5 protein-coding genes (2 of these 5 cut by a window edge) are annotated in these 57,671 nt (G+C 49.6%); all 5 read left to right on the top strand.

Annotated features, from left to right (window positions below; translation table 11 throughout):
* Positions 1-18,726, top strand: partial view of a linear gramicidin non-ribosomal peptide synthetase LgrB gene (gene lgrB / locus FO446_RS14875; protein ID WP_269137336.1) — the 3' portion only. It extends 4,509 nt beyond the left edge of the window; the window shows 18,726 of its 23,235 coding nt (coding positions 4,510-23,235); its start codon lies beyond the left edge, outside the window; the stop codon is at positions 18,724-18,726.
* A 4-nt stretch (positions 18,727-18,730) separates the two neighbouring features.
* Positions 18,731-41,944, top strand: coding sequence for a linear gramicidin non-ribosomal peptide synthetase LgrC (lgrC, locus tag FO446_RS28940; protein ID WP_269137300.1), 23,214 nt, complete (start codon positions 18,731-18,733; stop codon positions 41,942-41,944).
* Positions 41,945-42,018: 74 nt separating this feature from the next.
* Positions 42,019-57,273, top strand: coding sequence for a linear gramicidin non-ribosomal peptide synthetase LgrD (gene lgrD / locus FO446_RS28945; protein ID WP_269137301.1), 15,255 nt, complete (start codon positions 42,019-42,021; stop codon positions 57,271-57,273).
* A 104-nt stretch (positions 57,274-57,377) separates the two neighbouring features.
* Positions 57,378-57,572 (top strand): PLD nuclease N-terminal domain-containing protein, encoded by a 195-nt coding sequence (locus tag FO446_RS14885; RefSeq protein ID WP_007729128.1) that lies wholly within the window; start codon positions 57,378-57,380, stop codon positions 57,570-57,572.
* A gap of 32 nt (positions 57,573-57,604) precedes the next feature.
* Positions 57,605-57,671 carry the start of an ABC transporter ATP-binding protein gene (locus FO446_RS14890; protein WP_173607644.1) on the top strand. It continues 851 nt past the right edge of the window, so 67 of the gene's 918 nt are visible here — the first part of the coding sequence; it begins with the start codon at positions 57,605-57,607; its stop codon lies beyond the right edge, outside the window.

Below are 57,671 nucleotides of genomic sequence, written 5' to 3' on the forward strand. Positions count from 1 at the left end.
CTGTTAGGCGATGGGGAGCGAGATCAGCTACTCGGCGGTTGGAATGATACTGAGGTTGATTATTCCCGCGATCTTTGCGTGCAAGAACTTGTTGCCCAGATCGCACAAACGTTGCCTGATCAGATTGCGGTTTCAGGTGACCAAGGTGCAATCACCTACGCAGACCTGGATGCGAAGGCCAATCAACTCGCTCAATTCTTGCAAAAACAAGGGATTGGCTCGGAAGACTTGGTGGGAATTTGCGTGGAGCGTTCCATCGAGATGTTGATCGGTCAACTCGCGATTCTCAAAGCAGGTGCCGCTTATGTGCCGATGGACCCTGCATACCCCCAAGAACGACTCGCTTTTATGATCAAGAACGCACAGATGTCTATGGTCTTAACTCAAGAGCGGTTGGTAGATGCATTACCAGAAGGCGCTGCAACGTTCCTTTGCTTGGATCGAGATTGGCATCTAATGGCTCAGATGAGTTCGGTTGCGCCAGCGGTTACGACCAAAGCAGAACAGCTCGCCTATGTTATCTATACGTCAGGTTCTACAGGAACGCCAAAGGGAGTAGAGATCGAGCACGGATCACTCTTGAATCTAGTCAATTGGCATCAGCGAGCGTACAACGTAAATACTGCAGACCGTGCATCACAAATAGCTGGTACAGCATTTGATGCTTCGGTGTGGGAGATTTGGCCGTATTTGACAGCGGGTGCTACGATTTGCCTCCCACAGGAAGAGATTCGTCTCGTACCGGAAAAACTGCGTGATTGGATAGTCGAATCTGGCATTACGATAAGCTTTTTACCAACACCTTTGGCAGAGAGCCTGCTTACGCTGAATTGGCCAGCCGAATCAGCATTGCGCTACATGTTGACGGGTGGTGATACTTTGCACCAGTACCCGTCTGCGAATGTACCGTTTACGTTGGTAAACCAATATGGCCCAACAGAAAATACCGTCGTTGCTACTGCCGGCATCGTGCCCGTGCACGGAGAACGAGAAGCGGCTCCTTCCATTGGACGTCCCATTGACAACGTTTCTGTCTATGTGCTCGACGCAAGCAGAAAACCTGTGCCTGTAGGAGTTGTCGGGGAACTTTACATCGCGGGGAAAAGTTTGGCACGTGGCTATCTGAATCGTCCTGACTTGACGGAAGCCAGTTTTGTACCCAACCCATTCTCTACAGATGAAGGGGCACGGATGTACCGCACAGGCGACTTGGTTCGCTATTTGGCAGATGGCAATTTGGAATTTATTGGGCGCGCTGATGATCAAGTGAGCATTCGCGGATTCAGGGTTGAGCTAGGGGAAATAGAGTCGGCTTTGTATGCACATGCAGCTGTCTCGGAAGCAGTGGTGATCGTCAGGGAGGATTTGACGCCCGGTGTGAAACGACTGGTGGCTTATGCTGTGCTTCATGAGGGAGAAGAGGTACAGACGATTGAATTGCGTCAGTCTTTGAAAGATAGACTTCCAGATTACATGGTGCCTTCTGTCATTATACTGATGGATGCCCTTCCTCTCACTCCAAACGGAAAAGTAGATCGCCGCGCTTTGCCGTTACCTGATACTGTGCGAACTCAATGGGAAGACGGCTTTGTTGCCCCTCAAACGGAAATTGAGCACAAGCTGGCCGAAATCTGGCAAGGAGTTCTAGGTGTAGAGTCAATCGGGATTCACGATAACTTTTTCGAACTGGGCGGTGACTCGATTCTAACCATTCAGATCGTGGCACGTGCCAACCAGGCGGGTATCCGATTTACACCAAAGCACTTGTTTGACTCTCAAACATTGGCAGAATTGGCCGCAAGTGTAGATGTTCTTGAGGATGCACCACAAGTGCATAGGGAGCAGGGGATTGTGACAGGCGAATTGCCTCTGACACCCATTCAGACATGGTTCTTTGAGCAGGACATTTGCCATGTCAATCACTGGAATCAATCAGTCATGCTTGCTGTTCGTGAAGAAATGGATGCGAGTTTGTTGGCAAAAGCTTTTGCGGCGATTCTCGCGCACCATGATGCCTTGCGCCTGCGTTTTCGGAACGTCAACGGAAAATGGGAGCAATATCATGATGTCGTTTCGGATGAGGACGTCTTTCAGATCGTAGATTTGACGACGGCGGTACTTGAGACGGACAAAGAGGAACAAATGCAAGCCATTGCAGACGAGCTACAAGAAAGTCTGGATATCGAAAAAGGACCATTGCTTCGTGCTGCATACTTCCAATGCGGGGACAAACAGCGTCTGTTCATTGCGATTCATCATCTCGCTGTCGATGGTGTTTCCTGGCGAATTATTCTGGAAGACTTGCAAACGGCCTATCAACAATTGACAGGGTCGCAACAGCTGCATTTGCCTCAAAAGACGACTTCTTTCAAGCGATGGGCGGAACAGTTGACACAGTACGCAGAGCAAAGCGTAGTCGACAAATACTGGGCGAATCTGGATACAAGTCATGTACTCAACGTGCCTGTTGACCATCCGAATGGAAAGAACACAGAAAGTCTGGCCGTACAAGTAAAGGTAAAACTGGGCGTGGACGAGACACGTGCCTTGTTGCAGGAGGTACCAGCCGCTTACCGTACTCAGATTAACGATGTGCTACTCAGTGCTTTGGTCCGAGCCTATAACAACTGGACCGGGCAAAAGACACTTTATGTTTCAGTTGAAGGACACGGGCGAGAAGAAATCGTCGATGGCGTAGACATTTCCCGAACAGTAGGTTGGTTCACAAGCATGTACCCGGTCTTGCTGGAAATGGAGCCAAAGACACCTTGGGGTTCCCTGATAAAATCAGTCAAAGAACAATTGCGCTCGATTCCTGACAAAGGGATTGGCTACGGCATTCATCGTTATTTAAGGAAAGACGAACAAACGTTAAATACCCTGCAAGCTTATCCGCAACCTGAGATTAGCTTCAATTACTTAGGACAATTCGACCAGGATCAAACGACTGATGCTTCCTTGTTCCAGATCATTCCGAACTGGTCAGCATCCAATCTCAGCAAGGACGAAGCCCGACTCCATAAACTCGATTTCCAGAGTATGGTGGCAGGAGATCAGTTAGAAATGACATGGACGTACAGCGGCGATATGTACGAACAACGAACGATTGAAGAGCTTGCTCGTGACTATGTGCAATCATTGCAAGCGATCATTGCCCATTGTCACGCTGAAGAGGCAGGTGGCTATACACCTTCCGACTTCCCATTGGCGGAGTTGGATCAAAAAAGCCTCGACAAGTTCATCGGGAACAATCGTCTGATCGAGAACATTTACACACTCACACCATTACAAGAAGGGATGCTGTTCCACTCTCTTTATGAGCAAGCAGGCGGAGACTATGTCGTTCAACTGGTCGTGAATTTGGATCACTTGAATGTGGCGAAGTTTTCAGAAGCATGGCAAAAAGTGGTCGAGCGACATGCCATCCTCCGAACCTCCTTCTTATGGAGCGGATTAGAGAAACCGCATCAGGTTGTTCATACAAAAGTAAAAGCACATGTCGAACAACTGGACTGGAGTCACTTACCAAAAGAAAAGCAAGAAGCTCACTTACAAACCTATCTCGAACAAGATCGCAAGCTAGGCTTTGATCTCGCTCATCCGCCGTTGATGCGTTGGTCGTTGATTCGACTAGATTCGAAAACCAGTCAGCTCGTTTGGAGCTTTCACCATATGTTGTTGGATGGTTGGAGTACACCGATCGTACTTAACGATTGGTTGGCCTATTATCAGGCATCTGTTGATGGTACCAAAGCAGAACTGCCTATCGCTCCTCCGTTTTCCACTTATATTGCCTGGTTAAAGCAGCAGAGTCTTGAGGCATCAGAGCAGTATTGGCGAAAACATCTGCGTGGCTTCCGTACACCAACTCCTCTTAGCATGGGGAAACCGGGTGGAAGAGCTGTGCAACAAAAAGAATACGCCGATCAAATGATACTTTTATCGAAGGAAACAACTGCGAGTCTGCAAGCTTTTGCCCGTAGGCATCAACTGACGATGAATACGCTGGTCCAAGGTGCGTGGGCGTTGATTTTAAGCCGTTACGCAAGTGAGTCGGAAGTAGTATTTGGGACAACCAATCTGGGACGTCCTGCAGATTTGCGTGGAGTGGACTCCATGGTGGGTCTGTTTATCAACACCCTGCCTGTTCGCGTGCTTTTCTCAGAACAAATGACGGTGGTCGACTGGCTGCAGAACATCCAACAGGAACAGAGTGAGATACGTCAGTACGAGTTCACACCGCTCGTTGACATCCAAAGCTGGAGCGAAGTGCCGCTCGGACAGGCGTTGTTTGACAGCATACTCGTTTTCGAGAACTACATGTCTGGTGCAAATACAAATGCGAATACAGACATGTCACTAAACACAATCAAAGCAGTTGAGCAGACGAACTATCCATTGACATTGGTGGCGGCGCCTGGCGAAGAGCTAATGCTCAAACTGATTTATGAGACAAATCGATTCGAGCAGATCACCATGGATAAGGTATTGGCTCAGTTGATCAAAGTATTAGAGTCAATGATGGCTCGGTCTACGGAACATCTCTCTGCCATTTCATTCATCACAGACGAGGAACGCCACAAGCTGTTAGTGGAATGGAACGCAACGGAAACGGAGTATGCGCGTGATACGGTGATGCACCAGCTATTTGAGGCACAAGTAGTCGCGACACCGGATGCGGAAGCTTTAATCGTCGGAGAACAAAGACTGACGTACGCGGAGCTGAACCGACGAGCAAATCAGTTGGCTCACTATCTTCGTTCTCAAGGGATCGGTCCAGAGGTCCTGGTTGCTGTTCTCATGGAACGTACGACCGAGATGATCGTAGCGATGATGGGCATTCTCAAAGCTGGTGGCGCATATGTCCCGATTGATCCCGCGTATCCCCAAGAGAGAATCGGCTATACACTGGAAGATTCGCATGCGGCGATCGTGTTGACCCAAGGAAGTCTGCTATCCATGCTGCCTGAGCGTACAGCAAAAGTGATCTGCTTGGATCGAGACTGGGAAGCTATCGCAGAGCAAAGCGAAGAGAACTTGCCGAATTTAGTGGTACCAACGAACCTTTCGTATGTCATTTACACCTCGGGCTCGACTGGTCTGCCCAAAGGGGTAGCGATTCAGCACAGCAGTGTCATTGCCTTCATCGCCTGGGCGAAAACCGTCTTTTCGGCTGAAGAAATGAGTGGGGTGCTTGCTTCGACTTCTATCTGCTTCGATCTGTCTGTCTATGAAATATTCGTGACCTTAGCCTACGGCGGAAAAGTCATCTTGGCGGACAACGCTTTGCATTTGCCGAGTCTGCCAGCAGGCAACGAAGTGACATTAATCAATACCGTTCCATCTGCCGCCAAAGAACTGGTGCGGATGAACGCGATCCCGTCCACGGTACGAGTGGTCAACCTGGCTGGAGAGCCACTGCCAAACACATTGGCGCAAAGTCTGTACGCGCTGGGGCATGTGGAAAAAGTCTTCAATCTTTATGGTCCGTCTGAAGATACTACTTACTCCACGTATGTACAGGTCACCAAAGGCGCGACGTCAGAACCGACAATCGGTCGTCCTTTGTCCAACACACAAGCGTATATTCTCGATGCCAACCTGCAACCTGTACCACTCGGCTTACCTGGGGAACTGTATCTTGGCGGGGAAGGATTGGCGCGCGGGTATCTGAACCGCCCAGAGCTGACAGCAGAACGATTCTTGTCCAATCCATTCCACACTGACCCGCATGCGCGGATGTATGGCACCGGTGACTTGGTCCGTTATCTCCCCAATGGACAAATCGAGTATTTGGGACGGATTGACCATCAGGTGAAGATTCGCGGCTATCGAATCGAGTTGGGAGAGTTGGAGGCTGTCCTTCGCACCCATCCGGCTGTCAAGGAAGCCGTGGTGATGGCAAGAGAAGACAAGCTGGGTGACAAGCGTCTGGCGGCGTATGTGACGACAAAAGAGGAAAGCAGCGAAGAGGCCACTGACTTAGCGGTCTGGGCAAAAGCAAAATTGCCGGAGTTTATGGTTCCATCTGTTTTTGTCTGGCTGGACGCTATGCCGCTCACACCGAACGGCAAGATTGACCGCAAGCAGCTGCCAGAGCCGGAGTGGGGGCAAATGGCTTCCACCCAAGCGTATGTAGCGCCACGCAACCAAACGGAGGAGCTGGTCGCCACAATCTGGTCGCAAGTGCTCGGCATCGAAAAAGTCGGGATTTACGATAACTTCTTCGAGCTCGGCGGGCATTCTCTCTTAGCGACACGGGTCATTTCCCGTCTTCGTGACATGTTTGCAGGAGAAGTACCTATTCGTACTCTTTTCGAAAACCCAACCGTTGCAGAACTATCCGAAGCACTCGGAAGCTTTTTGCAAGAAACAACAGGAGCTTCGATCGAACCTGTTTCACGGGAAGGTCATCTGCCATTGTCCTTTGCGCAGCAGCGTCTATGGTTCCTGGATCGTCTGATGCCAGACAGTGCCTTGTACAATATCCCGTCCGCGATGCGATTGCACGGAGATTTGAATATGGAGGCGTGGAACAAGAGCTTGCAGGTAATGATCCAGCGCCACGAAAGCTTGCGGACAACCTTTGACCACGTGGATGGGCAAGCCGTTCAAATCATTCACCCTTACCAAGAACAGCCGCTGCATGTAGTCGATTTGCGGGAGCTTCCAGCGGACGAGCGCGAAGCAGAAACACAGCGACTGGCGGGAATCGAGGCAGCTACGCCATTTAACCTGAGCGAAGGTCCGTTGTTCCGTACCACCTTGATTCGCATAAGCGAGCAAGAAGCCGTTTTCTTATTTAACATGCACCATATTATTTTCGATGGCTGGTCTATCGGTATTTTCATCAAAGAAATGAGAGCACTGTACGAAGCGTTTGTTCACGGCAAAGAACCTGCATTAGCCGATCTGACACTACAGTACGCCGATTATGCTGTATGGCAACGGAAGTGGATGGAAGAAGATGTACTTACGCATCAGCTAGCGTACTGGAAAGAAAAGCTAGTAGATGCCGAACCACTATTGGTTTTGCCGACAGATCGTCCGCGTCCATCCGTTCAAAGCTATGATGGCGCGATGTATACCTTTACGCTTCCAGCTGAGCTGTTAGCAAAATTGAGTATACTCAGCCGTGAAGAAGGATCGACACTGTTCATGACCTTGCTGGCTGGCTTCCAAACTTTGCTCTATCGCTACAGTGGGCAGGAAGACATCCTTGTCGGAAGTCCGGTTGCAGGACGAAATCGGGAGGAGATCGAGTCACTCATCGGTTTCTTCATTAATACATTGGTGCTCCGTACGGATATGACAGGGGACCCGACATTCCGTGATTTGCTGGCAAGAGTGAAGGAGACGGCGCTAGAAGCCTATGCCCATCAGGATCTTCCGTTTGAAAAATTGGTCGATGAACTGGCGCTAGAGCGTAGTCTCAGCTACTCGCCGCTGTTCCAAGTGATGTTTGTCCTCCAAAACTTCCAGCTTGACCTAGCCGAAAAGGCTGGCATTCGCGTATCGGAATTCAATATGGACAAACACCTTGTCACTGCCAAATATGACCTGACGTTGACGATGGCTGAAAGACCAAACGGCTTGATCGCAACATTTGAGTACAATACAGCGCTGTTTGATGAGACGACGATTGTGCGGATGTCACAGCACTTCCATCACTTACTTGAAGCCATCGTTCAGATGCCGGAGCAGGCCATTACCCAATTGCCGCTGTTGCCTCAGGCAGAACGGGAGCAATTGCTGGTGGAATGGAACGACACCACGACTGCTTACCCACGGGATCAACGCGTCGATCAATTGTTCCAGCAGATCGCGATGCGTTACCCGGATCGTATTGCGGTGGTAACGGGAGACCAGAGTCTCACCTACACCCAATTGGAGACACGAGCCAACCAAGTGGCCAACTACCTGCAAAAACAAGGCGTTCGCCCAGGTTCACTCGTCGGTATTTGTGTGAAGCGTTCGCTCGAAATGCTGATCGGGGTGCTCGGGATTCTCAAAGCTGGTGGGGCTTACGTACCGTTGGATTCAGATTATCCAAAAGAACGTCTGGCATACATGATGGACGACGCTCGAGTCACCGTTTTGCTCACGCAGGAGCAGCTTCTATCGTCACTCCCATCCAGTGAGCATACCGTGCTTTGTCTGGATCGCGACTGGGCGATGATAGCCGAAGAAAGTGAACGGGCACCTGACATTGACACCACAGCGGAAAGTCTCGCTTACGTGATTTACACCTCTGGCTCTACCGGCTTGCCAAAAGGAACGCTTGTCATCCATCGAGGCATTGTCCGTCTCGTCAAAGAAACCGACTATGTGACGATTACTGAGCAGGACGTTTTCCTGCAAGCGTCCACGGTATCGTTCGATGCGGCGACCTTTGAGATTTGGGGCAGCTTGCTGAATGGGGCAAAGCTGGTGCTGATGCCACCGGATCTGCCTTCCCTGGAAGAACTGGGGCAAGTCATTCAGACGCACAAGGTTACGACGCTTTGGCTGACGGCGGGTCTGTTCACCCTGATGGTGGATTATCACAAAGAGTACTTGAAGGGAGTTCGACAACTGCTCGTCGGTGGAGATGTCGTTTCGGTTCCTCACGTAAGAAAAGCGTTGGAAATCGAAGGGATCACGATTATCAACGGGTACGGCCCAACGGAAAACACGACATTCACCTGCTGCTACCCAGTCACGGAGCTGCCAGAGACGATCAGTTCTTTCCCGATTGGCCGTCCTATCAAAAATACGACTGTGTACGTATTGGATAGCCAAATGCAGCCCGTCCCGATTGGCGTAACAGGTGAACTGTACATCGGCGGAGATGGTCTGGCCCAAGGATACCTGAACCGTCCTGACTTGACCGAAGAACGCTTTGTACCAAACCCGTTCTCAACTGATCTGCAGGCACGACTTTATCGGACGGGTGACTTGGTTCGTTACCTGCCAGATGGTGTTATCGAATTCATCGGACGAATCGACAATCAGGTAAAAATCCGCGGATTCCGCATCGAGCTGAGTGAAGTAGAGGCAGTTTTAGCCAAACATCCTGCTCTTGCCGCATCCGTCGTCATTGTCCGCGAAGATGAACTGGGCAAAAAACAGCTCGTCGCTTATGCGGTCAAGCAAGCCGAGCAGGAGGTTGACACAGCCGAGCTGCGCCAGCACTTCAAAGCACATGTTCCGGATTATATGGTGCCATCTGCTTTCGTCATGCTGGATGAAATGCCGCTTACGCCAAACGGGAAAGTAGACCGTCGGGCCCTGCCAAAACCTAACTATGCGTACACAAGTAATGAGCACTACGTTGCACCACATACCTTGATCGAGCACAAATTGTCTGAGATTTGGCAAGACGTTCTCAGAATCGACGAAATCAGTATCAACTCCAACTTCTTCGAACTCGGAGGAGACTCGATCCTGAGTATCCAAATCGTCTCTCGGGCTAACCAAGCAGGGATTCGTCTTACACCTAAACAGATCTTTGAAAACCAAACAATCGCTGAACTGGCAGCTCTTGTTTCCACAACTGGAAACGGGGAAAGTGCTATTCAACTGGCGGAACAAGGCCTCGTGACTGGCAATGTGTTGCTTACGCCAATCCAGAAGTGGTTCTTTGCCGCAAATCAACCGTCTATCCATCACTGGAACCAATCCTTCTTGTTGACAGTCGAGGAACCGGTTGATACAAGCGCCATGGAGCGTGCCATTACCGAGTTGCTTGCACACCACGATGCTTTGCGCATGCGTTATACCAACAACGACGGTATATGGTCACAGCACATCGAGGGCTTGGGCGAACCTATACCTTTCCATTTGGTTGATTTGTCTGGCATCTCACCAGAGGAACAATTCACGAGATTGGAAGAAATTGCAGGCGAGAAGCAAGCAAGTCTGAACATCACGGAAGGCCCCTTGTTACGAGCTGTGTACTTCCACCTTGGAAAAGGACGCGCGGGACGACTGCTGCTCGTTGTTCATCACTTGGTAGTCGATGGGGTATCCTGGCGCATTTTGCTGGAAGACTTGCAGTTGGCCTATGAACAAGCGGTAAATGGTCAGGAGGTGCAATTCCCTTCAAAAACGACCTCGTTTAAGGCATGGGCTGAACAGTTACACACTTATGCCAACTCTGATTTGCTTGAAAAGGAGAAAGCTTTTTGGGCAAACCAAGCGTATGAAGTGGAACCACTTCCTGTCGACCGTACGTATGAGCCAGCGCAAAACACGGAGGCATCCACGAAACAGATTACACTTACTCTGACCGCCGAAGAGACGCGCAACTTGCTTCACGAGACGCTTCCTTCCTACCGTCTGCAAATGAATGACGTATTGCTTGCTTCCTTGGCAAAAGCGCTGAATCGCTGGACAGGAAAAGAGACGATGGTCGTCACTCTGGAAGGGCATGGACGCGAGGAGATTATCGAGGGAGCAGATTTATCCCATACGGTTGGCTGGTTCACAAGTATGTACCCGATACAGATTTCTATCGAGCAAGAAAAACCTTGGGGGTATACGCTGAAGACGGTCAAGGAACAGCTCCGCCGGATTCCCAATAAGGGTGTGGGCTACGGAATTTTGCGATATCTAAGTGATGATCTTGAACTACAACATCAGCTGAACGCTCAACCGAAACCGCAAATCAGCTTCAACTACCTCGGGCAATTTGATCAGACGGTGGCCGTTTCCTCTACGTTTGGCATAGCGTCTGAATGCAGTGGAGCCAATCTTGCCCCTGATTCGATTCGAGAGAACTTGCTCGATGTCATTAGTGCGGTGACAGGAGATCAGCTACACGTCACTTGGTTGTACAACGAAAACATCCATGACGAACAGACGATTGCGGCGATTGCTGATGATTACATGGAAGCATTGCGGGAGATTATGTCTTACACGCAATCAGCAGAAGAAATCGGCTACACACCGTCAGACTTCCCATTGGCTAATCTAAATCAGCAGTCTATCGACAAATATATCGCTTCGGATCGTCAGCTCGAAAGTGTATACTCGCTGACCCCACTACAAGAGGGGATGCTGTTCCACTCCCTGTATGAACAAGAGGGCGGCGATTATGTTGTACAGTTCCTCATGACAGTGCGAGATATTCGCTTGGAAGCATTCGAGCAAGCATGGCAGAGAACAGTCGACCGTCATGCGATTCTTCGTACCTCCTTTATCTGGGAAGGCTTGGAACAACCGCATCAAATCGTCCGAAAACAAGTAAAAGCAAGCGTGGAAATAATCGACCTACGTCATGTGGATGTCGATAAGCAGGAAGCTGAAATCCAATCCTACATGGAAAAAGACCGGGTGCGAAACTTCCAGCTTAATCAGGCGCCATTAATGCGTTGGACATTGTTTTCCACAGACGATAATACGTACCGCTTCTTATGGAGCTTCCATCATATCTTGCTAGATGGCTGGAGTATGCCAATTGTCTTGCAAGATTGGCAGGCAAGTTATCAAGCGATCGATAAAGGCGCAGAAGAAAAATTAGAAGCAGTCCAACCATTCAGTCGCTATATCGCATGGCTCCATAAGCAAGATAAGCAAGTTGCGGAGCGCTATTGGCGGGAGCAGTTAAAAGGCTTCTACGAATCAACGCCACTTGCTATGGGAAAAGCAGGCAGTCATGCCATACAGCCTAAAGCCTACAGAGATCGTACCGTTTACTTGTCCAAAGAAGTAACGGCCCACCTGCAAGCTTTTGCCCGCCAGCAGCAGTTGACGCTAAATACGCTGGTGCAAGGGGCATGGGCACTGATCCTGAGCGGTTACAGCGGATCAGATGATGTTGTCTTTGGAACGACAGTTTCTGGTCGTCCAGCAGAGCTGCCAGGAGTGGAAAACATGGTAGGACTCTTTATTAATACACTACCTGTCCGCGTCATGTTTGACCCAAGCCAAACAATACAAGAATGGTTACAAAAACTGCAAAAGACACAATTAGACATACGCCAGTACGAGAACACACCACTTGTAGACGTCCAAGGCTGGAGTGAGGTTCCACATGGACAATCGTTGTTTGATAGTATTCTCGTTTTTGAAAACTACTTGAATAGCACAAGTGAGGGGTCAGATTCCGGAGTGTCGCTGAGTGAAGTCCAAGCAGTGGAGCAAACCAATTACCCATTGACTTTGGTAGTGGCTCCTGGCGATGAACTTGCTCTCAAATTGATCTATGAGCAAGGACGTTTTGATACGGAATCAGTTGTGAAAGTATTGGAACAGATGTCTCAGGTTCTACATGCCCTAACCGCTCAAGCGGAACAGCCGTTGCGTACACTTTCCTTCATCACAGACGAAGAACGCCACAAGCTGTTAGTAGAATGGAACGCAACGGAAACGGAATATGCTCGTGACGCGGTGATGCACCAGCTATTTGAAGCACAAGTAGTCGCAACACCGGATGCGGAAGCTCTAATTGTCGGAGAAGAAAGACTGACGTACGCGGAGCTGAACCGACGAGCAAACCAGTTGGCGCACTATCTGCGTTCTCAAGGGATCGGTCCAGAGGTCCTGGTTGCTGTTCTCATGGAACGTACGACTGAGATGATCGTAGCGATGATGGGCATTCTCAAAGCTGGTGGCGCATATGTCCCGATTGATCCTGCGTATCCACAAGAGAGAATCGGCTATACGCTGGAAGATTCGCATGCGGCGATCGTGTTGACCCAAGGAAGTCTGCTATCCATGCTGCCTGAGCGTACAGCAAAAGTGATCTGCTTGGATCGAGACTGGGAGGCTATCGCAGAGCAAAGCGAAGAGAACTTGCCTAATCTGGTAGAGCCAACGAACCTTTCGTATGTCATTTACACCTCGGGCTCGACTGGTCTGCCCAAAGGGGTAGCGATTCAGCACAGCAGTGTCATTGCCTTCATCGCCTGGGCGAAAACCGTCTTTTCGGCTGAAGAAATGAGTGGGGTGCTCGCCTCGACTTCTATCTGCTTCGATCTGTCTGTCTATGAAATATTCGTGACCTTAGCCTACGGCAGAAAAGTCATCTTGGCGGACAACGCCTTGCATTTGCCGAGTCTGCCAGCAGTCAACGAAGTGACATTAATCAATACCGTTCCATCTGCCGCCAAAGAACTGGTGCGGATGAACGCGATCCCGTCAACGGTACGAGTGGTCAACCTGGCTGGAGAGCCACTGCCAAATACATTGGCGCAAAGTTTATACGCACTGGGGCATGTCGAAAAAGTCTTTAATCTCTATGGTCCGTCTGAGGATACGACCTACTCCACGTATGTACAGGTCACCAAAGGTGCGACGTCAGAACCGACAATCGGTCGTCCTTTGTCCAACACACAAGCGTATATTCTCGATGCCAACTTGCAACCTGTACCGTTGGGCTTACCTGGGGAACTGTATCTTGGCGGGGAAGGCTTGGCGCGCGGGTATCTGAACCGCCCAGAGCTGACAGCAGAACGATTCTTGTCCAATCCATTCCACACTGACCCAAATGCGCGGATGTATGGCACTGGGGACTTGGTCCGCTATCTCCCCAATGGACAAATCGAGTATTTGGGACGGATTGACCATCAGGTGAAGATTCGCGGTTATCGAATCGAGCTGGGAGAGTTGGAGGCTGTCCTCCGCACCCATCCGGCTGTCAAGGAAGCCGTGGTGATGGCGAGAGAAGACAGACTGGGTGACAAACGTCTGGCGGCGTACGTGACGACAAAAGAGGAAACTTGGGAAGAGAGCACTGACTTAGCGGTCTGGGCAAAAGCAAAATTGCCGGAGTTTATGGTTCCATCTGTTTTTGTCTGGCTGGACACTATGCCGCTCACACCGAACGGCAAGATTGACCGGAAGCAGCTGCCAGAGCCGGAGTGGGGGCAAATGGCTTCCACCCAAGCGTATGTAGCGCCACGCAACCAAACGGAGGAACTGGTCGCCACAATCTGGTCGCAAGTGCTCGGCATCGAAAAAGTTGGAGTCCATGATAACTTCTTCGAGCTTGGCGGACATTCTCTCTTAGCGACACGGGTCATTTCCCGTCTTCGTGACATCTTTGCAGGAGAAGTACCGATCAGGACTCTTTTCGAAAACCCAACCGTTGCAGAACTATCCGAAGCACTCGGAAGCTTTTTGCAAGAAACATCAGGAGCTTCGATCGAACCTGTTTCACGGGAAGGTCATCTGCCATTGTCTTTTGCGCAACAACGCCTGTGGTTCCTGGATCGTCTGATGCCAAACAGTGCCTTGTACAACATCCCGTCCGCGATGCGATTGCACGGGGATCTGGATATCGAGGCTTGGAACAAGAGCTTGCAGGTCCTGATCCAGCGCCACGAAAGCTTGCGGACAACCTTTGACCACGTAGATGGGCAAGCCGTGCAAATGATTCACCCTTACCAAGAGCAGTCGGTTCGTGTCATCGACTTGCGGGAGCTATCAGCGGACGAGCGCGAAGCAGAAACACAGCGTTTGGCGGGAATCGAGGCAGCTACGCCATTCAACCTGAGCGAAGGTCCGTTGTTCCGTACCACCTTGATTCGCATAAGCGAGCAAGAAACGGTCTTCCTTTTGAACATGCATCACATCATCTCTGACGGTTGGTCGATGGGAGTATTCATTCGCGAATGGTTCACTTCCTACGAAGCGATTAGCCAAAACGCCATACCAGATTTAGTTGATTTGCCTGTGCAGTATGCTGACTACGCGGCTTGGCAACGTGACTGGCTCCAAGGTTCGGTATTAGACGAACAGCTTTCTTACTGGAGTGAAAAATTAAGTGGTGCTGAACCGCTTCTCACTTTGCCGACTGACCGTTCACGTCCTGCTGTACAAACGTACGAGGGAGCGATTTACTCAACGACGCTCGCAGGTGAACTTCTCGACAAATTACAAGCACTTAGCCGTGAAGAAGGATCGACGTTGTTCATGACCTTGCTGGCTGCCTTCCAAACTTTGCTCTACCGCTACAGTGGACAGGAAGACATCCTCGTCGGAAGCCCAGTCGCAGGACGCAATAGACAAGAGACGGAACAATTGATTGGATTCTTCATTAATACATTGGTGCTTCGTACGGATATGTCAGGGGACCCGACATTCCGTGATTTGCTGGCAAGAGTGAAGGAGACCGCGCTAGGAGCCTATGCCCATCAGGATCTTCCGTTTGAAAAATTGGTCGATGAACTGGCGCTAGAGCGTAGTCTCAGCTACTCGCCGCTGTTCCAAGTGATGTTTGTCCTTCAGAACTTCCAGCTAGATTTAGATGAAAAGGCTGACATTCGCGTATCGGAATTGGATATGGACAAGCACCTTGTCACCGCCAAATATGACCTGACGTTGACGATGGCAGAAAAGCAAAACGGATTGATCGCAACATTTGAGTACAATACAGCGCTGTTTGATGAAACGACGATTGTGCGGATGTCACAGCACTTCCATCACTTACTCGAAGCCATCGTTCAGATGCCGGAGCAAACCATTACCCAATTGCCGTTTTTGCCTCAGGCAGAACGGAAGCAACTGCTAGTGGAATGGAACGACACCACGACGGCTTACCCACGGGATCAACGCGTCGATCAATTGTTCCAGCAGACCGCGATTCGCTACCCGAATCGAATAGCAGTGGTAGCGGGAGGCCAGAGTCTCACCTACTCCCAGTTAGAGACGCGAGCCAACCAAGTGGCCAACTACCTGCAAAAACAAGGCGTTCGCCCAGGTTCACTCGTTGGTATTTGCGTAAAGCGTTCGCTCGAAATGCTGATCGGGGTGCTCGGGATTCTCAAAGCTGGTGGAGCTTACGTACCGCTCGATTCGGATTATCCGAAGGAACGTCTGGCATACATGATGGACGATGCTCGAGTCACCGTTTTACTTACGCAGGAGCAACTTCTACCGTCACTCCCATCCAGTGAGCATACCGTGATTTGTCTGGATCGCGACTGGGTGATGATTGCCGAAGAAAGTGAACAGGCACCTGACATTGACACCACAGCGGAAAGTCTCGCTTACGTGATTTACACCTCTGGCTCTACCGGATTGCCAAAAGGAACGCTTGTCATCCATCGAGGCATTGTCCGTCTCGTCAAAGAAACCGATTATGTGACGATCACAGACCAGGACGTTTTCCTGCAAGCATCGACAGTATCATTCGATGCGGCGACCTTTGAGATTTGGGGCAGCTTGCTGAATGGGGCAAAGCTGGTGCTGATGCCACCGGATCTGCCTTCCCTGGAAGAACTGGGGCAAGCCATTCAGACGCACAAGGTTACGACGCTTTGGCTGACGGCGGGTCTGTTCACCCTGATGGTGGATTATCACAAAGAGTACTTGAAGGGAGTTCGACAACTGCTCGTCGGTGGAGATGTCGTCTCGGTTCCTCACGTAAGAAAAGCGTTGGAAATCGAAGGGATCACGATTATCAACGGGTACGGCCCAACGGAAAACACGACATTCACCTGCTGCTACCCAGTCACGGAGCTGCCAGAGACGATCAGTTCTTTCCCGATTGGCCGTCCTATCAAAAATACGACTGTGTACGTATTGGATAGCCAAATGCAGCCCGTCCCGATTGGCGTAACAGGTGAACTGTACATCGGCGGAGATGGTCTGGCCCAAGGATACCTGAACCGTCCTGACTTGACAGAAGAGCGCTTTGTACCAAACCCGTTCTCAACTGATCTGCAGGCACGACTTTATCGGACGGGTGACTTGGTTCGTTACCTGCTAGATGGTGTTATCGAATTCATCGGACGAATCGACAATCAGGTAAAAATCCGCGGATTCCGCATCGAGCTAAGTGAAGTAGAGGCAGTTTTAGCCAAGCATCCTGCTCTTGCCGCATCCGTCGTCATTGTCCGCGAAGATGAACCGGGCAAGAAACAGCTCGTCGCTTATGCGGTCAAGCAAGCCGAGCAGGAGGTTGACACAGCCGAGCTGCGCCAACACTTCAAAGCACATGTTCCGGATTATATGGTGCCATCTGCTTTCGTCATGCTGGATGAAATGCCGCTTACGCCAAACGGGAAAGTAGACAGAAAAGCACTTCCAATGCCTGTCTATGATCGCAGCCAAGATGTTGATTCGTTTACAGAGGCTACCAACGTTATCGAACAAAAACTGGCGGAAATCTGGTGCGGCGTTCTGCGAATGGATCGCATCGGCATTCACGATAACTTTTTTGAGCTTGGGGGCGACTCCATCCTCAGCATTCAAATCGTCGCGCGTGCAAACAAAGCTGGCATCCATCTAACTCCGAAAAACCTTTTCGATCATCAAACGATTGCAGAGTTGGCAAAGGTTGCAGGCCAAAGCACGAAAATGGAAGCAGAGCAAGGAATGGTAACAGGTGAAGCTCCATTATTGCCGATCCAAAAATGGTTCTTCGAGCAAGAGCAACCAACGCCACATCACTGGAACCAATCGATGCTCCTGCAAGTGAACGAACAATTGGACGAAGAGCATCTGGAGCAAGCCATTTCCCACCTGCTTGCTCACCACGACGCGCTCCGCCTTCGTTATACCTACACTGATGGACAGTGGAAGCAGACTCACGCTGAAGTCCAATCGGAACCCATGCTCATCGTGGAGGATCTGAGCATGATCTCGCCGGCTCAGCACATGAGAAGAATCGAAAAGCTTTCACACCAAGCACAAGCGAGCCTAGATTTGGAAAACGGACCGCTCATGAAGATCGTCTATTTCGATCTCGGGTATGATCGACCGGGCCGTTTGCTGATAGTCATCCACCATTTGGCGGTAGACGGCGTTTCGTGGCGTGTTTTGATCGAAGACTTGCAAACGGCATATAGACAGGCTGCGGAGGGAACAGAGATTCAATTGCCAGCAAAAACAACCTCCTACAAGGCATGGGCAGTAAAAATGAATGAGTACGCAGCTTCTGAACGTATTATCGCTGAAAAGGAGTACTGGATAGCTGCAGCAGAAGAGATGGTGTCCTTTACATCGCCAATCCATAACAGTGAGTCGAACACAGAAGGGAACTGCCGGACGATAACAATTGCAATGGAGGAGGAAGAGACAGAAACCCTGCTACAAAAAGTACCGTCCCGTTACCGCGTGCAAATCAATGATGTTCTATTGACCGCGTTAGCATTGGCACACGCCAAATGGACGGGAGAACAAGCCCTGTTAGTCAACCTAGAAGGCCACGGTCGTGAAGAATTGTTCTCGGAGGTCGATCTCTCCCGTACGGTCGGCTGGTTTACGTCCATGTATCCACTCTTGATTCGACTGAATCAGAACATGTCTCAGGAAAATGCGCTGGAAAGAGTCAAAGAAAAGCTTCAACAAATTCCGAACAAAGGTCTTGGATACGGCATCCTGCGCTACCTGACAAAAGATAGCGAGGTGTCCGAAAAGCTGGCGACTATTCCACAACCACCGATCAGTTTCAACTATCTGGGACAATTCAATCAGGCGGGTGAAGGAGATTCCCTGTTTGGATTTGCGGAAGGAGAAAGAGGCTCCAACATCAGTCCGGACAACAGAAGGGCTCATCTGATTGATGTGGTGGGGGCAGTCACAGGAGGCAAGCTGAACCTCAGCTTCCTCTACGGCGAGACATTGCATAGCGAAGAGAGTGTCGAGACTTTCGCTCGTCATTTCACAGAAATCCTGCGTTCACTGATACAGGCGGAGAAACAAAGTTATAGAGTCGAAGACTTCGAGGATGCGGACTTGAGTCAGACGGCGTTAAACAAGGTTCTCTCCAAGCTGAAGAAAAGAAAGGGGAATTAATCCAATGGGGGATTTTACTGATCTATACACCTTATCCCCGCTGCAAGAAGGGATGTTGTTCCATTCGCTGTACTCTGAGGGTTCAGCCTATATGGTACAGAACATTGCCATTCTTACAGGCGAGCTTGACATCGGCAACTTTGAAAAAGCCTGGAACAAAGTGGTTCAAAGACATTCCATTTTGCGTACTGGATTCCTTTGGGAAGAAGTGGAGAAGCCACTTCAGGTGGTCTTCGAAAGTGTTCCTTTTTCCATACACCAGGACGACTGGTCACATCACACCGATGAAGAGCAAAGAACCATGCTGACATCGTTTTTGCAAAAAGAAAAAGAGGTGGGCTTCGACTTGAGCGAAGCCCCACTCATGCGAGTGACGGTCATCAAAAAGGCCAAAGATGTGCACCAGTTCATCTGGACCTTTCACCATTTGCTCTTGGATGGATGGAGCAGCCCCATTCTTTTCCAGGAAGTCCTCGATTTCTATGAGGCGTACTGCCAAGGCAAGGACTTGAGACTTCCGCAGCCAAAGCCATTCAAGGATTATATCTCCTGGCTTCGTCGTCAGGACAAGGCGGAGTCTGAAAAGTTCTGGCGCGAGTTCCTGTCGTCCGTCGAGGGTCCAACCCCTCTTCCTTTTGAATCTTATCCCTTGAGGGATTCAGAAGAGGAAAAAGGAATTCATGAATTGACTCGAACCTTGACTGATGAAATCTCGAAAGCTCTCTTAAAATTAGCTCGAACGTATAAGGTTACGGTCAACACCATCGTGCAAGGGGCATGGGCCATTCTCCTCAGCCGTTTGAGTGGGGAAGAAAGCGTGGTATACGGGGTAACCGGTTCCGGGCGCCCGAGCGATCTGCCAGGTGTAGAGCAGATGGTTGGAATGTTTATCAATACGTTGCCGATGAAAACGAAAGTAGAGCCTGAGCAAACGTTGGATCAGTGGTTCAAAGAGTTGCAAAATCAGCAATCGAGAGTCCGCCAATATGAATACTCGCCATTGGTGGATATCCAGGGCTGGACGGATGTACCCCGTGGACTACCACTGTTTGAAAGTATTTTCGTTTTTGAGAACTATCCGCTAGGAGAAGGAGAAGAGCGGGAATTCGGTTTTTCCATCTCTCAGGTTGAGCACTTCCAAGAAGTAGATAATCCGCTTACGATTGTCGGGATTCCGGGCGAGCAATTTAGCATCAAAATGATATACAGGACAGACCGCTTTGAGCAGACGGCAATCGAACGGACACTTGACCAAATGGCATCCATTCTAGCTGCCATCGTGGAGAATCCGAAACAACGCTTGTCCTCTATCTCTATCCTCAGTCCAGAAGAGAGGCAGCATCTACTGGTTGAGCTAAACGATACTACGAGCGAATACCCTCGGGATAAAACCGTTCCACAACTGTTTGCTGAAACAGCGGCCCAATACCCGGATCGTATCGCTGTCGTTGCGGGGGAAGAACAGTTGACCTACGCCGAGCTGGAGGCAAAAGCCAATCAGCTTGCTAACTACTTGCAAAAGCAAGGAGTAGAAACAGGCACTTTTGTCGGGCTTTGCGTAGAACGCTCGTTAGATATGCTCGTCGGTATGCTCGGGATTCTCAAAGCGGGCGGGGCGTATGTGCCACTCGACCCTGCGTATCCAGAAGAACGCCTGGCTTTCATGCTGGCAGATGCCCAGATTTCCATTTTATTGACACAGGAGCATTTGGCTGACAAGTGGCAAGGACAAGAGCTTACCATTCTCAACCTCGACCAGACCGGGGAAAAATGGGCAGAAGAAAGCACGCTTGCTCCTCAAGTAGATATGACCGCGGACAGTCTCGCCTATGTCATTTACACATCGGGTTCAACAGGTACGCCAAAAGGAGTACTGGTCGTCCATCGCGGGATAGTTCGCCTGATCAAAAACACAAACTACGTGACCATTACGGAAGAGGACGTGTTCCTCCAAGCCTCCACCGTATCGTTTGACGCTGCTACCTTTGAAATTTGGGGGGCGTTGTTAAACGGAGCGAAGCTGGTGTTGATGCCACCACATCAACCTTCCCTCGATGAACTGGGGGAGACGATTCAAAATCACAAGGTGACGACACTTTGGCTGACGGCTGGTCTGTTCACGGTCATGGTTGACCACAAGGTGGAGTACTTGCGCGGCGTGCGGCAGCTACTTGTCGGTGGGGATGTTGTTTCCACATCCCATGTACGCAAGGTGCTCTCTCTTGGCGGTACCACGGTGATAAACGGCTATGGACCGACGGAAAATACGACGTTTACTTGCTGCCATCCCGTCACAGAGCTTGCAGAAGGAGTCAGCTCCTTCCCGATCGGCCGACCGATTAGCAATACCACAGTGTACGTATTGGACAAGCATCAACAACCCGTCCCTCTGGGTGCAGCAGGCGAATTATATATAGGCGGAGATGGACTCGCTCTTGGCTATTTGAATAATCCGGAGTTGACCGCAGAACGTTTTGTGGAGAATCCGTTTGATCCACATGGAAGTTCTCGCCTGTACCGTACTGGTGACTTGGTTCGTTATTTGCCTGATGGCACGATTGAGTTTATCGGTCGTATCGACCATCAGGTAAAAATCCGCGGCTTCCGCATCGAATTAGGTGAGGTGGAAGCAGCACTCAGCCTGCATCCATCTGTAAACGAAGTTGTGGTTTTGGTACGTGAGATGAATCCGGGCGAGAAGCATCTAACGGCGTATCTTACCGTTTCAGGAGACAACAACCTCGAAACTTCTGATTTGCGTGCATGGACAAAAACAAAGTTGCCAGAATTCATGAGGCCATCATTTTATATTTTCCTTGATGCGATGCCTTTGACGGCAAATGGTAAAATCGACCGCAAACAATTGCCGGAACCGGAATGGACAAATCCTGCTTCCGACAAAGGCTACATGGAGCCGCGCAATCAGGTAGAAGAGCTGATTGCCAACATATGGTCGCAGGTACTCGGAGTAGAAAAAGTGGGGATTCACGATAACTTTTTCGAGCTCGGTGGACATTCCCTTTTGGCGACACGAGTCATATCACGCCTGAGAGAGGCGTTTGGAATAGAGCAGACGGTGCGCTCCATTTTTGAACATCCAACCATTGCAGCATGGAGTGAACAAGGAGCAGCACTTCATTTGGGAGAAAAAGAAACGATTGGCGGATCAATTCAGCCTGTGTCAAGACAGAGCAATCTGCCGTTGTCTTTTGCCCAACAGCGATTGTGGTTCTTTGATCAATTCATGCCGGAAAGCCCGATGTACAACATCCCATCTGCCCTTCGCTTGCAAGGCGAACTCGACGTAGTGGCATGGGAGAAAAGCTTACAGGCGATCATTTTGCGTCACGAAAGCTTGCGTACCACGTTCCACGAAATAGACGGACAATCCATACAAGTGATTCATCCGCATATGGACTGGAAAATGGACATTTTGGACTTGCGGGACCTATCCGCTGAACAGAAAGAACAAAAGGTAGAGCAGTTGGCTGAAGCCGAAACGGCACGAGCTTTTTCCCTTGGACAGGGACCGCTGATACGCGCAACGATGATCCAAACAGATGATCACGCATATGTCTTCTTGATCAACATGCACCACATCATCTCTGATGGTTGGTCGATGGGCATCTTCTATCGCGAATTGCTTGCCAACTACGAAGCCTTCCGTAAACAAGAAACACCAGAGCTTCCAGATCTGCCGATTCAATATGCGGATTTTGCCACATGGCAGCGTGAGTGGCTGGACGGCGAAATCTTGGAACAACAGGTTGCTTATTGGAAAGAAAAACTGAATGGAGCAGAACCGCTTCTAGCACTGCCGACAGACCGTTCGCGTCCCGCTGTGCAATCCTATAAAGGAGCCATTTACACCAAGACCTTTTCTGCGGACTTGCTTGCCAAATTGAAAGTGCTTAGCCAGGAGTCCAATTCTACCTTGTTTATGACGTTGCTGGCTGCATTCCAGACCCTTCTATACCGCTATAGTGGACAAGAAGACATCGTTGTGGGAAGTCCGGTAGCTGGACGCAATCGGCAAGAAACCGAGAATTTGATTGGATTTTTTGTCAACACTTTGGCACTGCGAACCAACGTAACAGGAGATGTCACCTTTACAGAATTACTGGCACGCGTTCGAGAAACAGCGTTGGAGGCCTATGCACATCAAGATTTACCTTTTGAAAAATTGGTCGATGAGCTACAGCTAGAGCGTAGCCTCAGCTACTCGCAGTTGTTCCAGGTCATGTTTGTCCTGCAAAACTTCCCGCTGGAGGATGCAGTAACGTCCGGCATTCAGTTAACACCACTGGATTCTGAGCGACATTTGACGACATCCAAGTTTGACCTCACATTGACGATGAGAGAGCAGGCAGACGGACTTGTGGCTTCCTTTGAGTACAGCACAGATTTGTTCGACAGATCGACGATCGAGCGAATGACTGGACATTTGCAAAATTTGCTTGAGGCTATCATCACCCAACCAGAGGAGTCGATTGAAAAGCTTGATCTCCTAAGGGAGAGCGAACGAAATAAACAGGTAGTAGAGCTTAATAATACAGCGAGCGAATACCCTCGGGATAAAACCGTTCCACAACTGTTTGCCGAAACAGCGACCCAATGCCCGGATCGTATCGCCGTCGTTGCGGGAGATGAACAGTTGACCTACGCCGAGCTGGAGGCAAAAGCCAATCAGCTTGCCCACTACTTGCAAAAGCAAGGTGTAGAAACAGGTACTTTTGTCGGGCTTTGCGTAGAACGCTCGTTAGATATGCTCGTTGGTATGCTGGGGATTCTTAAGGCAGGTGGAGCGTATGTGCCACTCGACCCTGCGTATCCAGAAGAACGTCTGGCTTTCATGGTGGCAGATGCCCAGATTTCGATTTTATTGACACAGGAGCACATGTCTGACAGGTGGCAAGGACAAGAGCTTACCATTCTCAATCTCGACCAGGCTGGAGAAAAATGGGCAGAAGAAAGCACACTTGCTCCTCAAGTAGATATGACCGGCGACAGTCTCGCTTACGTCATTTACACATCGGGTTCAACAGGTACGCCAAAAGGAGTACTGGTCGTCCATCGCGGGATAGTTCGCCTGATCAAAAACACAAACTACGTGACCATTACGGAAGAGGACGTGTTCCTGCAAGCCTCCACCGTATCGTTTGACGCTGCTACCTTTGAGATTTGGGGAGCGTTGTTAAACGGAGCGAAGCTGGTGTTGATGCCGCCACATCAGCCTTCCCTCGATGAACTGGGGGAGACGATTCAAAATCACAAGGTGACGACACTTTGGTTGACGGCTGGTCTGTTCACGGTCATGGTTGACCACAAGGTGGAGTACTTGCGCGGCGTGCGGCAGCTACTTGTCGGTGGGGATGTTGTTTCCACATTCCATGTACGCAAGGTGCTCTCTCTTGGCGATATCACGGTGATAAACGGCTATGGACCGACGGAAAATACGACGTTTACTTGCTGCCATCCCGTCACGGAGCTTGCAGAAGGAGTCAGCTCCTTCCCGATCGGTCGACCGATCAGCAATACCACAGTGTACGTATTGGACAAGCATCAACAACCTGTCCCTATGGGTGCAGCAGGCGAATTATATATAGGCGGAGATGGACTCGCTCTTGGCTATTTGAATAATCCGGAGTTGACCGCAGAGCGTTTTGTGGAGAATCCGTTTGATCCACATGGAAGCTCTCGCCTGTACCGTACTGGTGACTTGGTTCGTTATTTGCCTGATGGCACGATTGAGTTTATCGGACGTATCGACAATCAAGTGAAAATTCGCGGCTTCCGCATTGAACTAGGCGAAATCGAGACAGTGTTGCAGAGCCATCCGGCTGTAAAAGAATCATTACTCATGGTGAGAGAGGAAACTCCAGGAGACAAGCGCCTAGCCGCCTACCTCGTTTTTGCAGAGGAAAAAGAGGTTGCTCACACCGAGATGCGATCCTACCTCAAGGATAAGTTGCCAGAGTACATGATCCCATCCGCCTTTGTGAAGTTGGACAGCTTCCCACTGACACCAAACGGAAAAGTGGACCGCCGGGCGCTACCAATCCCTGACTATTCCCGAAATGAGGCGGATAGCGGTTATGTAGCACCTGCAACGGATTTGGAAATAAAATTGGCAAAAATCTGGGAAAGTGTGCTGGGTGTTGCGAACATCGGCATCTACGACAACTTTTTCGAATTGGGCGGCGACTCCATTCTCAGTATCCAGATCGTCGCAAGAGCCAATCATTCCGGAATACGCTTCACACCCAAGCAACTTTTTGAAAATCAAACCATTGCTGAATTACTGCGCGTTGTTACTGATTTTAGCCAAGAAACAGATATCAAGTGGAAAAATGAACAGGGCGCTGTTACTGGAAATGTACCGCTCACCCCAATCCAAAATTGGTTCTTTGACTCCAATCAACCGTCACTGCACCACTGGAATCAGTCGGTACTTCTAACTGTTCAGCAGCCAGTAGACCTAGTTGTACTAAAGCAAACCGTCCAGAGCCTCCTGACCCATCATGATGCGTTGCGTATGCGCTTTTCACACCATGACGGCATGTGGACACAAATGATGGAAGGTCTTGAAAAGAATGTTCCATTCCGTAGCGTGGATCTTTCTAAATTCCCTAAACAGGAACAAGAGTCCAGGCTGGAGGAAATCTCACAAGAAATACAAGCGAGCCTAAATATCACAGAAGGTCCCGTTGTACAGGCTGTGTACTTCAACATGGGCGAAGAGCAAGCTGGCCGACTGTTGCTCGTCATTCATCACTTGGTTGTTGACGGTGTATCGTGGCGTATTTTGCTGGACGATCTTCAACATACTTATGATCAAATAGCGAACGGTCAAGACGTACAAATGCCAGCAAAGACGACTTCGTTCAAGATGTGGGCTGAACAATTAGTCGAGTATGCCAATTCAGACGCCATCCAGCAAGAAAAAGAGTACTGGCTCAAACAAGACCATGAGGCGAGTCCGATCCCGATTGATCACCTTTATGAACCGAGTCAGAACACCGAAGCGACTACCAAACAAGTAACATTCTCGTTAAACGCAGGAGAAACCCGTGCCCTGTTGCAGGAAACACTTTCTCCCTACCGTTTGAAAATCAACGATGTATTACTCGCTGCCTTAACAAAAGCGATGCACCGTTGGACGGGGAAACAGACGTTATCTTTCCATCTCGAGGGGCATGGACGCGAGGATATTTTGGAAGGAGCGGATTTATCCCGCACCGTTGGCTGGTTCACGAGTATGTATCCTGTACAACTTACACTTGACCAGACGAAACCGTGGAGCGAACTGTTGAAAGCGGTCAAAGAACAGCTTCGAGCCATTCCGCAAAATGGAGTTGGCTATGGTATCCTGCGCTACTTACGTCAGGATGACGAGCTGAAAGAGCAGTTGAAGTCTCGAATGAAGCCAGAGATCAGCTTCAACTACCTCGGCCAGTTTGATCAGGTCGTTTCATCTAACTCCAAGTTTGGCATGGCTGCTGAATCGAGAGGCTCGAATCTTGCACCTGATTCCATTCGCTCGCATTTAATCGATGTAAATAGCGTCATTTCCGAAGAACAACTGCATGTCACCTGGTTTTACAACGAAAACATCCACGAGAAAAGTACGGTGGAAGCAGTTGCTCAAGATTATATGGACGCCTTGCGTGAGATTATGGCTCATTGCCGCTCGGAAGAAGCAGGGGGCTATACTCCTTCTGATTTCCCGTTATCTCGTCTGGATCAGCGTACAATCGACACGTATGTGGGGAAAGATCGTTCCATCGAGAACATCTATCCACTGACGCCGTTGCAGGAAGGCATGCTTTTCCATTCCCTGTACGAGCAAGAGGGCGGAGACTATGTGGTTCAGTTCTCCATGACGATCCATCATTTGCAAGTCGATGCACTCCAGCAAGCATGGCAAAAAGTCATCGATCGTCATTCCATTCTGCGTACCTCGTTTATCTGGGATGGAGTAGTGAATCCGCATCAAATTATCCGCAAACACGTTCGAGTGACAGTTGATGAAAGAGATCTGCGACACTTACCGACGGATAGGCAGAAAGCAGCGTTAGACGCATTTTTGGAAGAGGATCGCAAGCGGAACTTCTCGATTACAGAAGCACCTCTCATGCGTTTGACTTTGTTTCGGATTAGCAACGAAGCATATCGCTTTATCTGGAGCTTCCACCACGTATTATTGGACGGTTGGAGTTTGCCGCTCGTCTTAAAGGACTGGTTTGCCGCTTATTTAGCACTGGTAGATGGAAAAGACATTCAGCTTGGGGCTGTACAGCCATTTTCCCAGTATGTTGCGTGGATCCAGCGCCAAGACTTGCAAGCTGCGGAACGCTTCTGGCGCAACCATCTGAAAGGGATATACGGGCCGACACAAATCAATCTCGGTCAAGCAATCCAATCCACTGGAGAACCCAAAACCTACGACGAGCGCTTTATCCGATTCTCGGCCGAGTTTACCGAACAGCTGCAATCCTTTGCCCGTCAGCATCAGGTAACGCTGAATACTTTCATACAAAGTGCGTGGGGCATGATCCTCGGAGCTTACAGTGGGGAAGCAGACGTCGTATTCGGGGCAACTGGTTCAGGACGTCCAGCCGATTTGCCTGGTGTAGAAAATATGGTGGGTCTGTTCATCAATACGCTTCCGGTGCGAATCACACTCGATCCAAGCAAAACCGTGCGGGTATGGCTGCGCGAATTGCAAGAAATGCAATTGGAGATTCGCCAATATGAGTACACGCCGCTGGTTGACATCCAGAGTTGGAGCGAATTCGAGCGCAACACCTCTCTGTTCGAAAGTATTTTTATCTTTGAGAACTATCCGATTGACGAGTCTGTGAAAGAAGCGGACAGCCGTATTCAGATTTCTGATGTAGACTCTGCGGAGCAAACGAACTATCCACTTACCGTAGTATGTGGCCCTGGAAAAGAATTTGTCCTCAAAATCGTTTTTGATCAAAACCGATTCGATCCTATACGTATCGAACGTGTCCTAGAGCAAATGACTCTTCTGCTCCAATCGATGACAGCCAATCCTGATCAAACTCTGGCAGATGTGAGCATGATCAGCGAAAGCGAACAAGAGCAGGTTTTGGTCGAGTGGAACGATACGAAGGTCGATTATCCGACCGGGCTTTGTATTCATCAAGCATTTGAACAACAAGTACAAAAGACGCCCGATGCGATCGGACTCATGTACAAAAAGATGGAAATGACGTATGCCGAGCTGAATCAGCGAGCGAACCAATTGGCGCATTATCTCCTTGCCCAAGGCGTGAAACCAGATACGCTCGTCGGGATTTGCATCGAGCGCTCTCCTGAGATGATCGTCGGGATTCTCGGAGTGATGAAAGCAGGTGCCGCCTACGTTCCAATCGATCCGGCGCATCCGCTAGAGCGTATTGCCTACATGATCGAGGATTCGCAGGCAAACATCGTGTTGACCCAGCAATCTCTGGCAAGCCATTTAACTACAACGAAGGCTCAGGTAATTTGCCTTGATAGCAATGCTTTGGAAAATGAACCTGTTCACGATGTGAAGTGCGGGGTTTCAGAACAAAATCTTGCCTATGTCATTTACACATCTGGTTCCACTGGCTTGCCCAAAGGCGTTATGGTCGAACACCAAAGTGCAATGAATATGGCTCATTACCTGATTGAGTTGTTCCAAGTCCAGCCGTCTAGCCGCGTCTTGCAGTTATGTTCGTTCAGTTTCGACGTATCTGTCGCGGAGATCGTCATGGCTTTGATTTCGGGTGCGACCCTAGTCATTGAGGATCGAGAAATGCTCTTGCCAGGCCCTGAACTCATCTCTGTCTTGCAAGAAAAACAAATCACGACTGTGATGACGGTGCCCGCTGTTCTTGCGGCATTACCTGACGCCGACTTACCTGATCTGAAAACATTAGTAATCGGTGGCGAAGCGCCAAGCTATGAGCTCATCACTCGCTATGCAAATCATCGTCAATTTTTCAATTGCTACGGCCCAACGGAAGCAACCGTTTGCACCACGCTGATGCTTTTGGATACAAATCTGACGAACACGCCAATTGGCCGCCCTATCGCCAATGCGACCATCTACGTTTTAGATGCCAATCTGAAGCCTGTCCCTATAGGTGTACCAGGTGAGCTGTACATTGGTGGAAAAGGCTTGGCACGCGGTTACTGGAATCGTCCAGAGCTTACAGCGGAACGATTCGTCACTCATCCGTTTGGAGCGGAAGGCGAACGTCTTTATCGTACAGGGGATCAGGTACGCTATCTGCCAGACGGTAACCTTGAATTCCTCGGTCGTATCGATAATCAGGTGAAAATTCGCGGCTTCCGCATCGAACTAGGTGAAATCGAAAACGCATTGAGAAAGCACTCTGCGATTCGGGAAGCTGTCATTACCGTACGCGACAATCGTTTGGCTGCTTATCTGATTGCAATGGGTGACGAGAAGCCAGCTACAGAGGAACTCGTTCTCTATCTGAAAGAGACATTGCCGGATTACATGATCCCAGCAGGCATCGTCTGGATGGAGGCGATTCCGCTTACGGTCAACGGAAAAATAGACCACCGGGCGCTGCCTACACCGGATTGGGGACTTTTGACCACACAACAGGAGTATGTCGCACCACGCACACCAACAGAAGAAATAGTGGCGAACATTTGGACACAGGTGCTTTCTGTAGAGCAAGTCGGGATTCACGACGATTTCTTTGAACGAGGGGGACATTCTCTCCTAGCTACCCAAGCGATTTCCCGTATGCGTCAAACCTTTGGCGTAGACATGCCGCTTCGTACGCTGTTTGATTATCCGACAACGGCAGCGATCAGCGAAAAAATTACGGCATTATTACAAGGGGAAGCGGGTCTCACTGACATCCCGCTCAAGCCCGTGTCGCGTGACGAACACTTGCCGCTCTCATTTGCACAACAACGTTTGTGGTTCTTGGACAAGCTGCTGCCAGACAGTTCCGTCTACAACATCCCAACTGCTGTTCGTCTGATGGGTGAGCTAGACGTCGAGGCATGGGAACGCAGTCTCAAGCTGATCATCCAACGTCATGAGAGCCTGCGTACAACTTTCTCCGATAGGAATGGAGAAGCCGTTCAAGTCATTCACCCGCAGATTGAGTGGAACCTGGGACGAATCGACTTACGAGACTGGAACGAAGCAGAGCGAGAAGGGGAAGTATTGCGTCTCGCCATAGAAGATGCGGAACAGTCGTTTCATCTGAATCAAGGGCCGTTATTGCGCGCAAAACTGATTTGCATGGATGAACAAGCGCATGTATTTTTGCTCAATTTACACCACATCATTGCGGATGGCTGGTCCATGAGTGTATTCATGGGGGAGTTAGTCTCCATTTACGAAGCGTTATCTGCTGGGGAAACACCACAACTGGCCGAAATGCCGCTGCAATATGCAGACTATGCCACATGGCAACGCAATTGGTTACAAGGTGAGGTATTGGAGCAACAATTGGCGTACTGGAAAAAACAATTAGGCGATGCAGAACCACTTCTGAGATTGCCGACAGATCGTCCACGCCCTGCTGTTCAGAGCCATAAAGGGGCAATGCATACAATTAGGCTCCCGGAAAAACTGCTTGCCGATCTAAAAGTGCTCAGTCGTGAAGAGGGATCAACCTTATTCATGACCTTGCTAGCTGCCTTTCAGACCCTGCTCTATCGCTACAGTGGTCAAAAAGACATCCTCGTCGGAAGTCCGGTCGCAGGACGAAATAGACAGGAATTGGAGTCACTGATTGGTTTCTTCATTAACACCCTGGTAATGCGTACGGATATGTCTGGGGAACCAACCTTCCGAGACTTGCTAGCAAAAGTACGAGAGACCGCACTGGAAGCTTATGCGCATCAAGACGTCCCGTTTGAAAAACTGGTAGATGAACTGGAGCTGGAACGAAGCCTAAGCTACTCACCGTTATTCCAAGTGATGTTCGTACTGCAAAACATCCCGATGGAAGTACAAGAATTGTCCCAGATTCGCATCGAGCCTTTCCACAAAGGTCAGGAGGGTGTAAGCGCCAAGTTTGATATCACCTTGACCACCGTAGAAGCACCTGACGGACTTATTGCAACATTCGAGTACAACACTGATCTTTTTGATCCAGCAACGATCGAGCGCATGGGGAACCATTTCTCGAATTTGCTAGAGGCGATTTCGGTAAATCCGATGCAACCAGTCACAGCCATACCTCTCCTGGGCGATATGGAAAAGGAGCAGCTTCTCCATCAATGGAATGATACAAATGTACCTTTTGAACGCGAAACATGCGTGCATGAAAGGGTTGCCCGGATTGCACAAGAGTTGCCAAATCAATTAGCAGTTGTATCCGAAGAAGGGCAGATCACCTATGCAGAACTGGATGCCAAAGCGAATCAGGTAGCGAACTACCTGCAAAAACAGGGAGTATCCTCCGAAACACTTGTCGGCATTTGCGTAGAACGTTCCATCGATATGCTCATCGGTCAATTGGGAATCCTCAAAGCTGGCGGTGCTTATGTCCCAATGGACACAGCGTATCCACAAGAGCGCCTTGCATTCATGATGAAAGATGCCAATATGCCAGTTGTAGTAACCCAAGAACGACTGTTAGAGCGATTGCCGGAAGGTACTGCCTCATTCATCTGCTTGGATCGTGATTGGACTATCATATCGGAAGAGAGCAGCGAGGCGCCGAACATGGCAATGACAACAGAGAATCTGGCATATGTCATCTATACGTCTGGTTCTACTGGGACGCCAAAAGGGGTAGAGATCGAACATGCCGCCTTGTTAAATCTCATTTCCTGGCACCAAAGGTCGTACAGCGTAGATTCAAATGATCGAGCTTCACAAATCGCAGGGACAGCCTTTGATGCGTCTGTTTGGGAAATCTGGCCGTACCTGACAAAGGGAGCAACACTTTATCTCCCATCAGAAGAGATTCGTCTGGTCCCGGAGGAACTCAGAGATTGGCTTGTTGCATCGGGAATCACGATTAGCTTTTTGCCGACGCCATTGGCGGAAAGGCTGCTTACCTTGGAATGGCCTATCGACACGAAGCTACGGTATATGCTCACAGGGGGCGACAAGCTACACGATTACCCACCAGCAACCATGCCGTTTACACTTGTGAACCAATACGGCCCAACTGAAAATGCGGTTGTCGCCACAGCAGGTGTCGTTCCGACAGAAGCTACTCATGTTTTCGCACCATCAATCGGTCGTCCAATAGACAATGTGCAGGTATACGTCCTTGATGAAAAACGAAAACCTGTGCCGATTGGTGTAGCCGGAGAGCTCTATATTGCAGGAGACAGCTTGGCACGGGGTTATCTGAAGCGCCCCGATCTGACCAAAGAGCGGTTCGTAGCCAATCCATACTCACAAAAACCAGGAGCGCGCATGTACCGAACGGGAGACCTGGTTCGTTACCTGCCAGATGGAAACATAGATTTCATTGGCCGCGCTGACGATCAGGTGAGCATTCGAGGATTCCGGGTCGAACTGGGTGAAATTGAAACGGCTCTGTACACTCATCCGGCAGTAAAAGAAACCATCGCCCTCGTGCGAGAGGATACTCCGGGCGTAAAACGACTCGCTGCCTACGTTGTACTTGGAGAAAATCAAGAAATTCAAGCAAGTGACTTCCGTAGCTATCTGAAGGAAAAGCTGCCTGAGTACATGGTGCCAGCTGCATTTGTCATCATGGATAACCTGCCGCTGACCCCAAACGGTAAGGTAGACCGACAAGCATTGCCTGTACCTGATTTCTTACACAACGAAACAGAAGGCAGTTTTGCTGCGCCGACAACTGCTATAGAGGCTACGCTTGCAGATATATGGAAAAAAGTCCTAAGTATTGACAACGTTGGTATTTATGACAACTTTTTCGAGTTGGGTGGAGACTCCATCTTGAGTATCCAAATTGTTTCTCGAGCCAATCAGGCTGGAATTCGTTTGACACCGAAACAACTCCTGAGAAATCAAACCATCGCGGAACTGGCAAGTGTCGTGACAGAGATTGGCGGCTTACAAGCAGTAAAAATCCAAGCAGAACAAGGCATCGTGACGGGAGAGGTACCGCTCACGCCAATTCAATCGTGGTTCTTCACGACTGAACAACCGTCGATCCATCATTGGAACCAATCCTTGCTTTTGACGGTCCAACAACCTGTTGACCTGACTGTTCTAGCGCGTGTCATCGAGAGTCTGCTCACGCATCACGACGCATTACGTATGCGTTATATCCATACGGAGCAAGGCTGGACCCAACATATCGAGGGACTTCCTGAGACCATTCCATTCCGTAGTGTGGACCTGTCCGCTGTTCGCGAAGAAGAACAAGCCGATCGTCTGGAGCAAATCGCAAACGAGGTGCAATCTAGTCTACATGTAAGTGAGGGACCCGTTTTCCAAGCGGTGTACTTCCATCTTGGAGCGGACCAACCTGGTCGTCTGCTGATTGTTGCCCACCATCTGGTGATTGACGGTGTGTCCTGGCGCATTTTGCTAGAGGATCTGCAAACTGCTTACGAGCAATTGGTAAACGATCAACCGGTATCATTCCCAGCGAAAACGACTTCATTCAAGTCATGGGCAGAGCAATTGCAATCCTATGCGAATTCCGAAGCGATCGAGCCGGAAAAAGCGTTCTGGCTGGGTCAAAGTGATGAAGTGAGTCCACTTCCCATTGACCGTGCCTTCGAGCCAAGCCAAAACACAGATGCAACCTCCAAACAAGTCAGTCTTGCGCTTACTATCGAAGAAACTCGTGCGTTGTTGCAGGATACCCTTTCGCCTTACCGCCTGCAGATCAATGATGTATTGCTTACGGCTTTAACCAAAGTAATGAATCGGTGGACAGGTGAAAAAACAGTAGCTGTTCATCTGGAAGGGCACGGACGAGAGGAAATTATCGAAGGAGCAGACTTATCCCGTACGGTTGGCTGGTTTACGAGCATGTACCCGGTACAGCTTTCGATTGATCCGTCGAAGACATGGGGCGACGCTTTGAAAGCGGTCAAGGAACAGCTTCGTCTCATTCCAAAGAAAGGTGTAGGCTACGGCATCCTCCAATACCTGAGTCAGGATCAGGAGTTGAAAAAATGGCTAGGTGAAAAGACGAAGCCAGAAATCAGCTTCAACTACCTCGGACAGTTTGATCAGATCGTACAAGCCGAATCGAGATTTGGCATGGCACAAGAATCAAGAGGCTCCAATCTGGGGAAAGACACAAGACGCCAGCACCTGATTGATGTAAACAGTGTCATATCCGGCGAACAACTCCATGTCACATGGATCTATAGCGAAAACATTCACGAGGAAAGCACGATTCAAGAGCTTGCGTGCAACTATCTGGAAGCTTTGCGCGAGATCATGGCGCACTGCCAGTCCGAAGAAGCAGGCGGCTATACACCATCTGACTTCCCGCTAGCGCGAATGGATCAACGGGCTATCGACAAGCATCTGGGACAGGATCGCCTGATCGAGAACGTCTATCCACTCAGTCCATTGCAAGGTGGCATGCTGTTCCACTCCCTGTACGAACAAGAAGGGGGAGACTATATTGTTCACTTTGCCATGACGATGGAGGGCTTGCACGTCGATGCGTTTGAACAGGCGTGGCAAAAGGTAGTGGATCGTCATCCAATCTTGCGTACCTATTTTGTTTGGGAAGGTTCTGAGGCTCATCAGATTGTCCGCAAACAAGTAAAAGCAACTGTAGAAAAAATCGACCTTCGTCATTTGACAACGGAGCAGCAAAAAACGGAGCTGGCCCACTACCTAGAAGCTGACCGCAGACGAAATTTCGAGATTGCGTCTCCACCACTCATGCGTTGGACGTTGTTCCACTTACGTGAGGGAGTTTATCGCTTCACTTGGAGCTTCCATCATGTACTGCTTGATGGTTGGAGCGTCCCGATTGTACTAAAAGACTGGTTTAGTGCTTATGTGTCCCTAGCAGAAGACAGAGAGGTTTCGTACAGCTACGTCCAACCATTCTCTGCGTATATCGATTGGGTACAGCGACAAGACTTGAGTGCTGCCGAACATTTTTGGCGTGAACAGCTAAAAGGCTTCCACGAGTCAACCCCATTAGCGATGAGTAACCACTCAGGCGTCCGGGAAAATACGCTGAAAGTGTACGAAGAGAAAGAAATTCGCTTATCAGCGGAAATGACTTCACGTTTGCAAGCCTTTGTCCGTACTCATCAGTTGACCTTGAATACGCTTGTCCAAGGAGCATGGGCTCTCATCCTGAGCCGATACAGCGCAACGGATGATGTCGTCTTCGGTGCAACCGTTTCCGGTCGTCCGGCTGATCTGCCTACCGTAGAGGGCATGGTAGGTCTCTTCATCAACACCCTGCCGATTCGTGTTTTTATAGATGCGAACAAATCGGTGCGGGAATGGCTACGCGAGATTCAAGAACATCAAGTGGAGCTTCGTCAGTTTGAGTACACGCCGTTGGTTGACATCCAAGGCTGGAGTGAAATAGCTCGTAATGCTGCCCTGTTCGAGAGCATCTTCATTTTTGAGAACTACCCGATTGGTGAATCGGTAAAAGATGAACACAATCAACTGCAATTATCTGATGTGGAGACGATGGAACAAACGAATTATCCAATTACCGTCGTCTGCGGTCCGGGTAAAGAGTTCATTCTTAAGATCAAATACGACCAAAGCAGATTCGCGTCTGAAAATATCGAACGAGTTCTGCACCAGATGTCTCACTTGCTCGAATCCATGATGGCAAAGCCTGAACAGTGCCTCGCAGAGGTGTCGATGATCAGTGAAAGCGAGCTCCAGCAAGTAGTAGTCGAATGGAATGACACGCGCGTAGATTATCCGACCCAGCTATGCATACACCAGGCATTTGAGAAACAAGTGGAAAAGACCCCTGATGCGATTGCACTCGTTTACAAGAAGAAGGAACTGACCTATGCCGAGCTGAACAACCGTGCAAACCAGCTGGCTCACAGGTTGATTGCATCGGGAGTACAACCGGACAAGCTAGTTGGCATTTGCGTCGAGCGTTCTTTCGAGATGATCATCGCTTTCCTCGGTGTAATGAAAGCAGGGGCTGCTTATGTGCCAATCGATCCGGCGCATCCGCAAGATCGCATTGCCTACATGATCGAAGATTCGCAGGCAAACATTTTGTTGACGCAAGTATCGCTGAAAGACATGCTACCAGTTCCTTCTATACAGATCATTTGCCTCGATAGCGATGAACTGGCAGATGAACCTACCGCAAACGTGGATAGCAGCGTCCATGAGCATCATCTCGCGTACGTCATCTATACTTCTGGATCAACCGGTTTGCCAAAAGGGGTAATGGTCGAGCACCACTCCGTTATCAATTTGACACATGCCCTGATCCATTCGTTCCAAATCGATGCGACGAGCCGGGTTTTGCAATTCACATCCTTTAGCTTTGATGTTTCAGTCTCCGAGATCGCTATGACCCTGCTCGCTGGTGCCACGCTCGTCTTGGAGGATCGCGAATTACTTTTACCTGGTCCGGAGTTGATCCAAGTCCTGCAGGAACAACGCATCACGACCGTGACAATGGCTTCCTCTGTAGCATCGGCATTGCCACAAGCGGATTTGCCAGACCTTAAGACTCTGATTGTCGGCGGGGAAGCGTTAAGCCGAGAGCTTGTTGCTCGTCACGCCAAGGATCGCCAGCTCTTTAACTGCTATGGACCAACAGAAACAACTGTCACCGCTACTCTCGTACGTTGTGAGAATAACGGCCAAAATCCATCAATCGGCCGACCCATCGCCAATGTGGAAGTGTATGTACTGGATGCATACCTGCAACCTGTGGCAATAGGCGTACCAGGCGAGTTGTACATCGGCGGAAAAGGAATAGCCAGAGGGTACTGGAATCGTCCTGAACTTACGAAAGAACGCTTTATCAATCATCCGTTCGGTAAGGAAGGAGAACGCCTCTATCAGACTGGCGACCTGGTTCGCTATACGGAAGACGGACAGATCGAATTCCTCGGACGAATCGACGACCAAGTCAAAATTCGCGGTTATCGAATCGAGCTGGGCGAAATCGAAAATAGACTCAGGCAACATCCAACTGTTCAGAATGTCGTCGTTATCGCGCGTGAGGATCGAAAAGGAGACAAGCGTTTGGCGGCTTATCTCGTTGCAGCAAACGAACAACAACCGAGTGATGCTGAGCTTATCCACTACCTGAAAGAGACCCTACCGGAATACATGGTTCCTGCAGGTTATGTATGGATGCCAGAGATTCCACTCACGGTCAACGGGAAAGTAAATCGCCGTGCCCTTCCAGCACCGGATTGGGGACAAGGGGAGACAGAAAAGGAATATGTGGCACCGCGTACTCCAACAGAGGAAATCGTTGCCCATATTTGGTCGCAGGTTCTTTCCGTTGAGGGAATTGGAATCCACGATGACTTCTTTCAACTGGGTGGACATTCACTCTTGGCTACCCAAACCGTTTCCCGCCTGAAAGAAACATTTGGTGTGGAAGTACCACTTCGTGCCTTGTTCGAGAATCCTAGCGTGGCACAAATGAGCGAAAAAGTAACCGGACTACTGGAAGCCAAATCGAATGTTGCCAGCATTCCACTCGTACCCGTTTCTCGCGACCAGCATCTACCGCTCTCCTTTGCCCAGCAACGCTTGTGGTTCTTGGATCGCTTAATGCCGGACAGCGCCTTGTACAACATCCCGTCTGCCATGCGGATGCAAGGACACCTCAACATTCATGCATGGGAACGCAGTCTGCAGATGATCATCGAGCGGCACGAGAGCTTGCGAACAACCTTCACTGACATCAACGGGGAAGCGATACAGGTCATTCACCCAGAAATCGCGTGGAGCCTGCGCAAGATTGATTTGCGAGATCTACCAGAAGAAGAGCGTGACACCGAGGTACACCGCCTGGAGAGAGAAGAGGCAACCAAACCATTTGACCTACGTACAGGACCGTTACTGCGGGCCACGATCATCCAGATCGGCGAAGAGAATTTCGTCTTCCTGCTAAATTTGCACCATATCGTGTCTGACGGCTGGTCGATGAACATTTTCATAAGAGAGCTGGTTGCGATTTATGAAGCGCTTTGCAAGGAAGAAACGCCGCAACTCACCGACATGCCACTCCAATATGCAGACTTTGCAGCTTGGCAGCGTGAGTGGTTACAAGGAGAGGCGCTGGAGCAACAACTCGCATACTGGAAAGCAAAACTGAGTGGCAGTGAGCCGCTATTGGCCTTACCGACAGACCGTCCGCGTCCACCTGTACAGACATACAATGGAGCCTTATACACGACAAGTTTCCCGACCGAGCTTGTGGAAAAATTACACGCGCTCAGCCGACAAGAAGGCGCCACGCTCTTTATGACCTTGCTCGCAGCATTCCAAATCCTGCTTCATCGCTACAGCGGGCAAGACGACATTATCGTCGGAAGTCCGGTTGCTGGACGCAATAGACAAGAAACGGAGTCATTAATTGGCTTCTTCATCAACACGCTGGCGATGAGAACCGATATGTCTAGCGCTCCAACCTTCCGTGAACTACTTGCAAGAGTGCGCGAGTCAGCATTGGAAGCATATACCCATCAAGACCTGCCCTTTGAAAAGTTAATAGATGAGCTGGAGCTGGAACGTAGCCTAAGCTATTCGCCGCTCTACCAAGTCATGTTCGCTCTGCAAAACTTCGAAATGAAGACGCATGAGCTTGAAGGCATTCAGATTGCTCCGTTTGAAAGCAAGAGCCAAGAAGTGATGTCCAAATACGACATCAGCTTGACGATGGCAGAAACGCCAAACGGCCTGATCGCTACGTTTGATTACAATACCGATTTGTTCGACCAAACAACGATGGAGCGAATGGTGAACCATTTCCATCATGTACTGGAGGGAATCGTCGCCCAACCTGATCGATCGATCATGGCGCTACCATTGCTTCGTCCGGATGAACGTGAACAGCTTATACTTGCGTGGAACAACACAGCTGCCAATTACACGTATGAGAAGACGGTACACGAGCTAGTTGCCGAAATGACAAGGAACATGCCGAATCAGCTGGCAGTCGTCTCCAGCGAAGGTTCGCTCACCTACGCAGAACTGGATTCGAAAGCGAATCAGCTGGCGAACTACTTGCAACAACAAGGGGTTACAACAGAGACACTCGTTGGTATTTGCGTGGAACGCTCTCTCGAGATGCTGATCGGCCAATTAGGGATTCTCAAAGCAGGCGGCGCGTTTGTTCCGATGGATCCATCTTATCCAAAGGAGCGCCTTGCCTTCATGATGGATGACACGAACATGCCGATCGTATTAACCCAGGAACGCTTGCTTGAAGCATTGCCAACAGGTGATGCAACGTTTATTTGTCTCGATATCGATTGGGATTTGATTGCCAGTGAGAGCACGGAATCCCCCGAAATTACGACGACAACGAACAATCTCGCTTATGTCATTTACACCTCTGGTTCTACCGGAACACCAAAAGGCGTGGAAATCGAGCAACGTGCTCTATTGAATCTCATCTATTGGCACCAGCACGCTTACAACGTCACGCCAGAAGATAGGGCATCACAAATCGCCGGAACGGCCTTCGATGCCGCTGTCTGGGAAATTTGGCCGTATCTGACGGCTGGAGCCACCCTGTATCTGCCACAAGAAGAGATTCGTCTCGTACCGGAAAAACTGCGGGATTGGCTCGTCGACTCAGGAATCACGATCAGCTTCTTGCCAACACCATTAGCAGAGAGCTTGATGTCTATTGAATGGTCGGCCGATACTGGTTTGCGCTACATGCTGACAGGCGGTGACAAACTGCATCACTATCCATCGGCTCATCTGCCATTTACATTGGTGAATCAGTATGGACCAACGGAAAATGCCGTGGTAGCTACAGCGGGCATCGTTCCTGTACAAGCTGGTCAGATAGCCGCGCCCACAATCGGACGCCCAATCGACAATGTGCAAGTATACGTTCTTGATGCAAAACTGCAACCTGTGCCGATCGGTGTTGCAGGCGAACTGTACATCGCAGGGAACAGCTTGGGTCGAGGGTATCTAAAACGTCCTGATCTGACACAAGAACGCTTCGTCGAAAATCCGTTTGCGCACATTCGAGGGGCAAAAATGTACCGCACAGGAGACCTTGTCCGCTACTTGCCGGACGGCAACATCGAGTTTATCGGCCGTGCCGACGATCAGGTGAGTATCCGTGGTTTCCGTGTCGAGCTGGGCGAGATTGAAACCGCCCTGTACACGCACCCTTCTGTCAAAGAAACAATCGTCCTTGCCCGCGAAGATATGCCAGGTGTCAAACGACTGGCCGCGTATGTCGTGCTTGAAGAAGGGGTAGAGGACCAAGCTGGCAACTTCGACAGCTACCTCAAAGAAATACTGCCGGAGTACATGGTGCCAGCTGCATTCGTCATCATGGATGCTCTGCCACTCACTCCAAATGGCAAAGTAGACCGTCGTGCATTACCTGTACCGGAGTACAAAGTAAGTAATGGAGAATTCGTTGCTCCGGAGACGTTCGTCGAGAGAGTATTGGCCGAAATATGGAAAAAGGTTCTAGGCGTAGAGCAAGTCGGAATTCACGATAACTTCTTCGAACTCGGTGGTGATTCGATTCTAAGCATTCAGATCGTGGCCCGTGCAGCACAATCTGGAATTCGCTTGTCACCGAAGCTCTTGTTCGAAAATCAGTCGATTGCCGAGTTGACACAAGCGATTGGGGAGTCGGTTAACATTTTCGCCGAGCAAGGCATCGTCACAGGGGAAGTGCCACTTCTGCCGATTCAGCGCTGGTTCTTCGAGCAAAAATTGGCAGATCGCAACCACTGGAACCAATCTGTACTTTTAACGGTCAAACCGATCGATCCGGAAATTTTGAGACAAGCTTTTTATCACTTACTCGGACATCATGATGCCCTCCGACTCCGTTTCTACCTTCAGGATGGAAAATGGAAGCAAATCAACGAGGACTGGACAGATATCATTCCATTTACCGTAGAGGAATTGGGTCATTTGCCACATGAAGAGCAAGTGAAGCGAATCGGGGAAATCTCTGAGGAAGCTCAGGCTAGCTTGCATCTCTCGGAAGGTCCGTTGCTCCGTGCCGTCTACTTTGATTTGGGCAGTGAACAGGAAGGCCGCTTGCTAATCGTCATTCACCACTTGGCAGTCGATGGTGTGTCTTGGCGCATTATCACGGAAGACTTGAATAAGGCAAGCATCCAGCTGCTACAAGGCAAGCAGGTGCAGCTGCCGCCAAAAACCAGCTCGTACAAGTATTGGGCTGAAAAATTGACGGAGTACGCCCAATCGGACAGCCTGCGAGAGGAAGCAGATTATTGGTTAAGCAGCCTCGATACAGAAGTAAACGCTCTGCCAAAAGATTATGAGAACGGAAAGAACCGCGAGCTTACTGCAAAGATGGTTTCTGTTGCACTTTCGCAGGAAGAAACCAAAGTGCTCTTACAGGATCTGCCTTCGATCTACCAAACGCAGATCAATGATGTCTTGCTCACTGCATTGGCAGAAGCCATTTTCGTCTGGACTGGAAATCAAACCTCCCTCGTCCATTTGGAAGGGCACGGACGTGAAGAGCTTTTCGACGATGTCGATCTGTCGCGTACCTTGGGATGGTTCACGAGCATGTATACCATCCTCTTGGATACAAGGGGAACTACCTCTCTCAAAGAAGCGCTACAAACGACCAAAGAACAGCTGCGTAGCATTCCGAACAAGGGGATCGGCTATGGAATTCTCCGTTACCTGAACGAGGAAACGACTGAAACGTTCAAGTCTTTGCCAAAAGCAGAGATTAGCTTCAACTACCTCGGTCAGCTTGATCAGACAGCCGATGACACAGAATCCTTGTTTGGCTTTGCAAACGAAGCAAGAGGCGACAACTTCAACCGCAACTCGGAACGTCAGCACCTGCTGGATTTCGGTAGCTCTGTCGTTGGGGGACAATTGATTGTAACGATCGCCTTCAGTGAAGAGATTTATCGCAAAGAAACCGTCAAAGATTTAGTGGATTACTATGTAAGCGCGCTACGACAATTGATCGAGCTAGGTCAGACGGAGACGACCGCAACACCAACAACAAGTGATCTGTCCGAATTCGGTTGGGATGATGAAGAGATTGCCGACTTACTTGATCTCATCCAAGACAAGTAATGAATACAAACTGCATAGAGGCGTCAACCACGGCGCCTCTATGGCAAATTTTTTATGGGAGTGGGCAGGAGAAGATGAATAACATTGAAACGTATTATCCCGTTACTCCTTTGCAGCAAGGTCTCATTTTCCACAGCTTGTTGGAACCAGAGTCCGGAGCCTATATCGTACAGATGGGGTTGAAGCTGCAAGGTCCCTTGAACATTCCGTTATTCGAACAGGCATGGCAATGCCTCGTAGACAGACATGCTATTTTTCGCACCAGGTTTATTGGCGGTAAAGTAAAAGAATACGTCCAGGTTGTCTTAAAAGAGCTGAAGGTTTCCCTGGTGGAACATGACATTATTCATCTTTCCTCCTCCGAGCAAGAATCGTTTCTTCATACCTTTGCCAAAGATGATCGCAAACGTGGTTTCAATATCGAAGAAGCGCCGTTGATGAGATTAAATCTGTTCCGGTTGAGTAGTAATACCTTTCATTTTTCGTGGACTTTGCACCACGTGCTAATAGACGGATGGAGTATGCCGCTCGTCTTCGGGGAAGTGTTTGCGGCGTACAACATGCTGTGCAAAGGGCAGCCTGTACAACTTCCTCCGGTTAAATCTTACCGTGACTACATCGTCTGGCTGAAAAAGCAGGACTTGAAGCAAGCGGAGGCGTTTTGGCGCACGTATCTACAAGGCTTCACGGAAACCACGCCACTTTCATTCGGTCGAGCGTATAAAAATCCGTACCTTGACCAGAAAAATTATCGGGAGCTAGATCTGACCGTTTCCGAGGCAATCTCCAAATCATTACAGACATTGGCTCGTCAACATCGCCTGACGGTCAACACGATTGTGCAAGGCGCATGGGCACTGCTGTTGAATCGCTACAGTGGGCAGGACGACATTATTTTCGGCGCCACAGTATCCGGACGTCCTGCCGATTTGCCTGGGGTCGAGACAATGATTGGTCTGTTTATTAATACACTTCCTGTCCGCGTGCAGGTAAGAGCGGAGGAGAGCGTAATCAATTGGCTCAAATCTCTGCAACAACAGCAAGCCGACTTCCGCCAGTACGAATATACCCCACTCGTGGAAATTCAGGGCTGGAGCGATTTGCCACGTGGACAATCTCTGTTTGAGAGCATTCTCGTCTTTGAAAATACCCCTGTCGGTAATGCTAGCGGCGGTAGTGGAGAGAGTGAGCTTTCGATCATAGGTGTACATTCCGAGGAGCAAACCAATTATCCATTTACCTTGGTTGCGGCGTCAGGCAAAACAATCGACATCAAGGTCAAATTTGATGAAAGCCAGTTTGAGCAATCATCTATAGAGCGAGTTCTCGATCAGCTTCATTCACTCCTGATCTCTATCGCCACAAACGCCAAGCAACGGATAGCCGATCTTTCGATGATCAGCGAAAACGAACGTGAACAGGTTCTCGTTCAGTGGAACCAGACAACGGTGGAATATCCGAGCGGCCTGTGCGTTCATCAGGCGTTTGAACAACAAGTGGAAAAATCACCAGATGCGATTGCCGTTACCTATAAAAACGTGGAGCTCACCTACAAGGAACTAAACGAGCGGGCAAACCAACTGGCCCATCAGCTCGTAAGCAAAGGGGTAAAACCGGATACACTCGTCGGCATATGCGTGCATCGTTCCCCTGAGATGATCATCGGCATACTCGGCATTTTAAAATCGGGAGCTGCCTACGTACCGATTGACCCGGCTTACCCGCAAGAACGCATCGCCTATATGATCGAGGATTCTCAAACAAATGTGTTGCTGACCCAGCAGTCTCTCATGGACATCTTGCCAGCAACACAGGCGAATGTCATTTGTTTAGCCAGCAATCCGTTAACGAATGAACCTGGTGCCAACATTGCTTGCAAGGTCACAGAACATAATCTTGCCTACGTCATTTATACGTCTGGTTCAACTGGGCAGCCAAAAGGGGTAATGGTAGAGCACCACAATGTGATAAACATGGCCCATGCCTTGATCGATGCGTTTGATATTCAGCCAGCCAGTCGCGTTCTGCAATTTACCTCGTTTAGCTTCGACGTATCGGTGTCTGAGATTGTGATGGCCTTACTCGCTGGTGCGACGCTAGTCATCGAGGATCGAGAGTCCCTTTTGCCAGGCCCTGAATTGATCCAAGTTTTGCAAGAACAACGCATTACCACCGTGTCCATGGTTTCTTCGGTACTGGCAGCATTGCCTGAAGCTCACCTGCCTGATCTACGAACCTTGATTGTAGGCGGAGAAGCTCCAAGCCGAGAACTTGTGGCACGCTATGCAGCGAATCGGCAGTTCTTCAACTGCTACGGTCCAACGGAAGCAACCGTATGCTCCACTATGATGCGTTGCGAAGCTGGAATGAGCAATCCGCCTATCGGTCGGCCAATTGCCAACGCGACGCTGTACGTTTTGGATGCAAATAGGCAGCCTGTGCCTATCGGCGTACCAGGTGAACTGTATATCGGAGGAAAAGGCTTGGCTCGCGGCTACTGGAATCGTCCAGAACAAACAGCAGAGCGCTTTATCAAGCATCCGTTCGGCAATGAAGGAGAGCTACTCTATCGGACGGGCGACCTGGTTCGCTATCTGGAGGACGGCAACCTCGAATTCCTTGGACGTATGGATGATCAAGTCAAAATTCGCGGTTACCGCATTGAATTGGGTGAGATTGAAAATTCGCTCAGACAGCATCCTGCCGTCCATGAAGCTGTGGTCATCGTCCGGGAAGAAAAAGCGGGGGGCAAACGCTTGGCTGCTTATCTGGTAGCAACGGGAGACATGCCAACCGCGGAGGAGCTCGTTCTTTTCCTGAAAGAATCGTTGCCTGAATACATGATACCAGCAGGCTTTGTATGGCTGGAGACGATTCCGCTTACGGTTAATGGAAAAGTAGACCGACGGGCACTACCGGTACCAGATTGGGGACAACTTTCCACGCAGCGTAATTACGTTGCCCCCCGTACTCCTACAGAGGAGCTAGTGGCCAACATCTGGTCGCAGGTTCTCTCGGTAGAACGAGTCGGTAGCTACGACGATTTCTTTGAGCTTGGTGGCCATTCTCTTTTGGCTACGCAAACCATTTCTCGCTTAAAAGAAGCGTTTAACGTAGATTTACCGCTCCGTGCTTTATTTGAATATTCGACAGTCAACCGACTCAGTGAATGGATTGTATCCATGAACGAGGACAAATCTGGACTCTCTAGTATTCCGCTCGTACCCGTTTCACGTGATCGACATTTGCCGCTTTCGTTTGCACAGCAGCGCTTATGGTTCTTTGACCGCTTGATGCCAAACAGTTCGCTCTACAACATTCCAACTGCCGTTCGTTTGCAAGGAGAGCTAAACATTGAAGCGCTCGAGCAAAGTTTGCAGATGATTATCTGCCGTCACGAGAGCTTGCGTACAACGTTCTCCGACATCAACGGGGAAGCCGTTGCGGTGATTCATCCAGAGATGGATTGGAAACTGAACAAAATGGATATACGCGAGCTGCCAGATGATAGACGAGATGACGAAGGACAACGCTTGACCAAAGAAGATGCGAACAAGCCGTTTGACCTCGTCACAGGACCGCTCATGCGTGCGACGATTATTCAAACAGGAGAGCAGGATTTCATCTTCCTGCTGAATGTACACCACATCATCGCCGATGGTTGGTCAGCGGGTGTTTTGCTCAGCGAATTATTTACCTGCTATCAGGCATTTAGCAAATCAGAAGTACCGCAACTTACCAACCTGCCTATACAATACGCAGATTATGCGGCATGGCAGCGCGAATGGCTTACAGGAGATGTATTGGAAAAACAACTGTCCTACTGGCGTGCAAAGCTGGGTGGAGCAGAACCGCTTCTCGTATTGCCGACAGATCGTCCCCGTCCTGCTGTTCAGTCCTATGAAGGAAGCAGCATCACACTGATGTATGACAAAGAATTGATGACGAATCTGCATTCTTTGAGCAAGCGCGAAGGTACGACGTTGTTTATGACGTTGCTCGCCGCATTCCAAGTATTTCTGTATCGATATACAGGACAAGACGACATTCTCGTCGGTACTCCTGTAGCAGGACGCAGTCACCAAGAGACAGAAGGATTAATTGGATTTTTCATCAACACATTGGCGATGCGAACAGATTTGTCAGGCGAGCCTAGCTTCAGAGAGGTACTTAGCCGTGTACGGGAAACAGCCTTGGGAGCCTATTCCCATCAAGATCTACCCTTTGAAAAGCTTGTAGACGAGCTGCAATTAGAGCGCAGTCTCAGTTACTCGCCTTTGTTCCAAGTGATGTTCGTTCTGCAAAATATTCCAGTTCAGGTAGAAGCGCTTGACGGGATTCGCATTTTGCCACCAAAAGGGAATCAACAGGTAGAAACAACCAAGTTTGATCTCACCTTGACGATGGCAGAGACGGCAGACGGTCTGTCCGCTACATTCGAGTACAACACATCTCTATTTAACCAGAACACAGTAGAACGAATGATCGAACACTTTACGCAGCTGCTCAAGGCCGTTGCTGCCAACGCAAACCAGGCGATCACCGCTACACAACTGATGGGAGAAACGGAGCAGCAGCAGGTCGTAACAGAATGGAACAACACCGCAATGGCCTACTCCAAGGATCATTGCGTACATGAACTGGTGGATCAGGTCGCTCATGAAATGCCCAACCAGCTGGCTGTTTTCACACGGGACCAATCCATTACGTATGCGGAACTGAATGCCAAAGCGAATCAACTCGCGCATTATCTGCAAAAACAGGGAATCGGTCAGGAAAATCTGGTAGGGATCTGCGTTGAGCGCTCGATTGAGATGCTGATCGGTCAATTGGCTATCATGAAAGCTGGCGGTGCCTACGTACCAATGGACCCCGCGTATCCCAAGGATCGTCTCGCCTTCATGATGCAGGATGCAGGTATGTCGATTGTGCTTACACAAGCCAGCCTCGCAGAAAAACTCCCTGCGGGTACGAGCCAATTGATTTGCCTGGACACAGACTGGGAGTCGATCGCTCAGGAAAGTACGATGACTCCAATGAACTTGACTACGACGAACCAGCTTGCTTACGTCATCTACACATCTGGTTCGACAGGCACGCCAAAAGGGGTTGAGATCGAGCACGCGGCTCTTCTCAATTTAATTTCCTGGCATCAACGCGTATATCATGTCACGTCTGAAGATCGCGCATCACAGATCTCCGGGACGGCATTTGACGCATCTGTTTGGGAAATTTGGCCTTATTTAACAAAAGGAGCCACGCTTTATTTACCAGAAGAGGAAATCCGTCTCATACCGGAAAAACTGCGTGATTGGCTCATCCATTCTGAGATCACCATCAGCTTTTTGCCGACGCCTTTAACAGAGAGCTTGTTGGCGCTGGATTGGCCGAGCCATACCAAGCTTCGTTACATGCTGACAGGAGGAGACAAGCTCCATCACTATCCGAGTTCGAACCTGCCGTTTATCCTGGTGAACCAATACGGTCCAACCGAAAACGCAGTCGTTGCAACAGCTGGTATCGTTCCGGTAGCGACAGGACAAAGCATTGCACCATCCATTGGACGTCCGATTGACAACGTGCAAGTCTATATTCTCGATGCGCGTATGCAGCCTGTACCCGTAGGTGTCACGGGTGAGCTATACATTGGTGGAAGTTCCTTGGCCCGCGGCTACCTGAATCGTCCCGAACTGACACAAGAGCGCTTTGTCACTCATCCTTTTAGTGAAAGAGAAGGAGCACGTCTCTACCGTACAGGGGATCTGGTGCGCTACCTGGAGGACGGCAACATTGAGTTCATCGGTCGTGCAGATGATCAGACGAGTATTCGCGGATTCCGCGTTGAACTGGGGGAAGTAGAAACAGCCATTCTCGCTCACCCTGCGGTAAAAGAAGCAGTGGTCACTGTTTGCACGGACCATCAAGGGACGAAGCGTCTTGCTGCGTACCTGGTTGTAGAAGAGGACACGGAGATTACCACAAGTGACATCCGCAAAGCGCTAAAGGAAGTACTGCCTGATTACATGGTTCCTGCATTTTTCATCCCGTTAGGATATCTGCCGCTCACACCAAACGGAAAGGTAGACCGTAAAAATTTGCCTGCACCTGACTTCAATCGTCCTGAGCTGGAAGGAAAATTTGTCTCCCCAACAACGCAAAAGGAGCAACAGCTTGCCGCGATATGGAAAGATGTGCTCGGTATTGACCAAATTGGCATACACGATAATTTCTTCGAGCTGGGCGGTGATTCGATTCTCAGTATCCAGATCGTGTCACGTGCCAATCAATTAGGTCTAAGGCTCACTCCGAAGCAATTATTCGAGTACCAAACCATCGCTGAATTAGCAGAGGTCGTTGAGGAAAAAGAAGCGATCCTTGCTGAACAAGGTCCGATTATCGGCGAATTGCCGCTCTTGCCGATTCAGAAGTGGTTCTTCCAGCTTCCGCTGAAGAACAGACATCACTGGAATCAATCCGTACTGCTCTCCATCCAGCCAGGTATTGATCAGGAAGCACTGAAACAAGCGGTAGGGCATTTACTCAATCAGCACGATGCTTTACGTATGCGTTATATACAGACAGAGTTTGGCTGGAAGCAAGAGATGGAAGCGCCTAGTGATACGATTCCATTCCGGATGGAAGATCTGTCCCACCTTACACCAGATGAGCAATGCAAGGCCATCGAAAAGATTGCAGATGAGACGCAGGCAAGTCTGAATTTGTTTGAAGGACATGTGGTTCAGTCCATTTATTTTGATTTGGGTCAAGACCAACCTAATCGTCTGTTGATTGTCGCACATCACTTGGTCATTGACGGGGTATCGTGGCGCATCATTCTCGAGGACTTGCAAAACGCCTACCAACAAATTGTCGCAGGGCAAGCGGTGAAACTACCAGCGAAAACGACCTCCTACAAAGAATGGGCGGAAGAACTGGAGCGCTATGCGAATTCAGATGCTTTGGAAAACGAAACAAAGTACTGGATGAGCAAATCCTCCGTCGATTCAGCACAACTACCTGTGGATATGACAGATGAAGGGGAGAATACAGAAGCAACGACAAAGTCCGTCAGCGCTACATTAACCAGCGAAGAAACCAAAGCACTACTGCAAAACGTACCGCAGGCATACCGCACCCAGATCAATGACGTCCTGCTAACCGCTTTGGCAAAGTCGCTTACTCGATGGACGGGTAATCGATCTGTCTTCGTAAACGTAGAAGGGCATGGTCGTGAAGAATTGTCAGAGAGAATTGATCTGTCCCGTACGATCGGCTGGTTCACCAGCATGTATCCAGTGCACCTTCAATGGGACGAAACATTCTCCGTAGGAAAAGCACTTTTGACGACCAAAGAAGAACTGCGTGCGATCCCGAACAAAGGGCTTGGTTATGGCGTTCTTCGTTACCTCCATGCGGATCAGCATATTGTCGATGAAATTTCCCGCATTCAAGCACAAGTGCTGTTCAACTATATGGGCAAAATCGATCAGATTGTCGATGGCGACTCCTTATTTGGCTGGGCACCTGAGTCCAGCGGTTCCAACCTTAGCCCGGACGCCGGGCGACACCATTTGATCGACGTAAATAGTGTCGTTGCAGGAGAACAGCTGCATGTGACGTGGCGATACAGTGAAAAGATTCATCTGGAGAGCACGATAACAGCAGTCGCGAAGGATTTTATGGATGCGCTTCGTGAGATTATTGCCCATTGCGCGACAGAGGAAGCTGGCGGTTACTCCCCATCTGATTTTCCGCTGGCTGAATTGGATCAGAAGAGCATCGACAAACACATCGGTTCTGACCGATATATCGAGGATGTCTATACACTTTCTCCGCTCCAGCAGGGGATGCTGTTCCACTCCCTGTATGCGAGCGACAGCGGGGATTACGTCGTCCAATTTGCGATTGATTTCAAGAACCTGAATGTGCCGGTATTCGAGCAAGCATGGCAAAAGGTGATGGACCGTCATACCATTCTAAGAACACACTTTGTCTGGGAAGGTTTGAATCAAGCACACCAAATTGTCCGCAAAGAGGTAAACGTATCTCTTTGTCAGGAAGATTGGCGTCATCTGCATACGGATGTACAGGATGAGATGTTTACCGCCTTTCTGGAGGAAGACCGTAGACGAAGCTTCGATATTACACATGCACCTTTGTCACGATGGGTTGTCTTCCGAACAGGAGAAGATAGCTATCGCTTCGTATGGAGCTTCCATCACGTTCTCCTTGATGGTTGGAGTGTTCCTTTGGTACTGAACGAACTGTTTGCCTATTATGCATCGATCAGCGAAGGCCAAGAAGTTAAGCTTGGACATCCTCAGCCGTTTTCCCAGTACATTGCTTGGTTGAAACGTCAGGATATGCAGGAGGCCAAACGCTTCTGGGTAAACCAACTAAAAGGCTTCCACGAACCAACCAGCTTGGGTATGAGCAAAGCAGTAGTCACTGCGGGACCGAAGCAATACGAAGAGAAGAGCGTCCTTCTATCAGAAGAAACGAGCGAGCACTTGCAAAAATTCGTACGCGAACACCAGTTAACGCTCAATACTTTGGTACAAGCGGCGTGGGGCTGGATTCTCGGAAGCTACAGCGGGGAAGGGGAAGTCATTTTTGGTGCGACAGGTTCAGGTCGTCCGGCAGACCTCTCCAATGTTGAGACGATCGTAGGTTCCTTCATTAATACCTTACCTGTCCGGATATCCTTGCAGACGAACGCGACCGTGCTAGAGTGGCTGAGAGACTTGCAGCACAGACAGTTGGAGATACGCCAATATGAATACACTCCGCTGTTCGACATTCAAGGATGGAGCGAACTGCCGCGTGGATCTGCCTTGTTTGAATCGATACTCGTATTTGAGAATTATCCGGCTGTACAAGCAACAGAGCAAGAAACAGAAGAGTCCAGTTCAGCTTCGTCCAGTGTTTCTTTGGAAATTCACGACGTAGCAGCTGTCGAACAAACAAATTATCCTCTTACCTTGGTGGCAGCGCCAGGCAAGCAAGTGGCCATCAAACTCAAGTATGAGCAAAACCGTTTTGATGACGCGATGATCGACCGGGTCTTGGACCAAATTACCCAGCTCTTGGTCACTATGAGCAAGTCTCCGGAGATACATCTCGGTGACATGACATTGATAGACGATGTCGAGCGCGAGCAGGTACTCATCGATTGGAATCGCACGGAGAAAGAGTATCCACGCGAACTTTGCATTCATCAGGCATTTGAACAACAAGTCGCGAAAACTCCTGAAAATATTGCACTTGAGTATAAACAACAAGCCATGACTTATGCGGATCTGAACCAAAGAGCCAACCAGTTAGCACATCTGCTTCTCGCTCAAGGCGTGCAGCCTGATACGACTGTTGCGATCTGCGTGGAGCGCTCCATGGAAATGATCATTGGCATTCTTGGTGTATTAAAAGCGGGAGCAGCTTATGTGCCGGTTGATCCAGCTCATCCCGAAGAAAGAATGGCTTTCATCCTGGAAGATTCACAAGCAACTGTCGTCCTGACACAAGCGAAACTTGCAGAGCCATTCACAAAAACGAAAGCGAACGTCATCTGCCTGGATGAAGGACTGTTCTACGAGCAGATGTCCGTAGAAAACGCACAAAGCGATGTCGTATCAACCAATCTTGCCTATGTTATCTACACATCTGGCACCACGGGATTGCCGAAAGGGGTAGCCGTTGAGCATCGAAGTGTGATGAATATGGTGCAGGCTTACCTGAATTACTTCGAAATAAACGAATCCAGCCGTGTCCTGCAATTTACGTCATTTGGCTTCGACGTTTCCATTTCCGAGATTCTTCAGGCGCTGCTCTCTGGAGGAACGTTAGTCATCGAAGATCGTGAGTCTCTGTTACCAGGACCAGACCTCGTTCGCACCCTTCGTGAACGTCGCATCACCAAGGTATCGATGGCATCTTCGGTACTCGCGTCACTACCTGTTGAAGAGTACCCGGATCTGGTCTGCCTTGAGGTCGGAGGAGACGCATGCAGCCGTGAACTGGTTGCCCACTATGCAAAAGGACGAAAATTTTATAACTGCTACGGACCGACGGAAGCAACAGTTGGTACGGTCATCGCTCGATTAACGGATGCTGACCAAGCCCCAACGATTGGGCGTCCATTCCCGAATACCAAGTTGTACGTGTTAGATCGAAATCTACAACCAGTCCCTATCGGTGTTCCGGGCGAACTGTACATTGGTGGCGAGAGTCTTTCGCGTGGTTATTGGAATCGTCCAGAGCTTACAGCAGAGCGTTTTATCCCGAATCCATTCGGTCAACCGGGAGAACGACTCTATCGAACAGGCGACCTCGTTCGTTATCTGCCAGATGGCAACGTGGATTACATCGGTCGTGTCGACGATCAGGTGAAAATCCGCGGATTCCGTATCGAGTTAGGCGAAATTGCAGAGGCATTGAGACAGCATGAAGCAATCAAAGAAGCAGTCGTTATTGCGCGAGAAGCAAGACCTGGTGACAAACGATTGGTAGCCTATTTGACTAATGCTTTGGAGCAGGAGACGTCGATAGACGAAATCAAGCTCTGGCTCAAAGAGAAACTTCCCGAGTACATGATCCCGTCCTATTTCATGTGGCTTCCGGAAATTCGACTGACGGTCAACGGAAAAATAGACCGCAAAGCATTACCTGCGCCAGATTGGGGCCAGCTAACAGTCGTATATGTCGCTCCACGTACCCCCGTGGAAGAAATGGTCACCAACGTCTTTTCTGAAATTCTTTCCGTCGAGAAAGTTGGCGTCCATGACAACTTTTTCGAATTAGGTGGACACTCCCTGCTCGCAACGCAGACCGTTTCTCGCTTGCGGGAAATCTTTGGGGTAGAATTGCAAATTCGTACGTTGTTTGAGTACCCAACAGTCGAAGGGCTTAGTGAACAGCTCGTTATGCTGACCAAGCAAACATCCATTAAGATGGCTCCACCGATTGTAAAAGTATCTCGCAAAGAACCGCTCCCATTGTCATTTACCCAGCAGCGTTTGTGGTTCCTGGAGCAGTTCACGCAAGGAAGCTCAGTCAACAATATTCCATCGTTCCTACGGATTCAGGGAGACCTCAGCATATCCGCTTGGGAAGAAAGCTTGAAAGCTATCATACAGCGTCATGAGAGCTTGCGTACTCGCTTTGAGGTTCGTGACGGACGTCCTGTTCAAGTGATTCACTCAGAGGACGACTGGGTTATGAACCAAACCGATCTGCGGGCTTTGGACCCTGCGAAACGGGAAGCAGAAGTCAAACGCCTAGCTGAAGAGGCCACACTCGAGCCATTTGACCTGACCAAAGGTTCGTTGCTCCGAGCCAATCTGGTTCAGCTCGATGAAAACGACTTTGTGTTCCTGTTCGTGATGCACCACATTGCTGCAGACGGTTGGTCGATGGGAATTTTGATGAGCGAATTAATGACCAATTACAAAGCGTTTAGTCAAGGAGAGGCATCGCCATTTACGGAATTGCCGATCCAATATGCAGATTTTGCCGTCTGGCAGCGTGAATGGCTACGTGGAGAGGTTCTTGATGGACAGCTCGAGTATTGGAGAGAAAAACTCAAGGGCAGCGAACCATTACTGCAACTGCCAACTGATCGACCGCGCCCACCTGTACAGACATACGAAGGAGAAAAGCTCTCCGTTCAGTTTGGAGCCGACCTCTTGGAAGAATTGCGTAATCTGAGCGGAAAAGAAACGGCTACACTTTTCATGACATTGGTTGCAGCCTTCCAAACGCTGTTGTACCGCTATACGAACCAAGAGGATATTCTCGTCGGAACTCCGATTGCGGGACGTAACAAACAAGAGACGGAGCAATTGATCGGTTACTTCATCAATACACTCGTTTTACGCACAGATATGTCAGGTCAGCCAAGTTTCCGCGAATTGCTTGCACGCGTTCGTGAGACAGCTCTGGGGGCATATGCGAACCAAGACGTTCCGTTTGAAAAACTGTTAGATGAGCTGCAGCTCGAGCGTAGCATGAGCTACTCGCCGCTATTCCAGGTGATGTTTATTCTGCAAAACATCCCGATGCAGGTAGATCCTGTTGATGATATTCAGATAAGCAGCTTTGACGTCGGTGCAGAGGCCGTTACCTCGAAGTTCGATTTGACGGTGACCATGTTGGAGACATCAGCCGGTCTCATTGCTACCTTGGAGTACAACAAGGCGTTGTTTGATCACAGTACGATCGTTCGAATGGTTGATCATTTCCACAAGCTTTTGGAAGAAATCATTGCCAACCCGGATCAGTCAATCACCTTGCTACCGCTCATGCGTGAGGAAGAGGAACAACGACTCGTTACCGAATGGAATCGTACAGAAGCGCCATACCCGAAAGAAAAATGCGTGTATGAGATGATTGAGGACATGGTGGCGAAAGCCCCGGACAACATCGCTCTCATTGTAGGAGATCAAACGACTACCTACAGGGAATTGAACAGACAAGCAAACAAGCTGGCTCATTATTTACGCAAGCAAGGCGTGGGACCCGAAGTGCTCGTCGGTGTTTGCGCTCAGCGGACAACCGAGATGATGATTGGACTTTTGGCCATTATGAAAGCGGGCGGGGCCTATGTGCCAATCGACCCAAGCTATCCAGCAGACCGCATTGCCTACATCATCGAGCACTCACAGGTTCCCGTCCTATTAACGCAAGAAAATCTGCTCCCAACTCTACCTGAGCACAACGCCAAAGTGATCTGCCTGGACAATGATTGGGAAGCAGTTGCCGACGAAAGCGAGGAAAACCCGACCAAGCTTGGGACTTCCGACAATTTGATCTATGTCATCTACACGTCAGGTTCTACAGGCAATCCAAAAGGTGTAGCACTCGAACATCGCAGTGTCAGCTACTTCCTATCGTGGGCACACGACACATTCACACCAGAGGAGATGAGCGGCGTACTGTTCTCTACGTCAATCTGCTTTGACTTGTCTGTCTACGAAATGTTCGCAACACTCACCATGGGTGGCAAAGTTATCATGGCTGAAAATGCATTACAGTTGCCAGCCTTGCCAGCAGCCAACCAGGTGACATTGATCAATACCGTACCGTCAGCGGCGATGGAGCTGGTACGTATGAAAGGGATTCCGGCGTCGGTTCGTGTCATCAACCTTTGCGGTGAGCCACTTTCTAACAAGCTGGCACAGGAATTGTACGCCTTCGAACACGTAGAAAAAGTCTTTAATCTCTACGGACCGACAGAGGACACCGTTTACTCTACACACTCCATCGTGAAAAGAGGAGCCATCAGCGAACCACTGATCGGACGACCGCAGTTCAATACGCAAGTATTTGTATTAGACAGTCATCGCAAACCAGTTCCAGTAGGGGTACCGGGAGAATTGTACCTCAGTGGATCAGGCTTAGCACGTGGCTATCTCCACCGCCCCGATCTGACCATGGAACGCTTTGTGCAGAATCCGTTCCGTGGGCCAGGAGAGAGGATGTACCGGACTGGAGATCTCGTACGCTACTTGCCAGATGGGAATCTTCAGTTTATGGGCCGGGTAGATTACCAGGTCAAAATCCGCGGCTATCGTATCGAGTTGGGCGAAATCGAATCTGTTTTGAGACGCCACCCTGAAGTCAAAGAAGTCGTGCTAGTCGCTCGTGAAGACAGAGAAGGGGACAAACGTCTAGTAGCGTACATCGTGTTCGAAGAGCATCACACAAGTTCGTCTCATGACCTGAACCACTTCCTGACTGACAAGCTTCCAGCCTATATGATCCCGCAACACTTTATGATCATGGAGAGCTTACCGAAGACGCCAAACGGTAAACTGGATCGCAAAGCGCTACCGAAGCCGGAATACGACCGCTCGGAATCAGGCGTCGAATACCAAGCGCCGCAAACGCCAGTCGAGATTATGTTGCATACGCACTGGGCCTCCGTACTGGAAATGGACAAAATCGGAGTACACGACAACTTCTTCGAGATTGGCGGTCACTCATTGCTCGCCACTCAGCTTATCTTCAAGGTTCGCGAAGAGCTACAGCTTGAGGTACCGCTACGAATCCTGTTCGAGACCCCGACCATTGCGGGTATGGCCAAGACCATCGAGGAAATTCTCAAACACGGTCTTTCTGCTGTTTCCCATGACATCGACGCAAAGGATCTCAAGGATGAAGTCGTACTCGATCCAGCGATTCAGGCTGAACAGCCGTACGCCGGTGATCCAAGCCAGTTCCAAGCGGCATTATTGACAGGAGCCACTGGTTTCCTTGGTGCTTTCTTGTTGCGTGACCTGCTACAAATGACTGACGCTGACATTTACTGCTTGGTTCGAGCTTCTGACGAAGAGGAAGGAATGGCACGACTCCGCAAAACATTAGAGCTATACGAGTTATGGAATGAGGAGCAGGCGCATCGGATCATCCCTGTAATCGGTGATTTGGCAAAGCCACGTCTGAATCTGTCCGAAGACCAGTTCTCTGCGCTGGCTGAAAAAGTGGATGTGATCTACCACAACGGTGCTCTTGTTAACTTTGTCTATCCATACGCAGCCTTGAAGAAAGCAAACGTAAAAGGGACAGAGGAAATCCTCCGACTTGCTGTAGCCAAAAAGACCAAGCCTGTGCATTTCGTCTCCACGATTTTCACGTTTGCATCCGAAGAAACGGAAGAATCCATGGCCTTCCGCGAAGAGGACATGCCAGAGAACAGTCGCGTCCTCACTTCCGGTTATACACAAAGCAAGTGGGTAGCCGAGCATCTCGTCAACCTCGCACGCGAACGCGGCATTCCAGCGGCGATATACCGTTGCGGACGGATGACTGGGGACAGCGAAACAGGAGCATGCCAGAAGGACGACCTGATGTGGAGAATTGCAGCAGGGATTATAGATTTGGGCAAAGCTCCTGACATGAGCGGCGATCTGGACATGATGCCGGTAGATTTTGCAAGTAAAGGAATCGTTCATCTCTCCATGACCAAGCAGAGCTTGAGCGAAAACTTCCACTTGCTCAACCCGAACTCAACCGATTACGAAGACCTGATTTCAGCGATTGAAAACAGAGGTTTTGTATTGGAACGAGTCACCATGGATGAATGGATTGAGGCGGTGCAAGAAGATACGAAAGAAAAAGGCAATGAGGCCAACTCAGCCGCTCCGCTCGGCAATCTGTTCACAGACGGCCACACAAGCAGAGGAAGTGTCGTCTATGTGGGCAATAAAACGACTCGTTTGCTGCGTCAAAACGACATTGATTGCCCGGAAATTGACGAGGAAGTTTTCGGTAAAGTCCTTGATTACTTTATCAGAAGCGGCCAACTAAAATTACCGGAACAAGCCCTGCAATAAAAAATAAATGCCCATCCGTCACCTCATTATTATGGTGGCGGGTGGGAAAATACCCAAAATAGTGATAAACTTTAAAATAACTATAAAAATTGGAGGTTTTATCCATGCCATTTGACATTCAGCTACTTGCACCTATCATTGCTATTCAATTGATCCTAGCAGTTATTGCATTAATTGACCTGGCTCGACGTGAAGCATACCGAGTTGCAGGTGGAAAAAAATGGCCGTGGGCTCTCGGCATTATCTTTATCAACACCTTGGGTCCAATCGTGTATTTCTTTGTAGGCAGAAAAGACTAGCTCAAGAGAACCGAGGAAAGGGTTGACATTCTTTGCGAGTTATTGAATGTGAAGGCCTCACAAAGGAATACAAAGACCATAAAGCGTTAAAGAACGTAA

Source organism: Brevibacillus brevis, assembly GCF_022026395.1.
Taxonomy (GTDB): Bacteria; Bacillota; Bacilli; order Brevibacillales; family Brevibacillaceae; genus Brevibacillus.

Bases quoted from the DNA above. Each gene is read 5' to 3' on its own strand.
- lgrD (WP_269137301.1), top strand. From the start codon at position 42,019: ATGAATAACATTGAAACGTATTATCCCGTTACTCCTTTGCAGCAAGGT.
- FO446_RS14885 (WP_007729128.1), top strand. From the start codon at position 57,378: ATGCCATTTGACATTCAGCTACTTGCACCTATCATTGCTATTCAATTG.
- lgrC (WP_269137300.1), top strand. From the start codon at position 18,731: ATGGGGGATTTTACTGATCTATACACCTTATCCCCGCTGCAAGAAGGG.